The sequence below is a fragment of the Streptomyces sp. NPDC048370 genome, from assembly GCF_043200825.1.
Lineage (GTDB): Bacteria > Actinomycetota > Actinomycetes > Streptomycetales > Streptomycetaceae > Streptomyces.
This window is the reverse complement of the sequence record NZ_JBICYI010000016.1, coordinates 57672-110987: the sequence shown is the minus strand read 5'-3', so window position 1 is coordinate 110987 and position 53316 is coordinate 57672. Positions and strand designations below refer to the sequence as shown.

57 protein-coding genes (2 of these 57 running past the window's edge) are annotated in these 53316 nt (G+C 72.8%); 26 read left to right on the top strand and 31 right to left on the bottom strand.

The window, feature by feature from the left end:
• The 4 genes from ACGFYP_RS29055 to ACGFYP_RS29040 form a co-directional block, all read left to right on the top strand.
• Positions 1-597 carry the 3' portion of an AAA family ATPase gene (locus ACGFYP_RS29055; RefSeq protein ID WP_393499633.1) on the top strand. 273 nt of this gene lie to the left of the window's left edge, so 597 of the gene's 870 nt are visible here — the last part of the coding sequence; its start codon lies off the left edge, out of view; its stop codon occupies positions 595-597.
• Positions 594-2015: a VWA domain-containing protein gene (locus ACGFYP_RS29050; RefSeq protein ID WP_393499630.1), complete on the top strand. Its 1422-nt coding sequence runs from the start codon at positions 594-596 to the stop codon at positions 2013-2015. The genes ACGFYP_RS29055 and ACGFYP_RS29050 overlap by 4 nt, the downstream gene beginning before the upstream one ends.
• Positions 2016-2043: 28 nt before the next feature.
• Positions 2044-2253: a DNA-binding protein gene (locus ACGFYP_RS29045; RefSeq protein WP_393499627.1), complete on the top strand. Its 210-nt coding sequence runs from the start codon at positions 2044-2046 to the stop codon at positions 2251-2253.
• Positions 2254-2345: 92 nt separating this feature from the next.
• The gene (locus tag ACGFYP_RS29040; protein ID WP_393499624.1) at positions 2346-2726 is read left to right on the top strand and encodes a hypothetical protein; all 381 of its coding nucleotides are present in this window, start codon (positions 2346-2348) and stop codon (positions 2724-2726) included.
• Between the two features lie 74 nt (positions 2727-2800).
• On the opposite strand, the gene ACGFYP_RS29035 is transcribed toward ACGFYP_RS29040, so the two are convergent.
• Positions 2801-3004: a cold-shock protein gene (locus ACGFYP_RS29035; RefSeq protein ID WP_361956000.1), complete on the bottom strand. Its 204-nt coding sequence runs from the start codon at positions 3002-3004 to the stop codon at positions 2801-2803.
• A gap of 78 nt (positions 3005-3082) precedes the next feature.
• Here ACGFYP_RS29035 and ACGFYP_RS29030 point away from each other — a divergent pair, with 78 nt between their 5' ends.
• Positions 3083-3667 (top strand): nucleosidase, encoded by a 585-nt coding sequence (locus tag ACGFYP_RS29030; RefSeq protein WP_393499620.1) that lies wholly within the window; start codon positions 3083-3085, stop codon positions 3665-3667.
• On the opposite strand, the gene ACGFYP_RS29025 is transcribed toward ACGFYP_RS29030, so the two are convergent.
• Positions 3664-4695, bottom strand: a complete 1032-nt coding sequence (locus ACGFYP_RS29025; RefSeq protein ID WP_393499618.1) for a GlxA family transcriptional regulator — start codon at positions 4693-4695, stop codon at positions 3664-3666. The genes ACGFYP_RS29030 and ACGFYP_RS29025 overlap by 4 nt on opposite strands.
• Positions 4696-4747: 52 nt before the next feature.
• Here ACGFYP_RS29025 and ACGFYP_RS29020 point away from each other — a divergent pair, with 52 nt between their 5' ends.
• Positions 4748-5170: a cupin domain-containing protein gene (locus ACGFYP_RS29020; protein ID WP_393499614.1), complete on the top strand. Its 423-nt coding sequence runs from the start codon at positions 4748-4750 to the stop codon at positions 5168-5170.
• A gap of 39 nt (positions 5171-5209) precedes the next feature.
• On the opposite strand, the gene ACGFYP_RS29015 is transcribed toward ACGFYP_RS29020, so the two are convergent.
• Both ACGFYP_RS29015 and ACGFYP_RS29010 read right to left on the bottom strand, forming a co-directional pair.
• Positions 5210-7012, bottom strand: a complete 1803-nt coding sequence (locus ACGFYP_RS29015; RefSeq protein ID WP_393499611.1) for an alpha/beta fold hydrolase — start codon at positions 7010-7012, stop codon at positions 5210-5212.
• 82 nt (positions 7013-7094) lie between these two features.
• On the bottom strand, positions 7095-8957 hold the full coding sequence (locus ACGFYP_RS29010; RefSeq protein WP_393499608.1) for a CocE/NonD family hydrolase C-terminal non-catalytic domain-containing protein: 1863 nt from the start codon (positions 8955-8957) through the stop codon (positions 7095-7097).
• Between the two features lie 369 nt (positions 8958-9326).
• On the opposite strand from ACGFYP_RS29010, the gene ACGFYP_RS29005 reads away from it, so the two are divergent.
• A complete protein-coding gene (locus ACGFYP_RS29005) occupies positions 9327-10277 on the top strand; it encodes a hypothetical protein (RefSeq protein ID WP_393499605.1) in 951 nt (316 codons plus the stop codon).
• An 11-nt stretch (positions 10278-10288) separates the two neighbouring features.
• Here ACGFYP_RS29005 and ACGFYP_RS29000 read toward each other — a convergent pair whose 3' ends face one another.
• Genes ACGFYP_RS29000 through ACGFYP_RS28990 form a run of 3 tightly spaced genes read right to left on the bottom strand, consistent with a single transcriptional unit; the run spans position 10289 to position 13642 of the window.
• On the bottom strand, positions 10289-11428 hold the full coding sequence (locus ACGFYP_RS29000) for a PP2C family protein-serine/threonine phosphatase (protein ID WP_393499602.1): 1140 nt from the start codon (positions 11426-11428) through the stop codon (positions 10289-10291).
• A 58-nt stretch (positions 11429-11486) separates the two neighbouring features.
• Positions 11487-12995, bottom strand: coding sequence for an MFS transporter (locus ACGFYP_RS28995; protein WP_393499599.1), 1509 nt, complete (start codon positions 12993-12995; stop codon positions 11487-11489).
• Positions 12992-13642: a TetR/AcrR family transcriptional regulator gene (locus ACGFYP_RS28990; RefSeq protein ID WP_393499596.1), complete on the bottom strand. Its 651-nt coding sequence runs from the start codon at positions 13640-13642 to the stop codon at positions 12992-12994. The genes ACGFYP_RS28995 and ACGFYP_RS28990 overlap by 4 nt, the downstream gene beginning before the upstream one ends.
• Positions 13643-13941: 299 nt before the next feature.
• Here ACGFYP_RS28990 and ACGFYP_RS28985 point away from each other — a divergent pair, with 299 nt between their 5' ends.
• The 3 genes from ACGFYP_RS28985 (at position 13942) to ACGFYP_RS28975 (ending at position 16889) form a co-directional block, all read left to right on the top strand.
• A complete protein-coding gene (locus ACGFYP_RS28985; RefSeq protein ID WP_361955980.1) occupies positions 13942-14526 on the top strand; it encodes a TMEM165/GDT1 family protein in 585 nt (194 codons plus the stop codon).
• Between the two features lie 100 nt (positions 14527-14626).
• A complete protein-coding gene (locus tag ACGFYP_RS28980) occupies positions 14627-15244 on the top strand; it encodes a TetR/AcrR family transcriptional regulator (RefSeq protein WP_393499592.1) in 618 nt (205 codons plus the stop codon).
• The gene (locus ACGFYP_RS28975; RefSeq protein ID WP_393499588.1) at positions 15228-16889 is read left to right on the top strand and encodes an acyl-CoA dehydrogenase family protein; all 1662 of its coding nucleotides are present in this window, start codon (positions 15228-15230) and stop codon (positions 16887-16889) included. Before ACGFYP_RS28980 ends, ACGFYP_RS28975 begins: the two co-directional genes overlap by 17 nt.
• Before the next feature lie 129 nt (positions 16890-17018).
• On the opposite strand, the gene ACGFYP_RS28970 is transcribed toward ACGFYP_RS28975, so the two are convergent.
• The 3 genes from ACGFYP_RS28970 to ACGFYP_RS28960 form a co-directional block, all read right to left on the bottom strand.
• Positions 17019-17330 (bottom strand): hypothetical protein, encoded by a 312-nt coding sequence (locus ACGFYP_RS28970; RefSeq protein ID WP_393499585.1) that lies wholly within the window; start codon positions 17328-17330, stop codon positions 17019-17021.
• Positions 17302-17895, bottom strand: coding sequence for an RNA polymerase sigma factor (locus tag ACGFYP_RS28965; RefSeq protein WP_393499582.1), 594 nt, complete (start codon positions 17893-17895; stop codon positions 17302-17304). Before ACGFYP_RS28965 ends, ACGFYP_RS28970 begins: the two co-directional genes overlap by 29 nt.
• Before the next feature lie 280 nt (positions 17896-18175).
• On the bottom strand, positions 18176-18517 hold the full coding sequence (locus ACGFYP_RS28960) for a DUF5713 family protein (RefSeq protein WP_393499579.1): 342 nt from the start codon (positions 18515-18517) through the stop codon (positions 18176-18178).
• A gap of 175 nt (positions 18518-18692) precedes the next feature.
• Between ACGFYP_RS28960 and ACGFYP_RS28955 the strand changes: the two genes are divergently transcribed.
• Positions 18693-19976 carry an amidohydrolase gene (locus ACGFYP_RS28955; RefSeq protein ID WP_393499576.1) on the top strand — a complete coding sequence of 428 codons (1284 nt, stop codon included), beginning with the start codon at positions 18693-18695 and terminating at the stop codon, positions 19974-19976.
• A gap of 9 nt (positions 19977-19985) precedes the next feature.
• On the opposite strand, the gene ACGFYP_RS28950 is transcribed toward ACGFYP_RS28955, so the two are convergent.
• A complete protein-coding gene (locus tag ACGFYP_RS28950) occupies positions 19986-20891 on the bottom strand; it encodes a LysR family transcriptional regulator (protein ID WP_393499573.1) in 906 nt (301 codons plus the stop codon).
• 93 nt (positions 20892-20984) lie between these two features.
• Here ACGFYP_RS28950 and ACGFYP_RS28945 point away from each other — a divergent pair, with 93 nt between their 5' ends.
• On the top strand, positions 20985-22271 hold the full coding sequence (locus ACGFYP_RS28945; RefSeq protein WP_393499569.1) for an MFS transporter: 1287 nt from the start codon (positions 20985-20987) through the stop codon (positions 22269-22271).
• Complete coding sequence (locus tag ACGFYP_RS28940) at positions 22268-22585, top strand: cupin (RefSeq protein WP_393499567.1); 318 nt, start codon at positions 22268-22270, stop codon at positions 22583-22585. Before ACGFYP_RS28945 ends, ACGFYP_RS28940 begins: the two co-directional genes overlap by 4 nt.
• 84 nt (positions 22586-22669) lie before the next feature.
• Here the strand turns inward: ACGFYP_RS28940 and ACGFYP_RS28935 are convergent, their stop codons facing one another.
• A complete protein-coding gene (locus tag ACGFYP_RS28935) occupies positions 22670-23194 on the bottom strand; it encodes a tetratricopeptide repeat protein (RefSeq protein WP_393499564.1) in 525 nt (174 codons plus the stop codon).
• A gap of 183 nt (positions 23195-23377) precedes the next feature.
• Between ACGFYP_RS28935 and ACGFYP_RS28930 the strand changes: the two genes are divergently transcribed.
• The 3 genes from ACGFYP_RS28930 to ACGFYP_RS28920 all read left to right on the top strand — a co-directional run bounded on the left by ACGFYP_RS28930 (position 23378) and on the right by ACGFYP_RS28920 (position 29266).
• Positions 23378-25051: a poly(3-hydroxybutyrate) depolymerase gene (locus ACGFYP_RS28930; RefSeq protein ID WP_393499561.1), complete on the top strand. Its 1674-nt coding sequence runs from the start codon at positions 23378-23380 to the stop codon at positions 25049-25051.
• A 123-nt stretch (positions 25052-25174) separates the two neighbouring features.
• Complete coding sequence (locus ACGFYP_RS28925; RefSeq protein ID WP_393499558.1) at positions 25175-26635, top strand: threonine/serine exporter family protein; 1461 nt, start codon at positions 25175-25177, stop codon at positions 26633-26635.
• A 132-nt stretch (positions 26636-26767) separates the two neighbouring features.
• Positions 26768-29266, top strand: coding sequence for an ATP-dependent Clp protease ATP-binding subunit (locus ACGFYP_RS28920; protein WP_393499555.1), 2499 nt, complete (start codon positions 26768-26770; stop codon positions 29264-29266).
• 135 nt (positions 29267-29401) lie between these two features.
• On the opposite strand, the gene ACGFYP_RS28915 is transcribed toward ACGFYP_RS28920, so the two are convergent.
• The 4 genes from ACGFYP_RS28915 to ACGFYP_RS28900 form a co-directional block, all read right to left on the bottom strand.
• Positions 29402-29707 carry a CU044_2847 family protein gene (locus ACGFYP_RS28915; RefSeq protein WP_393499552.1) on the bottom strand — a complete coding sequence of 102 codons (306 nt, stop codon included), beginning with the start codon at positions 29705-29707 and terminating at the stop codon, positions 29402-29404.
• 56 nt (positions 29708-29763) lie between these two features.
• Complete coding sequence (locus ACGFYP_RS28910; RefSeq protein ID WP_393499549.1) at positions 29764-31143, bottom strand: Ig-like domain-containing protein; 1380 nt, start codon at positions 31141-31143, stop codon at positions 29764-29766.
• Positions 31144-31306: 163 nt separating this feature from the next.
• Positions 31307-32101: an ArsR/SmtB family transcription factor gene (locus ACGFYP_RS28905; protein ID WP_393499547.1), complete on the bottom strand. Its 795-nt coding sequence runs from the start codon at positions 32099-32101 to the stop codon at positions 31307-31309.
• 62 nt (positions 32102-32163) lie between these two features.
• Positions 32164-32733 (bottom strand): TetR/AcrR family transcriptional regulator, encoded by a 570-nt coding sequence (locus tag ACGFYP_RS28900; protein WP_393499859.1) that lies wholly within the window; start codon positions 32731-32733, stop codon positions 32164-32166.
• 160 nt (positions 32734-32893) lie between these two features.
• Here ACGFYP_RS28900 and ACGFYP_RS28895 point away from each other — a divergent pair, with 160 nt between their 5' ends.
• The 5 genes from ACGFYP_RS28895 (at position 32894) to ACGFYP_RS28875 (ending at position 36745) form a co-directional block, all read left to right on the top strand.
• Positions 32894-34093, top strand: coding sequence for an FAD-dependent monooxygenase (locus tag ACGFYP_RS28895; RefSeq protein ID WP_393499544.1), 1200 nt, complete (start codon positions 32894-32896; stop codon positions 34091-34093).
• A 41-nt stretch (positions 34094-34134) separates the two neighbouring features.
• On the top strand, positions 34135-34704 hold the full coding sequence (locus tag ACGFYP_RS28890; protein ID WP_361955944.1) for a PadR family transcriptional regulator: 570 nt from the start codon (positions 34135-34137) through the stop codon (positions 34702-34704).
• Positions 34705-34802: 98 nt separating this feature from the next.
• Positions 34803-35258 (top strand): peroxiredoxin, encoded by a 456-nt coding sequence (locus ACGFYP_RS28885; RefSeq protein ID WP_393499542.1) that lies wholly within the window; start codon positions 34803-34805, stop codon positions 35256-35258.
• 105 nt (positions 35259-35363) lie between these two features.
• Positions 35364-35765: an SHOCT domain-containing protein gene (locus ACGFYP_RS28880; RefSeq protein WP_393499539.1), complete on the top strand. Its 402-nt coding sequence runs from the start codon at positions 35364-35366 to the stop codon at positions 35763-35765.
• Positions 35766-35908: 143 nt separating this feature from the next.
• Entirely contained in the window at positions 35909-36745 is an 837-nt protein-coding gene (locus ACGFYP_RS28875; protein WP_393499536.1) for a hypothetical protein, read from the top strand.
• A 97-nt stretch (positions 36746-36842) separates the two neighbouring features.
• Here ACGFYP_RS28875 and ACGFYP_RS28870 read toward each other — a convergent pair whose 3' ends face one another.
• The 4 genes from ACGFYP_RS28870 to ACGFYP_RS28855 form a co-directional block, all read right to left on the bottom strand.
• On the bottom strand, positions 36843-37214 hold the full coding sequence (locus ACGFYP_RS28870) for a peptidase inhibitor family I36 protein (protein WP_393499532.1): 372 nt from the start codon (positions 37212-37214) through the stop codon (positions 36843-36845).
• Positions 37211-37933 (bottom strand): hypothetical protein, encoded by a 723-nt coding sequence (locus ACGFYP_RS28865; RefSeq protein ID WP_393499529.1) that lies wholly within the window; start codon positions 37931-37933, stop codon positions 37211-37213. The genes ACGFYP_RS28870 and ACGFYP_RS28865 overlap by 4 nt, the downstream gene beginning before the upstream one ends.
• Positions 37934-38337: 404 nt before the next feature.
• Complete coding sequence (locus ACGFYP_RS28860) at positions 38338-39114, bottom strand: polysaccharide deacetylase family protein (RefSeq protein ID WP_393499526.1); 777 nt, start codon at positions 39112-39114, stop codon at positions 38338-38340.
• Positions 39115-39353: 239 nt separating this feature from the next.
• Positions 39354-39731 (bottom strand): hypothetical protein, encoded by a 378-nt coding sequence (locus ACGFYP_RS28855; RefSeq protein WP_361955930.1) that lies wholly within the window; start codon positions 39729-39731, stop codon positions 39354-39356.
• Positions 39732-39869: 138 nt separating this feature from the next.
• Here ACGFYP_RS28855 and ACGFYP_RS28850 point away from each other — a divergent pair, with 138 nt between their 5' ends.
• On the top strand, positions 39870-40391 hold the full coding sequence (locus tag ACGFYP_RS28850) for a DUF6328 family protein (RefSeq protein ID WP_393499521.1): 522 nt from the start codon (positions 39870-39872) through the stop codon (positions 40389-40391).
• Between the two features lie 9 nt (positions 40392-40400).
• On the opposite strand, the gene ACGFYP_RS28845 is transcribed toward ACGFYP_RS28850, so the two are convergent.
• The 3 genes from ACGFYP_RS28845 to ACGFYP_RS28835 form a co-directional block, all read right to left on the bottom strand.
• The gene (locus ACGFYP_RS28845; protein ID WP_393499518.1) at positions 40401-41948 is read right to left on the bottom strand and encodes an ATP-dependent DNA ligase; all 1548 of its coding nucleotides are present in this window, start codon (positions 41946-41948) and stop codon (positions 40401-40403) included.
• A gap of 136 nt (positions 41949-42084) precedes the next feature.
• Positions 42085-43170 carry a DUF6397 family protein gene (locus ACGFYP_RS28840; protein WP_393499515.1) on the bottom strand — a complete coding sequence of 362 codons (1086 nt, stop codon included), beginning with the start codon at positions 43168-43170 and terminating at the stop codon, positions 42085-42087.
• A 93-nt stretch (positions 43171-43263) separates the two neighbouring features.
• Positions 43264-43668: a roadblock/LC7 domain-containing protein gene (locus tag ACGFYP_RS28835; protein WP_361955922.1), complete on the bottom strand. Its 405-nt coding sequence runs from the start codon at positions 43666-43668 to the stop codon at positions 43264-43266.
• Positions 43669-43824: 156 nt separating this feature from the next.
• On the opposite strand from ACGFYP_RS28835, the gene ACGFYP_RS28830 reads away from it, so the two are divergent.
• Positions 43825-44250, top strand: a complete 426-nt coding sequence (locus tag ACGFYP_RS28830; protein ID WP_393499511.1) for a PPOX class F420-dependent oxidoreductase — start codon at positions 43825-43827, stop codon at positions 44248-44250.
• A gap of 76 nt (positions 44251-44326) precedes the next feature.
• Here ACGFYP_RS28830 and ACGFYP_RS28825 read toward each other — a convergent pair whose 3' ends face one another.
• From ACGFYP_RS28825 to ACGFYP_RS28805, 5 genes are all read right to left on the bottom strand, one after another.
• On the bottom strand, positions 44327-44944 hold the full coding sequence (locus ACGFYP_RS28825) for an ATP/GTP-binding protein (RefSeq protein WP_393499508.1): 618 nt from the start codon (positions 44942-44944) through the stop codon (positions 44327-44329).
• Complete coding sequence (locus ACGFYP_RS28820; protein ID WP_361955916.1) at positions 44925-45341, bottom strand: DUF742 domain-containing protein; 417 nt, start codon at positions 45339-45341, stop codon at positions 44925-44927. Before ACGFYP_RS28820 ends, ACGFYP_RS28825 begins: the two co-directional genes overlap by 20 nt.
• A gap of 13 nt (positions 45342-45354) precedes the next feature.
• Entirely contained in the window at positions 45355-45789 is a 435-nt protein-coding gene (locus ACGFYP_RS28815; RefSeq protein WP_361955914.1) for a roadblock/LC7 domain-containing protein, read from the bottom strand.
• Entirely contained in the window at positions 45786-48617 is a 2832-nt protein-coding gene (locus ACGFYP_RS28810; protein ID WP_393499504.1) for a nitrate- and nitrite sensing domain-containing protein, read from the bottom strand. Before ACGFYP_RS28810 ends, ACGFYP_RS28815 begins: the two co-directional genes overlap by 4 nt.
• A 185-nt stretch (positions 48618-48802) precedes the next feature.
• A complete protein-coding gene (locus ACGFYP_RS28805; protein WP_393499502.1) occupies positions 48803-49741 on the bottom strand; it encodes an MHYT domain-containing protein in 939 nt (312 codons plus the stop codon).
• A gap of 151 nt (positions 49742-49892) precedes the next feature.
• Here ACGFYP_RS28805 and ACGFYP_RS28800 point away from each other — a divergent pair, with 151 nt between their 5' ends.
• The 3 genes from ACGFYP_RS28800 to ACGFYP_RS28790 all read left to right on the top strand — a co-directional run bounded on the left by ACGFYP_RS28800 (position 49893) and on the right by ACGFYP_RS28790 (position 51954).
• Positions 49893-50495 carry a class I SAM-dependent methyltransferase gene (locus ACGFYP_RS28800; protein WP_393499499.1) on the top strand — a complete coding sequence of 201 codons (603 nt, stop codon included), beginning with the start codon at positions 49893-49895 and terminating at the stop codon, positions 50493-50495.
• Between the two features lie 180 nt (positions 50496-50675).
• A complete protein-coding gene (locus ACGFYP_RS28795) occupies positions 50676-50981 on the top strand; it encodes a hypothetical protein (RefSeq protein WP_393499496.1) in 306 nt (101 codons plus the stop codon).
• Positions 50982-51081: 100 nt separating this feature from the next.
• Positions 51082-51954: a hypothetical protein gene (locus ACGFYP_RS28790; RefSeq protein ID WP_393499493.1), complete on the top strand. Its 873-nt coding sequence runs from the start codon at positions 51082-51084 to the stop codon at positions 51952-51954.
• Positions 51955-52036: 82 nt separating this feature from the next.
• Here ACGFYP_RS28790 and ACGFYP_RS28785 read toward each other — a convergent pair whose 3' ends face one another.
• The 3 genes from ACGFYP_RS28785 to ACGFYP_RS28775 form a co-directional block, all read right to left on the bottom strand.
• Positions 52037-52582 carry an MOSC domain-containing protein gene (locus ACGFYP_RS28785; RefSeq protein ID WP_393499490.1) on the bottom strand — a complete coding sequence of 182 codons (546 nt, stop codon included), beginning with the start codon at positions 52580-52582 and terminating at the stop codon, positions 52037-52039.
• Between the two features lie 93 nt (positions 52583-52675).
• On the bottom strand, positions 52676-52858 hold the full coding sequence (locus ACGFYP_RS28780; RefSeq protein WP_361955900.1) for a hypothetical protein: 183 nt from the start codon (positions 52856-52858) through the stop codon (positions 52676-52678).
• Positions 52859-52874: 16 nt separating this feature from the next.
• Positions 52875-53316 carry the final stretch of a fatty acid desaturase family protein gene (locus ACGFYP_RS28775; protein ID WP_393499486.1) on the bottom strand. It continues 665 nt past the right edge of the window, so the window shows 442 of its 1107 coding nt (coding positions 666-1107); its start codon lies beyond the right edge, outside the window; it ends in the stop codon at positions 52875-52877.

Sequence of the window (53316 nt, the reverse complement as noted above, 5' to 3'; positions counted from 1 at the left end):
CGGATCACCGCGGGCCGCGACGAGTCCTGGGACGAGACGCGCACCGACATCTTCAGCGAGGAGTTCCTGCTCCCCCGCCCCCTCCTCACCGCCATCCGCTCCGCCGAGCCGACCGTGCTGCTCGTCGACGAGATGGACAAGGCCGACATCGAGGTGGAGGGGCTCCTCCTGGAGGTGCTCGGCGACTTCCAGATCACCGTCCCCGAACTGGGCACCATCACCGCGACCCGGCGCCCCTTCGTCGTCCTCACCTCCAACGCGGGCCGCGAGCTGTCCGAGGCCCTGCGCCGCCGCTGTCTCTTCCTCCACATCGACTTCCCGGAGGAGGAGCTGGAGCGCAGGATCGTCGCGACCAAGGTTCCGGGGCTCGGGGCGGCGCTGACGACGTCGGTCGTCCGGGTGGTCGGCGCGCTGCGCGCGATGGACCTGCGGAAGGCGCCCTCGGTCGCGGAGACCATCGACTGGGCGCGGACCCTGCTCGCGCTGGGCGCCGACACCCTGGACGAGACGGTGGTCCGCGACAGCCTGGGCGTGATCCTCAAGCATCGGGACGACATCCAGAAGGCGGCCGCCAAGCTCGAGCTGGACGCGGTGTGACCACGCCGCCGGGCGGGGTGACGGACCGGCTGACCGGACTGGTGCACGCGCTGCGGGCGCACGGCCTGTCGATCGGTACGGGCGAGAGCGTGGACGCCGGACACGCCCTGGAGGCGGTGGGGTTCACCGACCGGGAGCGGACGCGGGAGGCGCTCGCGGCGACGCTGCTCCACAAGGCGGGGCAGCGGCCGCTCTTCGACCGGGTCTTCGACCTGTACTTCCCGCTGTCGTCCGCCGACCCGGACGCGGATCCTTCCGAGGAGTCCGAGTCTGCGGGCGCGTTCGACACGGCGGCGCTGCGGGAGCGGCTGGCCGCCGCCCTGGCCGCCGGCGACGGCTCGGCGCTGACGCGGCTCGCGGGCGAGGCGGTGGGCGGTCTCGGCGGCTACGGTTCCGCGCCGGGCTCGGACGGCTGGTCCTCGCACCAGACCCTCGCCCGGCTCCGCCCCGAGACGCTGCTCGCCCGGGTCCGGGCCATCCTCCGGGACGCGGCGGGGGCCGGGGCCGGGGAGGGGAAGGGCGGCGGTGACGGATCGGCGTTCACCGATCGGCTGACGGACGACGAGATCCGGCGGCGCATCGAAGCCTTCCGCGAACGGGTACGGACGGAGGCCCGGCGGCGGGTCGCCGAGCGGCAGGGCCGGGACCGGGTCGCACGGCGCGCGGTGGCGGGCACACCGGACAGTGTCGACTTCCTGCTCGCGGGCCGGGCCCAGCTGGACGAGCTGCGGACGACGGTTCGGCCGCTCGCGCGCAAGCTCGCGACCCGTCTCGCGGCCCGGCGGCGACGCGCCGCGCGCGGGCGGATCGATCTGCGGCGCACGCTGCGCGGCTCCCTGTCGACCGGCGGCGTACCGATGCGGCCGGTGTTGCGGCGCCGTCGACCCGTACGCCCGGAACTCGTCCTGCTGTGCGACGTGTCGGGGTCCGTCGCGGGGTTCGCGAACTTCACGATGCTCCTGGTGCAGGCGCTGCACGACCAGTTCAGCAAGGTGCGGGTGTTCGCCTTCGTCAACCGGGTCGACGAGGTGACCGACCTGATCGCGCGGGGCGCGGCGGATCCGGCCGGCCTCGGCGCGCGCATCCTCGACGAGGCGGAACTGACCGGCTGGCACGGGCAGAGCGACTACGGGACGGCGCTGGGCGAGTTCGCGGAGCGGTACGCCGACGCCGTCGGCCCGCGCACCGCGGTCTTCGTCCTCGGCGACGCCCGTACGAACATGAGCGACCCGAACCTTCCGGCGCTGAAGGCGATAGCCGATCGGGCCCGACGGGTCCACTGGCTCAACCCCGAGCAGCCGGCGCTGTGGTCGACGGGCGACTCGGTCGCGCTCGCGTACGCCGAGCTCGTCGACATGTACCCCTGCCGCAACGCCCGGCAGCTCGGTGAGCTGATCGGCCGCCTCCTGCCGGTGTGAGGAACACGGTCGTGGCACGATCACGGGCATGACCGAGCGCGACGCCTCCTCCGCCACGGACCTGCCGCACCGGATCGGCGCCCCCGCCACCCGGGCGCTGACCGCCGCAGGACACACCGCCCTCGAAACGCTCGCCGGGGTACCCAGGGCAGAGTTGGCCGCCCTGCACGGCGTGGGCCCGAAGGCGCTGCGCGTCCTTCAGGAGGCCCTGGAGGAACGCGGCCTCTCGCTGGGCTGACCCCGTCTGGCAGCTCCTCCCCCACGGTCCGACCATGAAGGCATGGACACAGGACGGACGGGCACGACGAGCGGGACGGGCGGTGAGCCGCGATGGCACGGCTGACGGTGGACGGCACCGACATCGTGGTCCGGCTGTCCGTACGCGAAAGACTCGCCGCGCGTCGCGGGAACGTACGCGTACCGCTGACCGCCCTGCGCGAGGTACGGGTCGAACCGGACTGGTGGCGGGCGCTGCGCGGGCGGCGCGGGCGGGGGTTGTGGATCCCCGACCGGCTGTGCGTGGGCGTCCGCGTCCTGCCGGACGGCCGTGACTTCGCCGTGGTGAAGGCGGGCACGCCGGTGGTCTGCGTCGAACTGCGCGGTGACGTGCCCTTCGGGCGGCTCGCCGTCTCCGACCCCGATCCGGAGCGGGCGGTTCGAGAGCTTCGCCCGCACGTCCCTACGGACCTCCTGGGACGAGGCCCGGGGTGAGGGCGTTCGGGGTTACGGCGTTCGAAGTGACGGCGTTTGCGTTACGGCGTTCGAGGTGACGGCGTTCTCGTCGATCAGGTGGGGCTGACGTTCTCGGCCTGGGGGCCCTTCGGGCCCTGCACGACGTCGAACGCCACCTTCTGACCCTCGGCGAGTTCGCGGTAGCCGGTGCTGGCGATGGCCGAGTAGTGGACGAAGACGTCCGGGCCTCCGCCGTCCTGCTCGATGAAGCCGAAGCCCTTCTCGGCGTTGAACCACTTCACTGTTCCGGTTGCCATGACGAGCTCCTCGGCTCTTGACTACACCTCCATGGTCTCTCGGCTCGGGCGGGAAGTCCCGGCGGGTAGCGTGGCGGCATGGAACTCATCGGAGACATCACGGCCGACCGGCCCCTGCTCGTCCTCGCCGTCAAGGAGGAAGCACAGTTCCTCGACACGGATCTGCCGGTCCTGCTGACCGGTATGGGCAAGGTGAACGCGGCGACCTCGCTGGCGACCGTCCTGGGGCGCGGCCCGCGGCCGTCCGGTGTCGTCAACCTGGGGACCGCCGGGGCGCTGCGACCGGGGTGGACGGGGACTCACGTGGTGGGCACGGTGATCCAGCACGACCTGGACGGTGAGCTGCTCGCGACGCTGACGGGCGAGACGTACGGGGAGCCGATCGTCCTGCCGGACGGCGGTGACGTGACCCTGGCCACCGGTGACGCCTTCATCTCGGACGAGGCCGCCCGGGCCCGGCTCGCCGCCCGCGCCGCGCTGGTCGACATGGAGGGCTACGCCCTCGCGACCGCCGCCGGTCTGGCCGGGGTGCCGATCCGGATCGTGAAGCACGTGAGCGACGAGGCGGGCGACGGCGCGGCGAAGACCTGGCGGGAGTCGGTCGCGGAGTGTGCGCAGGCGCTCGCGCAGTGGGCGCGGGAGAACACTCCGTACCGCTCCTAGGAGGCCGGGGGGACGGAGACGAGCCTCGCCGAGACCGGTGCGGCGGTCGGTGACGCCGTCGGGCCGAAGCGTCGGCGGTAGGCGGACGGGGAGAGTCCCGTCTCGCGGTTCATCAGGGTGCGCAGATGGGCGGCGGTGCCCAGGCCGCTGGCGCGGGCGACGACGTCGAAGCGGGTCTCGCCCCGTTCGATGAGCCGGCAGGCGAGGGTCACCCGCTCACCGGTGAGCCAGGCGAGCGGGGTGGTGCCGAGCTGGGCGCGGAAGCGGCGGTGCAGGGTCGCGGGGCTGACCGCCGCCCTGGCCGCCAGGTCGGCGACGGTGAGCGGGGAGCCGAGGCGTTCCTGCGCCCAGGCGAGGAGCGGGGCGAGGGACTCGTCGGGGATCTCGGGGACCGGCCGCTCGACGAACTGCCGTTGCCCGCCGTCCCGGTGGGCCGCGAAGACGAGTCGGCGGCTGACCGCGTTGGCGGCCTCGGCGCCGTGGTCGCGGCGGACGACGTGCAGGCCGAGGTCGAGGGCGGCGGCGCTGCCGGCGGCGGTGAGGATGTCCCCGTCGTCGACGAAGAGGACGTCCGGTTCGAGGCGTACGGAGGGGAAGCGGGCGCGGAAGGCGTCGGCCCACTGCCAGTGGGCGGTGGCGCGCCGACCGTCGAGCACCCCGGCCTCGGCGAGGGTGAAGGCGCCGCTGCAGAAGCCGATCAGGCGGGCACCGCGCGCGTGGGCGCGGCGGACGGCGTCGAGGACGGCGGGGCGGCGGGGTACCTCGACGTCGGGGCGGTTCGGGACGATGAGCGTGTCGGCGGTCTCGGCCGCGTCGAGCCCGGCGACGCCGCTGAGGGTGAAGAAGCCGTCGCGCATGAGCGTGCGGGGCTCGGGCGAGCAGAGCCGGAAGTCGTACAGGTCGCGTCCGAGCTCGGGTCGGCGCAGGCCGAAGACCTCGGTGGCACAGCCCAGTTCGAACGGGTTGGAGTTCGCGTCGACGATGACGACGACGCGGTGGAGTCCGTCGTGCGAGGATCCTTGCGGCATATGCTATTTCTAGCACTCACACCGGGGGACGGACCCGGAGCAGGATGGCCGCATGAGCCAGAACCCCGCTGTGACCAGCGCTTCCCGTGCCCCCATCGCCCTCGCCACCGCGTTCGCTTCCTTCGAGGATCTGTGGAGCCCGCGCATCCTGACGCGCGTGAACGACTACGACGTGCGCGTGGCGAAGGTCGCGGGCGAGCACGTGTGGCACGTCCATGACGACACGGACGAGTTCTTCCTAGTGATCGAGGGCGAGCTGCACATCTCGCTGCGCGAGAGCGGAACGGAACGGACGGTGTCCCTCCCCCGGGGCTCGGCCTTCACCGTCCCCAAGGGCGTGGAACACCGCCCGTACTCCCCCTCCGGCGCGTCCCTGCTGCTCTTCGAGCCGACGGGCACCCTCACGGTCGGCGACCGTCACGACGACGTCCCCGACCACGTGGACGCGACGACGGGCCACGCGCTGGAGGTGTGAACCCGCGCCGGAGGAGCCCGCGCCGGACGTGCGAGCCCGCTAGGACAGCGGCAGATCCAGATACGTCGGGTTCTCCGCCGTCGAGTGCACGGCGATCTCCGTGCGGTCGATGCTCGCGTCCGCGTACAGCTGGTCGCGGCTCGTCAGCGCCAGCATCAGGCGGTGACCGGCCGGGATGTCGTACGCCGCCGCCTGGAGGTCGATGTGGGTGGTGATCGGCTCGTTCGGGATGACGTCGAGGAAGGTCTTCGGCTGGTGGGTGATGATCTCTGCCGTGCCGAGGACCGGGTTGACGTCGAAGAGGTACGCGACGAGCGTCGCCGAGACCGCCGACGGCGTGAAGGTGAGGTGCAGCCGCGGGGTGCCCCGGACGCTCTTCACCGCGGGCAGGACGGGCGTCTTCCAGATCGCCGCGTTCTTCCGCTCGAACCAGCGGGTCCGGTACGTCACCGGTGCTCCGTAGACCTCGGCCGCCCCGGTCGTCACCGGGTTCTCGGCCGCGGTGAAGCCGGCGTCCGCGCCGGCCGTGAACGGCCGCTCCCAGCTGGGCGCCACGCCCTGGGACAGTTCCCCGTCCTGCGGGTGGAGGAGGTCCGGCTTGGTGGCCGGCTTGAGGTGGAGGCGCTCGGTGGAGCCGGTGACGTCGGCCCACGCCTTGCGCTCCTCCACCTCCGCCGGCCGCACGATGAGCCGGGAGATCGGCGGCAGGTTCGGCACGGTGATGGGCACCGGCAGCGGGACGGTGGTGTACGTGAACATCACCTCGTTGGCGACCTGCGGCAGGGTGTCGACCCCGTTCTCCTCGCCGAGGAGGTGGTGGGCGAGCCAGCGGTAGCCCTCGTCCACGACCCGGTTCGGCAGGCCCGCGAGGCCTGGGAGTTCGGCGCCGCTGTGGTCGCCGATGGACAGCAGCAGCCGCTTGGGGCCGGTGAGTCGCTCGAACATGTCCAGCGTCTGCTCGACCGGGCAGAGCGTCTCGTGCCAGTGCCCGCCGATGAGGATCGGGACGCGTCGGGCGTTGATGGCGTCGACGTACGTGACGGGTGAGCGCACCGCCGCCCACTCCGTGACCGCGTCCATGTTCCGGTGGACGAAGAAGTCGTCGAGGAGCGCGCGGGTGGCCGGGTCGAGGTGGCCGATCGCCTCGCCGGCCTCGTTCTTCGTGGCCGCCAGGAGGGCCTGGAAGGCGCGGATGCGGCGCGTGTCGTTCCCGTACATGCAGGCCGCCAGGTCGGACCAGCCGCTGAGCGCGACCACCGCCTCCACGCGCGGGTCGTGCGCCGCGGCCATGCAGCTGATGCCGGCGCCGTAGGAGTCGCCGAAGAAGCCGACCTTGGTCGGTGCCGACCCCGTCTGCGCGGTGGCCCAGTCGATCGCCGCGGAGGCGTCGCGCCAGTCCTCCTCGCCGCAGACGCCGATGAATCCGCCGGACCGGAAGAAGCCGCGCGGCTGGTAGGCCAGGACATCGTAGCCCTGGAGGGAGAGTTTGAAGGCGAGGATCGCGAACGCCTGCCAGGGCGCGCCCCAGGCGGAGGGGATGACGACGAGGGGGCGGGGGTTGCCGTCGCGGTGGCGCCAGAAGCCGCCGTCCAGGACGACGCCGTCCTCGCGTCGGATCGTGGCGCGCTCCCAGACGGCGATCTGGGTGAAGCCGGCGATGTCGGCGGCCAGGTCGTCGGGGAGCCCTGCCGTGGCGGCTCCGGTGACGGCCCGCGCGCCGGGACGCAGGGCCGCGAGGAGCGGCTCCCAGGCCGCCTGCGGGGCGCCGATCCGGCTGAGCGCGACGGCGGGGGGAACGGGAAGGAGGGTCGGGTCGGCCTGCTGCTCGTGCTCGTCCTGCATGTGTCTTCCTTCGCTGTGTACGGATGGCCTGGTACGGGTGGCCTGGTACGGGAGCCCGGTGCGGGTGGCCGGGCGTGGGTCGTCAGCCGAGCGGCAGTTCGAGGTGGGCGGGGTCGCCCACCGGTGAGCTGACGACGGTCTGCGTCCAGGCGACGGAGGCGTCTCCGTACAGCGGGTCCTTGCTGTCGATGACGAGCATCAGCCGGTGTCCGGCCGGGATGTCGTACGCGGCGGCCTGCAGCTCCCACTCGACGGCGTTCTCCTGATCGGGCGTCAGTCCGTGGAGGTTGAACGGCTCGTGGGTGATGATCCGGGCCGTGTCGTCCTCGGCGACGTCGAAGAGGTGGGCGAAGAGGCTCGCGGAGGTGGCGGTCGAGCGGGCGGTCAGGCGCAGCGTCGGGACGCCGCGGACGCGGCGCGGTTCGGCGAGCGGCTCGGTCGTCCAGACGGCGGCGTGGGCGCGGTCGACCTTCCGCGTGTCGTAGATCTTGGGGTTGCCCGCGTACTCGGCCTCGCCGGTCTTCATGAGCTGGTCCATGGCGGTGGCCTCGGTGTCGACGCCCGCGATGAACCCGAGCTCCCAGCCGGTCTCCTGAGCGGGCTCCCGGCCCTCCGGGGCGAGCCGGCCATCGGATCCCTGTCCGCCGGCGCCGGTGAGGGCGAATCGTTCGGTGCCCGTGGTCACGTCGGCCCAGTCGGCGACGGACTCACGCCGCGCCGGTTCGACGATCTTGTTCTTGCCGGTCGGCTCGCCGGTCACCGGGTCGAGGACCGGTTCGGTCACGTAGGTGAACATGACCTGGTTGCTGACGCGGTCCCAGCTGTCCACGCCGTTCCGCTCGCCCTTGAGGTGGTGGTCGAGCCAGTCGTACGCCTCGCGCAGCGGCGTGTTGTCGGCCACCGGGCCGATGAGCCCGGGGCCTTCGGGGGCGGCGTGGTCGCCGATCCACATGTTGAGGCGCTTGGGCACTCGGAGCAGGTTGAAGGTCGTGAGGAGCTCGTTGACCGGGAAGAGCCCCTCGTGCCAGGTGTTGGAGATGAACGTCGGGGTGCCGTTCCGGTTGGTGTCTTGGAAGTACGACTCGGGGGCGCGCCGGTTTCCCCAGTCGACGACGTCCTCCATGTTCCGGTCGGCCAGGAAGTCGGCGAGGATCCGGCGGTTCTCCTCGTCGAACTTGTCCTCGACCGGGCCGCCGGTGAGGCTCAGCAGCGCCTGAACGGCCTGGACGTGCCGGGTGCCGTGGTCGTACAGGCTGGTGGCGAGGTTGCCCCAGGTGCTGAGCGCCACGACGGCGTCGACCCGCTCGTCGTGGGCGGCGACCAGCTGGCTGATGCCCGAACCGTACGACTCGCCGAGGAAGCCGATGGTGCTCGGCGTGAGGTGGTCGACGGCGTGGTCGATGACGGTGGAGCCGTCGGCCCGATCCTTCGGGCCGGCGACGTCGACGAAGCCCTCGGATGTGGAGGGCAGGAAGGGGAATCCGAGGCCGCGGGGCGTGTACGCGAGGACGTGGTACCCCCGGCGGGCGAGGGAGAGGTACGCCCACATGAAGAGCGGCCAGCCGAACGGGTGCCAGCCGGCCGGGACCACGACCAGGGGGTGCGGGCCTTCGCCGCGCTGCTTGAGGCTGAAGGCGGAGAGCTTGTACCCGTCGGCCGTCACGATCTGCGGGAACCCGGGTTCGGCCAGTTCCCGCACCTGGCGGACGGTCTCGCCGAGGTCGCCGGGGAGGAGGTCGGCGCCCTCCCCGTTCCTGACGGCGTTGGCGAGGGCCTGGCCCAGCCGGGCGGCCACGGGGTGGACCGATCCGTCGGCGGCCCACACCCCCTCGTCCGCGAGCTGGGCGATCTCCGCCGAAGCGATCCTCGGGCTCTCGGAGGCGAAGCCGGATCCGTCGAACGAGCTGAAGGAATTCTCCGGGCTGAAGGAATTCTCCTGGGGCACGTGCACCCGTTCCTCTCGTCTGATCTGCCGAAGTGTCCGCTGTGCGGACGGCCGCCCCAGCCAAACGCATTGCGGACAGAGCCACCAGAGAGCGCAGGAACAGCGCACGAGGCACCGAACCGGTCGTCAGCGACACGCCTTGCCCGGATTTACACGTTTCGGACGGGCGGCCCCCATGGCCACGCGCGCGTGGCCGTCGGCCGTCCTCGCCGCTTGGCCGATGTCGGGACCATCCTGGAGGCATGGGCACCGTCCGGAATCCGCACCGCGGTGCGGGTGGTGCGCCCGTGCGCCCCCGATGAGGACGTGAGCGCCGGGTCGCGATCCGCGCACGATGCCCACCTGGGGCCTTCGAGGGAGGCGGGACGCATGAGCGAGTCCGGGACAGGGTGGTCCGGCACAGGCCGGTCAGACACGGGATGGTCCGGCGGAGGCGGGGCGGGCGATGCGCGCGAGGGGGACGGCACGAGCGGCACTGGCGAGGCGGACGGCACGGGCGGCACTGGCGAGGCGGACGGCACGGGCGGCACGGGCGCCCCGGGAGGCAAGACGCGGTTCGAGGACATCTACGACCGGCCCGACCCGCGCGCGTACTTCCGCCGCCTCGCGCCGCTGGAGTACGAGATCCCGCAGCAGGCCCGGGCCGCGTTCCGGCGCGCGGCGGCCGAGCGGGGCGGCGGTACGGTGCTCGACCTGTGTTGCTCGTACGGGATCAACGCGGCCCTGCTCAACCACGACGTCACTCTGGCCGAGTTGTACGCGCGCTACACCGACCCTGCGGTGAGCGAGCTGACCTCGGCCGAACTCGCCGTACGGGACAAGGAGTTCTACGCGTCACGGCGCCGCGAGGACGCGGCCCCGGTCATCGGCCTCGACGTCGCGGACAACGCCCTGCGGTACGCGCGGGCGGTCGGGCTCCTGGACGACGCGTACGCGGAGAACCTGGAGGAGGGAGCGCAACCGAGCCCTCGGCTGCGCGCCGCGATGGCCGACGTCGGCCTGATCACGTTGACCGGTGGCGGCAGCTATCTCACCCGGCGCACGTTCGACGCGCTCCTCGGGTGGGCCGGGCGGCCGCTGCGGGTGAGCGCGTTCGTCCTGCGGACGGTCTCGTACCGGCCGATCGCCGACTGTCTCGCCACCCACGGTCTGCGGACCTTCTGCGACCCCTCGCGGACCTATCCGCAGCGGCTGTTCACCGACGCGGGCGAGCAGCGCTTCGCGGTCGAGGCGGTACGGGCGCTGGGGGCGGATCCGACCGGCCGGGAGGCGGCGGGCCGCTTCCACACGGTGCTGTACGAGTCGGTTCCTGAGGAGTAGGACGGGCGTGCTCAGGGGCCCGGCGTCCCGGCGTCAGGACCGGTGCCGGGGCCCCGGCGTACGACGAGCATGGCGGCCACGTCGTCGTCGAGGCCGTGGGCGCCGTAGGCGTCCAGTTCGGCGTGGAGGAGGGCGGGGATCCGTTCGCCGGGCTCGTCCGCCCACTGGCCCATCCGCTCCTCCAGGGGGTAGAAGACGCCGGCCCGGTCGCGGGTCTCGCTCACCCCGTCGGTGTACAGGAGCAGCCGGTCCCCCGGCACGAACGCGACCTCCTCGACCCGGTGGCGGGAGTGGAGGAGGCCGGACAGGTTGATCGGCAGGGACGGGTCCGCGAAGGGGACGAACCCGACCCGGCCCTCGTGCTGGAGCAGGGGTGCCGGGTGTCCGCAGCTGAGCATGCGTGCGACGGCCCCGTCGTCGGGGATCTCGACGAGGACGACGGTGGCGAAGCGTTCGGCCGCGTCCGTGTCGGGGTCCCAGGCGCCGTAGCGCCCGAGCCCCTCCTCCAGGCGGTCGGCCAGGGCGGGCAGGTCGGGGGCGTCGTTGACGGCCGCGCGGAAGGAGCCGAGCAGGACGGAGGCGGTCTCCACGGCGCCGAGCCCCTTGCCCTGGACGTCACCGAGCATCAGGCGTACGGCTCCGGGTACCTGCACGGCCTCGTAGAAGTCGCCGCCGATCCGGGCCTTGGCGGCGGCCGCGACGTACAGCAGATGGAGGTCGACGGGACCGAGCCGGGGTGCGAGGGGGCGGAGCACGACGCGCTGGACGACCTCGGCGACGGCGGTGAGTTCGCGCAGGTCCCGCTCGTAGCGCAGCCGGGCCCGGCTGACCCAGGCGGCGGCCGCGGTCACCACGCCGAGGGCCGCCTCGTTCGCGGCGATGTCGGGGACGAAGGGATCGCCGCTGGTCGTTCCGAGCAGCACGCCCAGCGCGATGGCGACCAGACCGATGATGACGGTGCCCCGGACGCTCCAGGTGACGGCGGCGAGGGCGGGGGCGGCGGCAAGGAGCCGGTCGTAGCGTTCCTCGTTCGAGGAGAAGCGGTCGGCGAACACCGTCAGAACCATGACCAGGATCGGCAGCGCCCGGCCGATGCCGATCTGCGTGCGCGACCGCTTCCAGCGGGGGCCGTGGGGATCACCGGAGGGCATTTCGTGATCGTACGAGGCGGGAGCGGCCCGACCCCGGCGCCGCCCCCGCTCTGGCGTGTCAGACCGCACGGGTCGACGGTTCGGGCCGGGGTTCGGACGCGTCCGGGGCGCTCGCGGGCGCGGCGCGTCCGGGCAGCCCGAGGGCCGCGACGGCACCGAGGGCGGCGACGGCGGCCAGGACCAGGAACGTGGTGCCCATGGCGGGGACGAAGCCCGAGGACGCGGTGACCGTCATCAGCAGGGTCGCGACGGCGACGCCGAGCGCGGGGCCGATGTTCATGACGGTCTGCTGGAGACCGCCGGCGACCCCGGCGTCGGCCACGGCGGCGCGGCGCACGACGACGGCCGTGGCGGTGGCCATGACCGTGCCGAAACCGGCGCCCAGCAGGGCGAAGCAGACTCCGGTCGGGGCAGCGGTCGCCGTCTCGTCGAGCCGGGACAGCAGAGCGACGCCGAGGGCGAGCAGGGCGCCTCCCCCGGCCGTCGTGCGGCGGGGCCCGAACCGGCGTTGCAGTACGGCCGCGGCGGGCGCGCCGAGCACCGTCAGAACGGCGAGGGGCAGCACCCACAGGCCGCTGGCCAGCGGGTCGAGCCCGCGGACGTCCTGGAGGAAGTACGTCGCCACGAACAGCGTGCCGAAGAGGGCGGCCGACGAGGCCAGCAGGGTGGCGAGGCCCGCCACGACGGGCCGGGACCGCAGGAGGGCGGGCGGCAGGAGTGGGCGGGCGGCACGCGATTCGTGCCGTACGAGGACCGCCCCGGCCGCGACGGCGGCGCCCACCGCGAGCCCGGTCGCCGTGGACCAGCCCGACTCCGGGACGGCAACGAGCACATGGACCAGGCAGGCGAGCGTGACGGCGAGCAGCAGGGCGCCGGGGAGGTCGAGCGGCGACGCGCCCGAGGCTGTCCGGGGCTGCGGCGGCCCGGCCTGCGCGGGGTCCCGCTCCGCGGCATCGTGCGGCGCGACATCCGGCTCCGCGGCACCGCGCGATGCGGCATCGGCCTTCGCGGCCGGGCGTGCCGGCGTGGCGGCTGCCAGGAGGGCGATGGCCAGGGCCGGGACGGCCGTCAGGGCGAAGACCGAGCGCCAGCCGTAGGCCGTCACGAGGGCGCCGCCCACGAGCGGGCCGACCGCCGCCGCGAGGCCGATCGCGCTCATCCGGAGAGCGATCGGCATGGCCAGCCGGTCGGGCGGGAAGGCCGCGCGGAGCATGCCCAGGGTGGCCGGTTGCAGGAGCGCCCCGCACACCCCCTGCAGGACCCGCAGGGCGATCACCCAACCGATCCCCGGCGCGAGGGCGATCGCGGCCGAGGTCGCGGCGAAGCCGAGCGTGCCGAGGACGAAGAGCCGCCGATGACCGTACGCGTCTCCCAGCCGGCCCGCGAAGACGAGGAGGCTCGCCACCGCGACGAGATACCCGGTGCTGGTCCATTGGACCTGGCCGAAGTCCGCGCCCAGATCGCGCTGGAGCGTGGGCTGGGCGAGCGTCAGGAGCGTGCCGTCGAGGGCCACGACGGCCGCGCCCACGACGCTGCAGGCGAGGGTCGCCCGCCGTTGGCGTATCACCGTGCACGCCCGACGGGGCCGAGGTGCGCGTCGAGGACGGCACGCACGAGCGGCTCGACGTCGTCGGTGCGCGTGGCGAGCTGGAGGCTCCCCCAGGCCCGGAGCTGGGCGATGCCGTGCAGGTTCGCCCAGAGCGCGGCCGCGACGACGGTCGGTTCGGGTCCGGACCCGGGGCGGGCACGGGCGACGAGCCGGGCCAGCAGGTCGAAGAGCGGCAGGCTCGTGCCGCGCAGCCCGAGCCGGCCGCTCTCCAGCAGGTCGTGCCGGAACATCAGCTCGTACATCCCTCGCCGGGTCAGCGCGAAGTCGAGATGGACGCGGGCCAGGGCGTCGAGCTGGGCACGCGCGCCCTCACGTTCCTCCGCCTCCTCCCCCACGGCGGCCGCGATCCGTTCCGCGAGCTCCGCGAAGCCCTCGCGGGCGATGGCCGACAGCAGGTCGAGATGGGTCGGGAAGTACCGGCGCGGCGCCCCGTGGGAGACCCCGGCGCGCCGGGCGATCTCCCGCAGGGACAGCGCCTGCGCGCCTTCCGCGTGCACCAGCTCGATCCCGGCGTCGACCAGCCTCGCGCGCAGGCCGGCCTCCGGCCCGGCCTCCGGCTCGGCCGCCGGCCCGGTCTCGGTCTCCGTCCGCGTCTCCTCAGTCATAGACACTGTCTACCAGGCGTCGTAGACAGTGTCTACCAAGATCGACGAGTGGCTCCGCTACACTGTTCGACAGCGAAGGGGAGTAGCCCTGCGAACCGGTCGTCGACACACTGGAACCCTCGGGTTCCCGGTGACCGGGTCCGTGCGAACAGCGCGGACGGGCGAGACCTTCGGCCAGGCATTCGCCATGTCCGCGTCCCGTGGGCGTGGTCCGTCATGCCGGGCCGAGTGGTTCTCCCGTCGCCCACCGTGGTGCCGTGCGGATCCCGGGCCCGGAACGAGCAGAGAGCCCCCGGTCCATGCATCTCGATCCCTTGGCGATCCTCACCGCCTTCGGACTGATCTTCCTCGCCGAGCTTCCCGACAAGACGATGTTCGCGTCCCTCGCCATGGGTACGCGGATGCGACCGCTGTACGTCTGGTTCGGCACCTCGACCGCGTTCCTCGTGCACGTGGCCATCGCCGTGGGCGCCGGCAGCCTCATCGGTCTGCTGCCCGACTGGACCGTCAAGCTCGTCTCGGCCCTGATGTTCGGCTTCGGCGCGTTCATGCTGCTGCGCGGCGGGGACGACGACGAGACGGACGAGGCGGGCGGCAGGACGGTGACCGGCTTCTGGCCGGTCTACTCGACCGCGTTCATGGCCGTCTTCATCAGCGAGTGGGGCGACCTGACGCAGATCACCACGGCCAACCTCGCCGCCACCAACGGCACCTGGTCCACGGCGATCGGCTCCGCCGCCGCGCTGATGAGCGTCTCGGCCCTGGCGCTGATCGCGGGCCGTTTCATCGCCAAACGCGTCCCGCTGAAGACCGTCCAGCGCATCGGCGGCCTCTGCATGGCGGCCCTCGCCATCTGGTCGCTGACCGAGATCTTCATCGGCTGACGCGTCACTCCGCACTGCGCCCCCGGATCGGACGATCCGGGGGCGCAGTGCGTCTCGCCAGGCTCTTGTTGAAGCACTGAATCACTGCTTCACTTCTTCCATGCCCTACCGACGCACCCCCGCCGTTCAGGCCCGGCTCGACGACCGGCGTGCCACCGTCGTCGACGCGGCGCTCCGGCTCCTCGCCGAGCAGGGGTACGCGGGCTGCACGATGGCCGCCGTCGCCGCCCGCGCCGGGATCGCGACCGGCAGCGTCTACCGTCACTTCCCCAGCAAGGCCGAGCTGGCCGTGGAGCTCTTCCGCACCGTGGTCTCGCGCGAGGTGGCGGCCGTGGCCGAGGCGGCCGGCCGGCCCGAGCACGCGGGGGCGGCCGAGCGGGTCGTCGCGGTCATCGAGACGTTCGCCCAGCGCGCCCTGAAGTCCCCCCGGCTCGCCTACGCCCTGCTGGCCGAGCCGGTGGATCCGGCCGTGGACGCCGAACGGCTGGTCTTCCGGCGGGCGTTCCGCGATGTGTTCGCCGAGCGGATCGCCGAAGGTGTGCGGTCCGGTCAGCTTCCGCCGCAGGACGCCCTGTTGACGGCGTCCGCGCTGGTCGGGGCGGGCGCGGAGGCGCTTGTCGGACCGCTGGCGGAGGGGACGGTGGGGCCCGAGACCGTACCCGCCCTGGTCACCTTCACTCTGAGAGCCCTGGGAGTTCCCGATGCCGCACACGCATGAGGTCACCAACCAAGTCCCGCCGCTGAGCGGCTACGACGTGTCGGCCGACCCGGCCCTCCTGGAAGGGCTGCGCCGCGAGGGCGCGGGCTGGGCCGAGGCCGAGGTACGCGAACTCGGGGTGCGGGCCGGCGGCGAAGAGGCCCAGGAGTGGGGACGGCTGGCCGAGCGGCACTCCCCGGTGCTGCACACGCACGACCGGTACGGCCACCGCGTCGACGAGGTCGAGTTCCACCCGTACTGGCACGAGCTGATGACCGTCGCCGTACGGCACGGACTGCACGGGGCGCCGTGGCGCGACGAGCGGCCGGGCGCTCACGTGGCGCGGGCGGCGAAGGTCTTCGTGTGGGGGCAGGCCGACCCCGGGCACCTGTGCCCGATCTCGATGACGTACGCGGCGGTGCCCGCCCTGCGCGCCGAGCCCGGACTCGCCGAGGTGTACGAACCGCTGCTCTCCTCCCCCGTCTACGACTTCGGGCTGCGGGAGCCGACGTCGAAGCGCGGCATCATCGCCGGGATGTCGATGACCGAGAAGCAGGGCGGTTCGGACGTCCGCGCGAACACGACGCGGGCGGTGCCGACCGGCGAGGACGGCTTCTACGCGCTCACCGGCCACAAGTGGTTCACGTCCGCGCCGATGTCGGACGTCTTCCTCACCCTGGCCCAGGCGCCCGGCGGACTCTCCTGCTTCCTCGTGCCCCGGGTGCTGCCCGACGGCACGCGGAACGCGATCCGGCTGCAGCGGCTGAAGGACAAGCTCGGCAACCGTTCCAACGCCTCGTCCGAGATCGAGTACGAGGGCGCGCTCGGCCGTCTCGTCGGCGAGGAGGGCCGTGGGGTGGCGACCATCATCCGGATGGTGAACATGACCCGGCTCGACTGCGCGGTCAGTTCGGCGTCCGGGATGCGTCAGGGGCTCGTCCAGGCGGTGCACCACGCCACGCACCGCAGCGCGTTCGGGGCGCGGCTGATCGACCAGCCGCTGATGACCAACGTCCTCGCCGACCTCGCGGTGGAGGCGGAGGCGGCGACCGTCGCGGGCCTGCGGCTCGCCGGAGCGGTCGACCGGGCGGCCGCGGGCGACGCGGACGAGGAGTTGCTGCGCCGGATCGGTCTCGCGGTGACCAAGTACTGGGTGTGCAAGCGGGCTCCCGCGCACGCGGCCGAGGCGCTGGAGTGCCTGGGCGGCAACGGGTACGTCGAGGACTCGGGGCTCCCCCGGCTGTACCGCGAGTCCCCGCTGCCCTCGATCTGGGAGGGCTCGGGCAATGTGGCCGCCCTCGACGTGCTGCGCGCGATGGGGCGGCAGCCGCAGGCGGTCGAGGCGTTCTTCGCGGAGATCGACCGAGCCTCGGGCGCCGACCACCGACTTGACGCGGCGACGGCCCGGCTGCGGAAGGATCTCGGCGACCTCGGCGACGACCCGGCGGCCCTGCAGTACCGGGCGCGGCGGCTCGTCGAGCGCATGGCGCTGGTTCTCCAGGGCTCGCTGCTGGTCCGCCACGGCCACCCTGCGGTGGCCGACGCCTTCTGCGCCTCCCGCCTGGACAGCGACTGGGGCATCGCGTTCGGCACCCTGCCGCCCGGCCTGGACACGGCGTCGATCATCAGCCGCGCCACACCGCAGCCGGCGACCACGCCGGCCTGAGCACCGGGCCGGGCCTCAGCACCGGCCCACGTAGGGCCCGACGCGCGGCCTGAGCACCGGTCCAGCGAGCCGTCCGTGTCGGCCGTGGCCTCCCGAGCCACGGCCGACACCACCCGCCCCACGGCTCCACTACAGCGGGACCGGCGCGGTCGGCCGCTCCTGGTGGTCCCGGTCCGCGAGGGTCAGCTTGCAGCTGCCGCCCTCGCAGCTGCGCTGCAGGCGCCCCCGCGAGACGGTCTGCATCAGGCCGATGGCCCAGCACATCGGGCAGCCGCGGAGCGCCAGGACGCCGACCGGCAGGAGCAGCAGGCTGACCGGGCCGAGGACCGGGATCAGCGCGAACGCGCCGATCAGACTGCCGAAGCCGATGACGCCCCGGACCAGGTGGCGGGGCAAGGACGTACTCGCGAAGTCAGGACCGTCGGAATTTGTCGTCGTCATGGCTGTCTCCAGACGCGGGTTCGGGTGGGGCAAGGAGGGACCGCTGGACCGAGGTGCGGGCGCGGTGCAGACGCGACTTCATCGCGGCGGTGCTGAGGCCGAGCGCATCGGCGACCATGCGTCCGCTGTAGCCCTGGATGTCCCGCATGATCAGCACGCGGCGCTGCTCCGCCGGCAGAGCGGCGACGGCGGCCGCCACCCTGCCCGCCTCGATGCGCTCCAGAACCACGTCCTCGGCCGAGCGTTCGGCGCCATCCGGCAGAGGGACGTCCGGCAGGGGAGCGTGGGCCCGCAGCGTCCGCGCGCGCCGCAGGCACTCGTTGCGGACGATGCGGAACATCCACGACGCCAGGGCGCCGGACGCCCGGAGCATCCCGATCTTGCGATAGAGGATGATCAGGGCTTCCTGTGCCGCGTCCTCGGCGTCCTCGGGCGTGGCGCAGAGCGAGCGGGCGAATCGCCGCACGTTCGGGTGCGAACCCGACACCAACGCGGTGAGCGAGTCGACGTCACCGCGCTGGGCGGCGACGATCAGCTGCTCACCGGGCCAGGACGGGTCAGCCACGGGCTTGCTTCCACTTGCGGATGGCGACGTAGCTGCACGTGCAGAGCAGCACCGCTCCGACCGCGACGGCGATACCTATGATCATGAAGACCTCCTCGTCAGGTCCCGACGTTCGTCGGCACATGTATAGGAGGCACCGCCCCACCGAAAGGATTCGGTCCGCGCCCGGAAGAGTCGACGCTCCTGCTCACCGGTGTCGGACCGGTGAGGCCCGGTCCCGTGAGGGCCTGTCCCGAAAGGGCCCCTGAAGGCCGACCCCGTAAGGGCCCGTGAAGGCCCGTCACCATTCGCGGGCGGCGATCAGCTCCTCCACGTCGGCGTCCGCGAAGCCGTACGCCGTGGCGACGAACCAGAAGTTCTCGGCGATCTCCTCCCGGGCTACGGTCTCGATCTCGCTCCCGGCCTCGTCGAAGTCGGCCTCCAGCTCGTTGAACTCCTCCGTGGCCACCTCCGTGAGCGCGTACAGCGCGGTCAGATCGGTCGGCCGCTCCGCCTCGATCCGCTCGCAGAGCCTCAGCAGGATCGCCCGCCCCTTGTCGACCACATGGTCCGGGTAATACCCGTCCTCGTACAGCGCCTTGAGAAACGCGTACCCCGCCACCTGCTCGTTCGTGATCGGCATCCTGGCCCCTTCCCCTGATGATCACCGGACGTGTCCATCGTGCACCATGCCACTGACAACGCCCCTCGGGACCTGCGGCGGACGGTCGCCGGACGCACTCCGTGCGTTCCGGTGAGCGCGATCGGGTACGAGTGTCACCCTGGAGGGACGGTCCGACGACGACGAGGGGTGGCCCTTGAGCACCGATCCGATCCACCGGGAACTGGACCGACTCGCGGAGAAGACGGCCCCTCAGGTCGTCGCGTGGCGGCGGCATCTGCACCGGCATCCCGAGCTGTCCAACCGCGAGGCCGGGACCGCCCGGCTGATCGCCGATCACCTCCTGTCCCTCGGCCTGGACGAGGTCCGTACCGGGATCGCCGGGCACGGAGTGGTGGGTGTGCTGCGCGGTGGCGTGCCGGGCGGGCGCGTGACGGCGCTGCGGGCGGACATCGACGCACTGCCCGTCGAGGACCTGTGCGGCGAGGACTTCGCCTCGCGGGTGGTCGACGCGGACTACCCCGGCGGCCCGTTCCCCGTCTCGCACGCGTGCGGCCACGACTGTCACACGGCCATGCTCATGGGGGCCGCCACCGTGCTCGCAGGGGTGCGCGAACGGCTGCCGGGGACCGTGCTGTTCGTCTTCCAGCCCGCCGAGGAGGGTCCGCCGGTCACCGAGCGGGGCGGGGCGCGGGCGATGCTCGACGAGGGCGCGTGCGCCGATCCTGTGCCGACGATGACCTTCGGGATGCATGTGACGCCGTACCCCAAGGGGTACGTGGGGTACCGCGTGGGCAATCAGTACGGCGCCTCCACCCTGGTGCGGATCGTCGTCACCGGCAAGCAGACGCACGGCTCCACTCCGTGGCAGGGCGTCGACCCGATGCCTGCCGTCGGCGCGGTCCTGACCGGCGTCGGTCAGCTGTACCGCCAGGTCTCCGCGTTCGACCCGATCACGGTCTCCATCGGCCACATCGAGGACGTCGGTCGCTTCAACATCATCGGCCGGACCGTCACCCTGTGGGGCACGGTCCGCTGCGCGGTCGAATCGGACATGGCGGAGGTCCAGCGCCGCCTGACCACCCTGGCCGAGCACTCGGCGGCGGCGTACAACGCCTCGGCGACGGTGGAGTACCTCCAGCCGGTCCCGCCCGTGCACAACAGCGCCGAGTGGGTCGCGGCGGGCCTGCCGACGATCCGGCGGGTGGTCGGCGAGGAGCGGACGGTGGAGACCGGGGCGACGCTCGGGTACGACGACGTGTCCGAGTTCATCGCCCGCTTCGGCGGCCTGTACGTGATGCTGGGCGTCCAGGACGCCTCGCTGGACGCGGACGGCAGGCCGGTCCCCCTGCCGGGAGGCCGGGGCCTGGTCACCAACCACAATCCGCACTTCTACGCGGACGACGACACCCTCGTCACCGGCGTCCGACTGCACGCGCACGTGGCGTACGACCATCTGACGGGCGCCCTGACCGTCTAGGGCCTGTCGTCACCCCTTCCGGCGCTGCGCCGCGAAGGCCGTCGCGGCCTCCGCAGTGAAGGCCCGGACCAGCGCGTTCTCGGCGGCCGTCGGCCAGACGAGTCCGTACGCGAGGGGCGGGGCGTCACGCAGCGGTACGTAGACGATGCCGGGCCGCGGGTGGTACACGCCACCGCGCGCGGCGCCCGGTGAGACCCCGCGCCCCGCGCTCACATGGGAGAGGACCTCCTGCCAGGAGGAGGCGACGGGCCCGCGCGGAATGGCGGCGCCGGAGGGGGTGCGCCGGGGGTAGTGGGTGTCCAGCCAGTGGCCGGGGTGGCCGCCCGCCGTGGCGACCATGGGGACGCCGGCGAGGTCGTCGAGCGCCACGGAGTCCCGGCGGGCCAGCGGGTGGCCTGCGGGGACGAGGAGGACGCGGGGCTCCTCCGCGAGGACGGGGCCGGTCATGAGCCCGGGTTCGCGGACGGGGTGGACGGTCAACTGGACGTCGAGCGCGCCGTCGAGGAGGGGTCGGAGACCACCGTCGAGCGGTACCTCACGCACGGTGATCTCGCAGCCGGGATGGCGGACGAGGAGGGCGTCTGCGGCGGCGGTCAGCAGTTCGCCTCCCCAGGGGGCGCCGAAGCCCACGCGGAGGGTGCCGCGCACGCCCCGCCCGGCCGCGGTGGCCCGTTCGAGGGCGGCGAGGATCTGCTGGTGGGCGGGGCGGAGGTCGTCGTGGAGACGGCGGCCCACCGGGGTCAGTCGGACGCTGCGGCTGGTGCGCTCGAACAGCGGCGTGCCGACGCGACGCTCCAGCTTCTTGACGGTCTGGCTGATCCGGCCGGTGGAGACGCCGAGGCGCTCGGCCGTGCGGCCGAAGTGGAGCTCCTCCGCGAGGGTCAGGAACGCCTCCAGTTCGTACCGTTCGAGCACCTGCCCCTCCCCACGCATCGTTGAGCTCTGCTAAACGTCGTTTGCATTGTCGCACCTTGATGGGGCGGTTCGGCGGGCAGCAGGGTGGGGGGCATGGATCTGCTGACCGGCCGTCGGCCACGGACGGCCCCCTGGCCCGAGCCCCGCCTCCTCACCCGCACCGACGTCCTCGTCATCGCGGTGGCGGGCGCCGTCACCGTGGCCAACCTCTACTTCCCCCAACCGCTGCTCGACGCGATCGCCCGTGGGCTGCGGGTGTCGCCGCACACGGCGGGGCTCGTCGCCTCGGCCGCCCAGCTCGGGTACGCGCTGGGCATCCTGTTCCTCGTGCCGCTCGCGGACACCGCCAGGCTCCGCCGTCTGACCACCGTGCTGCTCGCCCTGACCAGCGGCGGGCTGCTCGTCGCCGCGGCGGCGCCGAACGTCCTCACCCTCACGCTCGCGACCCTCGCCGTCTCCACCACCACGGTCCTGCCCCAGATCCTCACGCCCGTGGCGGCGGCGCTCGCGGGCCCCGGCCGGCGCGGCCGGGTCGTCGGGCTCGTCGGCCTCGGACTCACCCTGGGCTCCACCCTGTCCCGTACCGTCTCGGGCGTCGCCTCCGACGCCGGCGGGAGCTGGCGCACGGCCTATCTGTTGGCCGCCGCCGCGACGGCCGCCCTGCTGTGGTTCGTCCCGCGCGCGCTGCCGGAGCGCCTCGGCACGACCGGGAACCGGCTGCCCTACCGGAGGCTGCTCGCCAGCCTGCCCCGGCTGTTCGCCGAGCACCGGGAGGTACGTGAGTCGGCGCTGACCGGGGCCGCGGTCTTCGCCGCGTACAGCGTCTTCTGGGCGACCCTCTCCTTCCATCTGGCCGCCCCTCCGCTGGATCTCGGGCCGGGCGTGGCGGGCCTCTTCGGGGTGCTGAGCCTGCCCGGGGCGCTGCTCTCGGCCTACGCGGGACGGCTCGCCGACCGCTACGGAGCGGGGACCGTCCGCACCGGGGCGCTGCTCTGCCTGGCCGTCTCCTTCGTCGTCGTCGGCCTCGGGGCGCGCTCCCCGGTGGCCCTGGCCGTGGGGGCCAATCTGCTGGTCCTGGGGACGAGCGCGGCCCAGGTGGCGAACCAGGCGCGGATCTTCGAGCTGGACGCCCGGATCGCGGCGCGCGTCAACACGGTCTTCATGCTGTGCACGTTCGGCGGCGGAACCCTCGGCACGCTCACGGCGGCGTGGCTGTACGGGGCGTACGGCTGGTCGGCGACGGTCCTGTCGTCGGCGGGGTTCACGGCCCTGGCCGCCTTGGTGGTGGCGCTCGCGCGGCGGGCGGCCCCGAGTTGCGGCGCGCGGGACAGGCGAGAGGCTGGGACTCACAGCCGCGTTCCCCGCAGGGAGAGACGATGAAGGATCTCGTAGCCCTCGCCGACGAGCATCTGGCCGCCGCGCGTACCGCCCCGCACGGCCGGAGCGCCCAAGTGGTGATGCACGACGGGGTGCTCCGGCAGAGCGTGATCGCCCTGCTGTCCGGCACCGCTCTCGACGAGCACAACGCGCCGCCGGCGGCGAGCCTGCTCGTGCTGCGGGGACGGGTGAGGCTGACGACCGCGGGGTGGTCGGAGGACCTGTCGACGGGAGAGTTGAACATGATCCCCAAGGAGCGGCACGGACTCCTCGCCCTGGAGGACGCGGTCGTCCTGCTGACCGCCGTCAACGACTGAGCCGCCGCGCCCGACCGCCGCAGACCGCGAGCGCCCGAGGGGCCGAACGGCCCAGAAGCCCGAGCGCCCGACGAGCCCGCGTGCTCAGACGGTCTCTTCGAGGTCCTCGGCGTAGTGCTCGATGGCGCGCCGGTACCGCCGTACGGACGGGTCGTCGCTCGTCGCCGCGAGCAGGCGCAGGAGCAGCATGGCCGACTCGTGGTGGTCCCCGGTGTTGAACAGGGCCATCGCCAGGAAGGTGCGCAGGGCGCCGTCGTCGGGGAACTCCTCGACCGCGCCGCGCAGCGTGGCGACGGCTTCCTCGTACCGGCCGAGGATGCGGAACGTGCTGCCGAGGCCGAGGAGCGCGCCCCTGCGGTCCTCCTCGGACAGGCCGGTGGTGCCGGTCGCCTTCAGGGCCCGCTCGTAGTGGGGCACCGCTTCGGCCTCAAGGCCGAGGACGTCGTGTGCCCAGGCGGTCTGGTAGGCCACCTCGGCGTCGTCGGGCCGGCGCGCGGCGAGTTCCACCAGGCGGTCGCGCGCCTCTTCCTGTCGGCCCTGCTCGCGCAGGGCGACCGCCGCCGCCAGCAGGCCGTCCCGCTCGTCGTCACTCAGGGGGGTGGTGTCCATGGGCCCATCGTCGCAGGTCGCCGTGGAGTGCCGGTCAGCGACTGCCAGATGACGGAACGCCATACTCCTGCCGTCCGGTTGTGGCGGCCGGGCCCATAGGTTGCCGACTCGGCCCGCGCCTAGTCTCCCGGCCATCGATCCCCCATGCCCCCTGGCATGACCGACGAGCCGCCGGGAGATCCCATGCGTCCCACCCGTCCAAACCGTCCAGCCCGCCTTCGCCGCCCGCGCGGGCCAGGCAGGCTGACAGCGTTTCTGCTGTTCGCCGCCACCGCCCTGTTCCCCGTCGCGACGCCGTCGGCGGCCGCAGAGCCGGCCGCCGTCCCCGTCGCAGCGACCGCCGCCTCGCCCGCCGCCGCCCCCGTGCCCGTACCCGGGCAGCTCCAGCCGTACGACGTGGACGCCGTCTACAGCGCCGGCATCTCGTCCGGCGGCTACATGGCGACCCAGCTCCACGTGGCGTACTCGGGTACGTTCAGCGGTTCGGCGGTCTTCGCATCGGGCCCGTACAACTGCGCCCAGAACACGCTCTCCACCGCCCTCAATGCCTGCATGAACACCGTCCAGGACCTCCAGCTCGCGCAGCTGGAACAGACGACGCGGAACTGGTCGACGCAGGGACTCGTCGACCCGGTCGCGAACCTCTCCGGAGATCCGGTGTACGTCTTCAGCGGCTCGGGCGACTCGACCGTGAAACGGCCGGTCGCGGACGCGCTGGCCGACTACTACGGGCGGTTCGGCGCGCGGGTCCGGTACGACCGGAGCACGGCGGCCGGACATGCCTGGATCAGCCCGCTCGGCCCCAACTCCTGCACGGTCACGCAGAGTCCGTACATCAACAACTGCGGCATCGACGCCGAGCGGGATCTCCTCGGCCATCTGCGGGGCTCCGTCGCCGCGCCGAGCGCCACCCCCGGTGGCACGCTCATCCGCTTCGACCAGAACGCCTACGCCCCCGGCGGCACGGCGGCGCTGTCGCTCGGCGCCGAAGGGTTCGTCTACGTCCCGAAGTCCTGCTCCGACGGCGCGACCTGCTCCCTGATGGTGGCGCTGCACGGCTGCAAGCAGGGGTACACGTATCAGGGCTTCGGGACGCAGTTCGTCGACCGGGCGTATCTCAACGAGTACGCCGACACCAACGACATGATCGTGCTGTATCCGCAGGCGGCGGCGACGGGCACGCTGGAGAACCCCAACGGCTGCTGGAACTGGTGGGGTTATCTCGGCGACTCCGCGTACGCCCGGCACGGCGGCAAGCAGATCGAGGCGATCATGGGGATGGTGCGGGCGCTGCGCGGTGATTCCACTCCCCCGCCCGTGGCCGACCGGGTGACGCTCTCCAGCGTGGACGCGCAGGACGGCTATGTGAAGGCCGCGGCCGACGGTACGGGTGCGGCGGTGGGCCCGTTGGAGGACAGCTACGGCCTCGCGCTCGGCCGGGGCACGGACGCGAACGTGAACCGGACGCTGCTCTCCTTCGACACGTCCAGGATTCCTGCGGGCAAGGAGATCACCCGCGCGTATCTGACGGTGGCGCGCAGCAGCGGTGTCGGCGATCCCTGGTCGTCCCCGGCGGGCAACCGGCTGCTGGTGGACGTGAGGACGGGCTGCTTCGGCGGGTGCGCGGTCGAGCCCGCGGACTGGTCGGCGGCGGCGACGGTGGCGGGCGGGGCGGGGTTCACCGCGTTCTCCTCCGGCTCGGCGACCTCGACGGACCTGTCGGCGGCCGCCCTCGCGGCGCTCGACCGCAGCGGGACGACACAGGTGCGGTTGCGCTTCGAGTCGGCGCCCACCTCGACCGCGTACCTCTTCGTGAACAGGGACACCCCGGTGACGCTGACGGTGGAGTACCGCTAGCGTCCACGCGCGCGTGCCGGTCGGGGTGCCGGTCCGGTACCGCTGTTACGTTGCACGAATGGGACGAATCGGCGGACGGGGCGGGGTCCGGTGAGGTTTCCGCGCCTCGATGTGCGCGGGCTCGTGCGCAGGGCCGCGGCGGTGCTGCCCTGGCGGAGACGGCGCGCGTCCACGGTCACGCTGCCCGAGGCCGGGGACGTCGAGCGGGAGCGGCTGCGGGATCTCGCCGCGCTCCTGTGCGAGCTGGGGTCCGAGCTTCTGCGGGCCGGCGAGCGGACCGCGGAGGTGGAGCGCGTGCTGCGCGACATCGCCGCGCGGTACGGGATGCGGGCGCGCTGCTTCGTCGTCCCGACCGGTCTGTTCGTCCGGGTCGGCGGCGGGCCGGACGGGCGGGGCGGGGAGCTGGACTTCGCCCCGGTCGAGGGTCCGGACCTGCGCCTGGACCAGGTACAGACCCTGCAGTCCCTGGTCGACCGGATGCGCGGGGAGGCGATGCCCTTCGAGGACGTACGGCGGGCGTTGCGCGCGGAGCGGGAGCAGCCGGAACGGTTCAGCCCGGCCGCCTCCGTGCTCGGCTACGTCCTGCTCACCGTGGGGCTCGGGGTGATGCGGCACGCCACGGTGGCGGCCGTCCTCGGGTACGCGGTGCTGGGCGCCGGGGTCGGTCTCCTGCGGCTGTTCGGGGACCGGCTGCCCGCCGCCCGCACCGCGCTGCCGGTCGTCGCGGCCGTCCTGGTCACGGCGGCCTCGCTGCGCTGGGCGGGGCCGCTGCTGCACGAGGTGCCGACCGTGCTGTACATCCCGCCGCTGATCGCGTTCCTGCCCGGCGCGGCCCTCACGCTCGGCGCGATCGAACTCGCCACCGGCGCCGCCCTGTCGGGCATCTCGCGGCTCGCCGGCGCCGTCAACGTCCTGCTGCTCCTCGCGCTCGGCATCCTGGTCGGCACCGAGCTGCAGAAGCCCCGGCCGCTCGGCGGACCGCAGTCGGAGGCGCTCGGCGCGTGGGCGCCGTGGGTCGGGGTGCTGCTCCTCGGCTTCGGGTTCCTGCTGTACTTCTCCGCGCCGCCCAGGGTCACCGGCTGGCTCCTCGCCGCCCTGCTCGTGGAGCGGTTCGTGCAGTCGGCGGCGACCGAGCTGGCCGGGGCGACGTTCGGGGCATTCGCGGCCGGGACCCTGCTGCCGCCCATGGCGACCTGGATCGAGCGCCGTTCGCGCACCCCGGACCAGGTGGTGTTCCTGCCCTGTTTCTGGCTGCTCGTGCCCGGAGCCATCGGCCTCACGAGCGTCTCGGAACTCATCGTGGAGCGTGGCACGGCCGGGCTCGCCAACCTCGTGGACACCGTGATCACCGTCGCCGCCATCGCGCTGGGCATCCTCGTCGGCGCGGGCCTCCAGCGCCGGCCACGCCTCCTGGTCGGCGAACCCGCGCCGAGCGGCGGCGGGCAGGCCCTGGCGGCCGACGCCGCCGCGACCCGAGGCGGCGACGGGGCGGCCCGAGGCGCGGACGGGGCGGCCCGAGGCGGCCTCCCTCACCCGATCGGCGGGCCGGACGGCGGGGACGTCCCGGTGGACGGCGCTCGCTGAAGCCGCGGGCCGGGGCGGCGGGGCCCGCTCCGGGCCACGCTCCGTGACCGGCCTCGCCGGGTGGGGGCCGCCGGGATCTGTTCCAGTGACAGGAGTACTGCCCGAAACGTCGACGCATTTGGACGGCCTCACATGACCATGTCCCCCTTCGGCTCCTTCGGTGGACCGGACCCGTTCAACGAGCTGCTCAACCGTTTCTTCGGCATGTCGCCCGCCGCCTCTCCGCCGGCCGTCCAGCGCGTGCCGATCGGCCGGCTCCTGACGGACTCGGCGCGGGAGCTGATCGGCCGTGCCACCGCCCGCGCCGCCGACGACGGCAGTGCCGACCTGGACACCGAGCATCTGCTCTGGGCCTGCACCCAGATCGACCCGGCCCGTTCCCTGCTCGCCCAGGCGGGCGCCGACCCCGACCAGCTGGCCGCCTCGATCGCCGAGGTGCTGCCCGGCGAGAGCGGTGTCCCCTCGGCGGAGCCGGGGCTCACACCGGCGGCCAAGCGCGTCCTGCTCCGGGCGTACGAGCGCTCCCAGGAGTCGGGGGTCTCGTACATCGGCCCCGAGCACATCCTCGGCGCCCTCCTCGACGACCCGAACTCGGCGGCGCCGAAGCTGCTGACGGCGTACGGCACGGACGTCGGCGGCCTGCGGTCCACCGCCGACCGGGCGGCGAGGACGGACGGGACGCCGTCGGCCAAGCCGGAGAGCAAGACGCCCACGCTCGACGAATACGGCCGGGACCTGACCGAGGAGGCGAGGGCCGGGAAGCTCGACCCCGTGGTGGGACGGGCCGAGGAGATCGAGCAGACCATCGAGATCCTCTCCCGCCGTGCGAAGAACAACCCGGTGCTCATCGGTGAGCCGGGCGTCGGCAAGACCGCGATCGTCGAGGGGCTCGCCCAGCGGATCGTCGCCGATCAGGTCCCGAAGACCCTGGAGGGAAAGCGCGTCATCGCCCTGGACCTGTCCGGGCTCGTGGCCGGTGCCCAGTACCGCGGCCAGTTCGAGGAACGGCTGAAGAACGTCATCGACGAGGTGAAGGCCGACGCGGAGTCGACCGTGCTCTTCATCGACGAGCTGCACACCGTGGTCGGAGCCGGCGCGACCGGCGAGGGCGCGATGGACGCCGGCAACATGCTCAAGCCCGCGCTCGCCCGAGGCGAACTGCATGTGGTCGGGGCGACCACGATCGACGAGTACCGGCGGTACGTGGAGAAGGACGCCGCCCTGGAACGGCGCTTCCAGCCCGTGCTGATCCCCGAGCCCTCGGTCCCTGAGACCATCCAGATCCTGGAGGGGCTCCGGGACTCCTACGAGGCCCACCACCAGGTCCGCTACAGCGACGCCGCGCTCGCGGCGGCCGCCGAGCTCTCCGACCGCTACGTCTCCGACCGCTACCTGCCCGACAAGGCCATCGACCTGATGGACCAGACCGGCGCCCGGGTGCGGCTGCGCTCGCTGGGCAAGTCGACCGAGGTGGTCGACCGCGAGGACCGGCTGGCGAAGCTGCGCCGCGAGAAGGACGAGGCCGTCGCCGCCGAGGACTTCGAGAAGGCGAACGAGTACAAGAAGGACATCGCCCGCCTCGAGGGCGAGCTGGCCGGGCTGATGGAGCGGCGCGAGGGCGTGATGGAGGTGACGGTCGACGACATCGCGGACGTGCTGTCGCGCCGCACCGGTATCCCCGTGGCGCAGATGACGCAGAGCGAGAAGGCGAAGCTCCTCAAGCTGGAGGACGCGCTGCACAGCCGGGTGGTCGGCCAGGACGAGGCCGTCACGGCCATCGCCCAGGCGGTGCGGCGCAACCGGGCCGGCATGGGCGACCCGAACCGTCCCGTGGGGTCCTTCCTCTTCCTCGGCCCGACGGGTGTCGGCAAGACCGAGCTGGCGAAGGCGTTGGCGGAGCTGCTGTTCGGCGACGAGTCGCTGATGATCCGCTTCGACATGGGCGAGTTCCAGGAGAAGCACACGGTCTCCCGGCTCGTCGGCGCCCCGCCCGGATACGTCGGCCACGAGGAGGCCGGCCAGCTCACCGAGAAGGTGCGCCGCCATCCGTACAGCGTGCTGCTCTTCGACGAGGTGGAGAAGGCGCACCCGGACGTCTTCAACACCCTGCTCCAGGTCCTGGACGACGGGCGGCTGACGGATGCCCAGGGCCGGACGGTCGACTTCCGTCACTGTGTGGTCATCATGACGTCGAACATCGGCGCCCAGCGGATCCTGGCCCACCACGGTGACGTCTCGGAGATCCGCGACGACCTGAAGCAGGATCTGCGCGGCTACTTCACGCCGGAGTTCCTCAACCGCATCGACGAGACGATCATCTTCCACGGTCTCGGCGAGGGCGATCTCGGCGACATCCTCGATCTGCTGCTGCAGCAGAGCGAGCGCCGGGTCCGTGCCCAGGGTCTGGAGCTGCAGGTGACGGAGGCGGCGAAGAAACTGCTCGTGGCCCACGGCCACCAGCCGGAGTTCGGTGCCAGGCCGCTGCGCCGCACGATCCAGGCGGAGCTGGACAACCGGATCGCGGACCTGCTGCTGGGTGGTGAGGCGAATCCCGGCGACACGATCGTGGCGGACGTCCAGAACGATGCCCTGGTGTGCCGGGTGAAGTCCCCGCAGGCCGCTTCGGCCTGACCGCGGCACTTCCACCGACCGCGGACACCTCCGCCTGATCGCAGGCCTCTCGGGCCTGCCCCCGAACGCCGCGGGGCCTGAAGGGTGTTGTCCCCCGCTTCAGGCCCTGCGGCCATCCCGTGAACGGTCGCGGGATCAGGAGGACTTGGTCCATTCGAGGGTGACCCGCAGGTTCGCGCGACCGCTGCCCCTCACGATGAGCGCGGTCAGTCCGCCCGCGTCCAGGCCCAGTTCGCAGCCGAACTCCACCGTCGCCCGGTCGGGGGCCGCCTGGTGCATCGCCTGGCTGAGCTGTCCGGCGAACGAGGACAGGGCACGCGTGACCCCGGAGAGGTCCGGGGCGCGGCCGCCCAGGCCTTCGAGGTCCGAGTCGGGGCCGAGCCGCTCCGCCTCCACGTAGAGGACGGCGTCTTCGATCTCGACCCTGGTGATGTCCCGCATCACGGATCCCTCCGGGGGTGGCTTGCGAGCAGAGCGCCAGTATCACCGAGGAGGGGTCAGAGGTCGGGCAGCAAGCCTCCCGAGGCGTGGCGGGTGAGGCCCGCCGCCTCGGCGAGCGCGCTGCCGCGCTGCCAGTCCGGCCAGGCCAGGTTCCAGTCGCCGTACCCGTTCCCGAACGGGGTCATCGGTGCGCCGTAGCCGTTGACCACCTCGACGAGGTCGCCCTCGCGGACGGTACGGAAGAGCCAGGCGGCGTCCTCGGTGCTCATGCCGGTGCAGCCGTGGCTGACGTTCTCGCTGCCCTGCACGTCCGTCGACCAGGGCGCCGCGTGCAGGTACTCACCGCTCCAGGTGACCCTGGTCGCCCAGCGGACCTTGAGGTCGTAGAAGTCACGGCTGCCGCGCGCGATGCCGATGGAGTCGCCGCGCATCCGCACCAGGGACTCCTTGCCGAGGACGACCTTGACGCCCCCGCGTGTGCGGTAGCCGGCCTTGCCGGTGGTGACGGGGATGGTCCGGATGACGCGGCCGTTGCGCCTGACGGTCATCCGGAGGGCCGCCACGTCGGTGACGGCCTCGACACGGTCACCGGTGGTGAAGGTCAGGGGGCTCGACGTGCCGCCCTGGAGCCGGTCGTCGACGCGCACGGAGTCGAGTCCGCTGCGGACCCGGACGGTGGCGTGGGCGGGCCAGTAGGCGCGGGGCCGGTAGTGCAGCGTCGTGGGCCCCACCCAGTGCCAGGCGCCCTCGACGGCGGGCTCGGAGCGTACGACGAGGGCGCGTTCGACGGCGCCGCGGGCGTCGGGGGCGTCCGCGGGCACGGGGTGGCTGAGTTCGGCGGTGATCGGCTGCCCGACTCCGTACGTCCGCCCGGACGACGGCCCGAAGGTGGCGGTCAGCCGCTCCCCCGCCGGCGCTCTGCCGGTACGGAAGTCAAGGCGCGCCGCCCTGCGTACGGAGCCCCCGGGGCGGGGTTCCTCGACGGTGAGGCGCGCCGTGTAGCGGGCGTCGGAGCGGAGCGCGACGGCGCTGGTCCAGCGGCTGCCGTCCGGGCTCGGGCTCCCGGCCAGGCCGCGCCCGCGCTGGTCGGTGACGGTGACGTCGGTCAGCCGGCCCGGGGTCCTGAGCGTGATCCCGACCGGCCCCGAGGCCTCGCGGCGGTCGAGCAGGAACGGCCGTCCGGTCAGGGCGGACGCGCCGGAGAGCTTCACGGTGTGACGTGCCGGGACACACGGGCCGCCGCCCGTCCCGCAGCCGCTCACCGTGACGATCGCGGAGCCGAGGGAGCCCACGGGGTCGACGTGCTCGGCGGGGCGTGGTGGGCGCGGTGCGAAGGGGGACGGTCCGGCCGGGTACTGTCCGGCCGTCGTGACGAGGACGGCCCCGACGGCGAGCGACAGCGCGCCCCAGCCCTTGATGTTCCTGTGCGACGGCACGACGACACCCTCCCCTTCCGATCCGCGGCGGTACCGGGCATCAAAACGGATCAGGAGAAGAAAAGATGATCACGTGACCGGGCGTGGCGTCGGAGAGGGCTTGGAGACGACTCGAATGAACCAATCGCGGCTCCGGGCGGCGGTTCCGGGCGGCCCCGATGGCTCAGCGCGGCGGTTCCGGCAGCTCCTCGCCGGTCTCCAGGAGCGACTTGAGGCTGGAGAGCAGCGCCGGCCAGCCTTCGCCGATCATGCCGCGCACGGTGCTGCCGGGCTCCAGGTCGTCGTGCACGACGGTGAGCTTGACCGTGTCCCCGGCCGGTTCGATCTCGAAGGTCACCTTCGAGCGGCACTCCGTGGCGAGCTTCGCGTACACCTCGTCGCCGATGCCGACCGCCTCGGCCCACTCGGGCGTGAAGGTGTGCCAGGTGTAGGAGAGCCGGCGGCCGGGCTCGGCCGCGAGGACCACCTGCTCGGGGTCGCTCGTCTTGCGACCGCCCTCGTCCCAGACCATCGGTGATCCGGCGGTCCAGGTCGTCTCGAAGGCCACGCCCCAGTAGCGCCGGGTGAAGGCGGGGTCGGTCAGGGCCTGCCAGAGCTCCTCGGGGGTGGTGCGGATGTACGTGGTGTAGACGAACGCGTTGCTGTCCATCGGGTTCTGCTCCAATGCTGACTTCAGGTCGGCGAGCGCGCTGACGCGCTCGCGGGCGTACCGGCTGATCCAGCGGTCCCCGATGGCGTGGATCGGAGCGGCGTTCAGGTAGTGCAGCTTCTCCCGTCCCCGCCGCACCGTGACCACCAGCCCCGCCGCCTCCAGGAGCGCCAGATGCTTGCTGACGGACTGCCGTGCCATGTCCAGCTCCGCGCAGAGTTCGCGCAGGGTCTGGCCGTTGCGGGCGTTCAGACTGTCGAGCAGCCGTCGCCGACCGGCATCGGCCAGTGCCTTGAACACCTCGTCCATCGCCCCACCTCAACATGCAGCCTTTTAGCTGCCTCTACGATAGGCAGCCGATCAGCTGCATGTCAACGACCGTCCGCCGCACCCGCACCCCGGGCGGGCCGTAGGGCCGCCATCACCAGGCCTTCCACCTCCTCCGCCGAGACGCTCCCACCCCGGACCACCCGGTCGAGCACGAGCCCGTCCACGCACGCGAGCAGTGCGAGCGTGCGCCCTTCGGGGTCTTCGACCCCTTGGGCGGCGAGGAAGCGGCAGACCGCGTCCCGCCCCGGGTTCTCCCGTGGAACCAGGATTTCGCGGAGTTCGGGGTCGCGCACGCTCTCGACGGCGCAGGCGTAGCGGGCGAGGGAACGGCGCCGACCCTCGCCGGTGAGCCGCCGGTCGACGAGCATGAGGACGGCGTAGGCGAGTTCGGCCGCCGAGCGCGGCTCGGGCAGGCGTTCCCCGGCGGCGCGCAGCTCGGCCTGGTCCAGGTCGACGAGCCTGTGAACCAGCGCGGTCAGCAGGGCCGAACGGGTGCGGTAGTACGCCGAGGTGGTGCCGGCCGGGAGTCCTGCGGCGGCGTCCACGGCGCGGTGGGTCAGTCCGCGCATCCCGGCGTCGGCGAGCACCCCGAGCGCGGCATCGGCGAGCAGGGTGCGCCGGTCGGGACGCTTCGGGGCGGGGTTCTGCGGGGCGGGGCCCTTCGGGGCAGGGCGATCAGGAGTCACCCCCTCTTTCTACACCTGTAGAGACTGCACGCTAGTCTTCTACAGCTGTAGAAGATGTGGGACGGAGCGGGAAGGGCTGATCACCATGGGGAAAACGGCTGTCGTCGTCGGCGCGGGCATCGGCGGACTCGCCGCGGCCATCGGGCTGCGGCGCGTCGGCTGGGAGGTGACGGTCGTGGAGCGTGCGCCCGTGCTCGACGACGCGGGCGCCGGGATCTCGCTCGCCGCCAACGGCATCCGCGCCCTCGACGCCCTCGGGGTCGGAACCGCCGTGCGCGCCGCCGCGCGCGGCCAGTACACGGGCGGCACCCGTACACCGGACGGGAGCTGGCTCGCCCGCATGGACGGCGCCGCCCTGGAACGCGCCCTGGGCACGCCGATCGTCGGCATCCCCCGCGCCACGCTGCACCGGCTGCTGCGCGAGGCCCTGCCTGCCGAGGCCCTGACCGTCGGCGCCGAGGTGACCGGCCTGGACCGTACGGAACCGGGGCGGGTCCGCGTACGGGCGACCGGTTCCACCGACATCGAGCTCGACGCCGATCTGGTCGTGGCCGCCGACGGTGTCAACAGCCGCACCCGAGGCGCCCTCTTCCCGGGCCACCCCGGCCCCGCCTACAGCGGCTCGACCGTGCTCCGCGCCCTCACGGACCGGCCGCTGGACCTCTCCTCGGACTTCGAGATCACGTGGGGACACGGTGCCGAGTTCGGGCACATCGCCTTCGTGGACGGGCGCGCGGAGTGGCACGCCGTCCTCAACTCCCCCGCCGGGGTCCGGCACGCCGACCCGCTCGGGGAGCTCCGCGGGCGGTTCGCCGGCTGGCACCGGCCGATCCCGGAGCTGCTCGACGCGACCCGCCCGGAGGCCGTCCTCCACCACGACATCCACGAGTTGACGACGCCACTGCCCTCCTTCGTCGCGGGCCGGGTCGCCCTGCTCGGGGACGCCGCCCACGCGATGACCCCCAATCTGGGCCAGGGCGCGTGCCAGGCCCTGGAGGACGCCGTCGTCCTCGCCTCGGCGCTGACTCAGGGCCCGGACGTCGACACCGCCCTGAGCGCGTACGACGCCGAGCGGCGCCCGCGCTCCCAGGCCGTCACGGTCGCCGCTCGCAAGGCGGGGCGGATGGGACAGCAGCTCTCGGCGCCGGGAGCCGTGGCCCTGCGCAACACCACCATGCGGCTCGCGCCGTCCGGCGCGACGCTCCGGATGATCCTGCGGCACGCGGACTGGACGCCGCCGAGCCTTCCGGAGCCGCCGACCGCACAGGCCCCCCTCGTTGAATAGGTGCGAAACCACCTGATCAACGGTGCTGCTAGCGTGTCCGGATGTCCCTGAAGCACGCTGTCCTCGCGGCCCTCCTGGAGGGCGAGGCATCCGGCTACGACCTGGCCAAGATCTTCGACGTGTCCGTGGCCAACTTCTGGGCCGCCACACCGCAGCAGCTCTACCGGGAGCTCGACCGACTCTCCGAGGCCGGTCTGATCGCCGCCCGCGTCGTGGAACAGGAACGGCGCCCCAACAAGCGGATGTTCTCCCTCACCGAGGCGGGCCGACAGGACCTCACGGCGTACACGGCCCAGCCGCCGCGTCCGACCGCGATCCGCGACGAGCTGATGGTCCAGGTGCAGGCCTGCGACGAGGGCGACACCGAGGCCGTACGCGGCTTCGTCCAGGAGCGGATGGAGTGGGCGCGGGGCAAGCTCGCGCGGTGGGAGCGACTCCGGGAGTGGATGCTCGCCGGGCGGGACGAGGCCACGTACCTGCGCGAGGCGGAGCGGATCGGCCCGTACCTCACGCTGATGCGCGGGCGGTCCCTGGAGGAGGAGAACCTGCGCTGGGGCGAGCAGGTCCTCGCGATCCTGGACCGGCGCCAGGCCGCGCGCCAGCGGGCCTGAGGCGGCCCTCGCGCCCCCCGGTGACGGGCTTCCCTACCCTGCGGTAGCGTCACCCGTCGATGACCGGAGGAGCCGGTCGGAGACAAGGGGCGGGCCGGATGAACGTCGGTGACATCGTCGAGGACTTCACTCTTCCGGACGAGACGGGGGCACCCCGTTCGCTGACCGGTCTCCTCGCGAACGGGCCGGTCGTCCTCTTCTTCTACCCGGCGGCCATGACCGCCGGGTGCACCGCGGAGGCCTGCCACTTCCGTGACCTGGCCGCCGAGTTCCGGGCGGCGGGGGCGCATCCCGTCGGCATCAGCTCCGACAGCGTCGCGCGACAGCAGGAGTTCGCCGACCGCCACTCGCTCGGCTACCCGCTGCTCTCCGACCCGGAGGGCGCCATCCGCAGCCGTTTCGGCGTCACGCGGGGCTTCTCTCTCGCGCCGACCAAGCGGGTCACGTTCGTCATCGACGAGGACCGCCGCATCCTGGAGGTCGTGCGCAGCGAGCTGCGGATGAGCGTGCACGCGGACCGCGCCCTGGCGGCGCTGAAGACACGTACCGCCTGATTCGCGGCGGGGCCGGCCGCCTCGACATGCGGGGGTGCGGGGGTTGGGCAACACTCGCTCGTATGGCCGGTGCCCCGGTGGCCGTGGCCGGAACGGAGTGCAGGAATGGACGACTACCCCCTCCTCAACCTCTTCTGGACCATGCTCTGGTTCTTCCTCTGGATCATGTGGCTGTTCCTGCTGTTCAAGGTCATCACGGACATCTTCCGCGACCACGAACTGAACGGCTGGGCCAAGGCGGGCTGGCTGATCTTCTGCATCCTGCTCCCCTACCTCGGTGTGCTGGTCTACGTGATCGCGCGCGGTAGGAGCATGAGCCAGCGGGACATCAAGCAGGCAAGGGAGAACGAGGCCGCGTTCCAGTCGTACATCCGCAAGGCGGCGGGTACGGGCGGTGACGGCACGGGCAGCAACGTCGACGAACTCGCCCGACTGGCCGAACTCAAGGAAAAGGGCGCCATCACGAACGAGGAGTTCGAGAAGGCGAAGGCCAAGGTCCTGTCCTGACGAACGGCGCACCGGACGAACCGGCCCCGGCGGAACCGGTCCTCACCGAATCGGCCCCGGCGCTCTCCCGCTCGCTCCTGCGGGACGCGCGGGCCGAACCGGGCCGGTTCCCCGAGCTGCTCGCCGCCTTCGCCCTGCGGCACATGGGCCCTCCGGCCGGCCGGAGCGTGGAGCGGCTGCGCGGCGCGCTGCCGGAGGCGGATCCCGCCGAGCTCCGGGCCCTGGTCACGGAGCGCGGTCGGCGCGCGGTCACCGCCGAAGGGGCGTTCGTGGGCGGGCCGTTCATGCTGCTGATCCCCGTCGCGTTCTGCGGGGCGCTGCTGCTCCAGGCGCGAACGATCCTCGAACTGGCGGGCCTGGAGGGCCGGGACACCACGGCGCCCGAGCGCGCCGCCGAACTACTGGTCCTGCAAGGGGTGTACGCGGACACGGCGGCGGCCATGGCCGGTCTGCGCGCCCGCCCGAAGACCGCGGACGGAACCCGGCCCCGCCGCGGCCGGATCGCCGCGCTCCGGCGCCTGGTCCTGCGCATGGCCCGCCTGCTCGGCATCCTCGCGCCGGACGATGCAGGGAGCGGTCGCAGCCTCGTCGCGCGGCTCGGCCAGTGGGCGCTCCTGGGCGTCGTGTTCCTGACCGGTCTCGTGGCGCCGCTGGTGTGGCTGCCGTACATGGCGCTCTCGTACCACCGCTCCACCACCGAGCTGACGGACCGGGCGACCCTCTTCTACTTCGGCGTCCGCGACCGCCGGGCACCCCGCACCGGCCGGATCCACCCGGACATGGTGGTGGCCGTTCTGCGAGCGCTGGTGTCGATCCTGATCCCGGTCGTGGGAGTGGCCCTGATCGTCTTCACGGACGTACAACTCTCCGGCGCGCGCTGGCCCCTGCTGGCCCTCCTGCTGGTCACCACCCCTCTGGTCGTAGGCGGCCTGTGGCTCTGGCGACACCGCCCGTCCCGTCGCTCCCACGGACCGGCCTGACGGCGCTACGCGGCGAAGCCGAGGTCGGTGACACACCCCTACCCGGCGGTCCCGCACCCCGTGGGGGCGCGGGAGCACGTCGTGGCGAGGGAGCCGGTCAGCAGCCCATCGCCCAGGTGTGGGAGTCGCCGCGGTCGTTGGCGGCTCCGTTGTACCCGACCTCCTGGCCGGGGGCCAGGCAGATGGTCATGGAGCCGCCCTGGTGGGCGTCCTCGTAGACGCGGACGTAGTCCTTGATGCCTGCTCCGGAGATGCCGTGGTTGGCCCAGGAGGAGTCGGTGTCGGCGATCCAGCTCTCCCACCAGCCGTCGTCGCCGCTCCAGTTGGCCCGCTGGCCGCCGAAGTCGGCGTCCTGCCAGGTACAGAAGTGTCCGCTCGGACAGTCGGCCGCCTGGGCGGGTGCCGTCAGGGCGAGGCCGCCGGTGAGGGCGAGCAGGGCCGCGGCAACGGTGGTGAGGATGCGCTTCATGAGGTGTTGGTGCCTTCCTGTGTGGTGAGGGGTGCGGACAGCTCGGCTGCCCGCCGCAGCGCGCGGGTGCGCAGCTGCTGGTACGTGGTGAGCTGGTCGACCCGCAGGGCGCGCACCTTCGCCAGCTCGGCGCGTTCCAGTCGGGCACGCACCTCGGCGAGTCCGCTCTCCTTGTCGCAGCGGGTGACGACAGCGGGGGCGGGGCGTGCGGCGCGGGCGGGGACCGGGGTGCCGGGCGGGGTCGCGCACCGGTTCCAGCGGGCTAGGGCGTCCCGGTGTGCGGGGTCGTCCTTCATGCGCTTCTGCGCCTCGGCGCGCAGGTTGTCGACGGTCACCTGGGCGCGGAACCAGCGCGCCTGGTCGCCGTAGAGGGTCTGCCGGGCGGCGGCGAGGCAGCCGTCGGTGTGGGCGGTGACGGTGTGGCCCGTGGCGAGGGTGAGCGACAGCTCTCGGGGGCCGGTGCCGAAGAGCGCCGCCTGGAGGCGTCGGTCCTCCTCGGAGGTGGCCGGTCGGCGGGCGAGGGTGAGTCCGCGGGCTTCGAGGCAGCGGTCGACGAGGGTGCGCTCGACGGTTCTGAGCAGTGCGTCCTGGGCCTGAGGGGTCGGCGGGACGGTCGGTCCGGGGACGGCGGTGACACACCCCGTGAGCAGGAGCCCGGCGGCCAGGGCGCCAGCCAGGGCGCCGGCGGCGCGCCGGACGCGCGCGGTCGTGTCCTGCATGGCGGCCCCCTCGTGACGTCCCCGGTCGGTGGGCCGCCGACATGATCGTCACAGCCCGTGACGATCACTGCCCGGGCCGCGAGGGGGCATGCGCGAGGTCACTCGAAGGGGTCGAACGCGCCGGAGCACGCGCCTCTCAGGCGCGGGCCCGCGCCTCGGTGAGGCGATGAGAAGGGGCTATTCGTCGACTCCGGGAACGACAAAGCCCCGGTTGGACGGGGGATTCCAACCGGGGCCGATTGCCGCGACGACGAAGAGCGGTCACCTCAAGGGGGGGACCTGGGGACCGGGCCCCTTCACCGTCACACATTGATGAACGATAAACCTTCAAGACGAGTTCCGAGGCGCCCGGGCTGCCCGATGTGAGACACATCACCCCATTTTCACCGTTCGTGCGTCTCACATCACGGACGGTAGACGGCTCCGGGTTCGGCCTTGCCGGGCGCGAGGAGTTGGGGAACCGTCACGAAGGTGAACCCCCGCCGCTTCAGTTCGTCGATGATGCCGGGCACCGCGGGAACGGTGCCGTCGTAGATGTCGTGCAGCAGGATGATCCCGTCACCATCGGCGGCGTCGAGCACCCGCTTCCGTATGAGTTCCGAATCGGTCGTGGAGTAGTCCTTGGCCGTGACGCTCCACAGGACCTGAGCCAGACCGAGTTCGCGGCTCACCTCGGAGACCGTGTCGTCGGTGCGCCCCTGCGGCGGCCGCATCAGGGTGGGCCGCTTCCCGGTGATCTTCTCTATCGCGTCCTGGGTGCGGGAGAGTTCGTCGCGCACCTCGTCCGCCTCCAGGTCGGTGAGGATGCGGTGGGTCCACGTGTGGTTGGCGACCTCGTGCCCCTCGTCGGAGATGCGCTTGACGACGTCGGGGTAGCGGTCGACGTGCTTCTTGCCGAGCAGGAAGAACGTGGCGGGGACCTTCTTCTCCTTGAGCACGTCGAGGAGGTGGGGGGTGTCCTTGCCCGGCCCCGCGTCGAAGGTCAGCGCGATGCACTTCGTCTTCGCGCAGTCGACCGCCCCGGCCGCCCCCGCCTTGTCGTCCGATGCCGCGACCTTGCCCCTGGCGTCACCCGGGCTGATCGGGTCGACCCCGCAGCCGCTGAGCGCGAGCACGAGAGAGGCCGCCGCCAGAAGGGCGACGGCCGGTCCCCGGCGCTTCCCCGTTTCGGTTCGGAACATGGTGCTGCAGACCCGCTTTCCCCATAAATGGCTTCGGAACGCCACGCACGCCTGGTCAGGGGCGTCTCCACGTGGCTCGCCGAGCACTCTACACACGGTGTATACACGCCGTGCATAGGGGGGTCGGGGCAGACGTGTGCCCCGGGCGGCGCCCGTCCGCTCCGCCCGGGGCGTCGATGTGCCGGCGGAAGCCGGCAGGTCAGCGGGTCAGCAGGTCAGGACTCCGGCACGACGGCCGGTCAGCGGGAGGAGAGCAGCAGCCGTGCCTCGGTCTCCTGGTCACCCGACACGGACTGCATCGACTGGATGTCGAAGGTCTCGGCGAGGGTCTTCTCGACCTCGTCGACCGCGTGGTAGCCGCCGGTCAGCAGCGCTCCGACCTTTCCCGTCAGATGCACGGGTCCGGTCTCCTCCCGACGCCCCTCGGCCGTGTCGAACGTGGCCATCCAGACGGTGGGGGCGGGGGAACCGGCCGCCCGCGGGCCCGGCGCGCTCATGTCCTCGAGCTTGTAGACGTGGTCGAGGGCGTCGAAGACGGCCTGGGCGTCCTCCCGGTCGCAGTCGCTCAGCTGCACGGTGACGTCGGTGTCGATGTGCCTGTCGTACACGTCGCTCATCTCCTCGCTGCCGGGCGGCGTTCCTGTCGTCCCGCCACGCTTCCAGCATCCCTCGCGCCGAGGCGTCACGCGACGTTCGGGGATTGAAGCCGCCCCCGCGCGGTTATTCGCAAGGTGGGGGCGACTACGGGAGGTTCCGTGTCCACTCGACCGGCTCATGACCAGACGGACAGCACCGGCGACGGCCGAGGACGTGACGAGACGCAGGAGGAGCGCGCGGACCGCCGGTGGGGCGAGCTGATGCAGGAGATCAGGGTCGCCCAGACGGGCGTGCAGATCCTCTTCGGCTTCCTGCTCACGGTCGTCTTCGCACCGACCTTCGTCGATCTGTCGGACACGAACCGGACCATCTACGTGGTCACGGTGTCGCTGGGCGCCGCGGCCACCGGGGCCCTGATCGGGCCGGTGTCCTTCCACCGGATCGTGGCGGGGCGCCGGATCAAGCCCCAGACCGTGGTCTGGGCCTCCCGGCTGACGTTCATCGGACTCGTCCTGCTGCTCGCGACGCTGACCTCCGCGCTGCTGCTCGTCCTGCGGGTGGCGACGAACGACTCGTTCGTTCCGTGGCTGGTCGCCGGTCTGATCGCCTGGTACCTGCTGTGCTGGTACGCGCTGCCCCTCTGGGTCCGCCACCGGTACACCGACCGGGAGGAAGACTGAGCCCGGGGGTCACGCTCCGCCGACGACCCGCTCGACGGTGTCGGCCTCGGCAGCGGGCTTGTCCGGCCGGTGCCGTACGACCCGGGCGAAGCGGAGCGTCACGCCGCCCGGGTACCGGGTGGAGCGCTGCAGCCCGTCGTAGGCGATCTCGACGACGAGCTCAGGACGTACCCGTACGGTGAACCCGTCGTCCTCCACGGCGAGTTCACCGAGCTTGGCCGTCTGCCAGCGCAGCATCTCGTCGGTGAGCCCCTTGAAGGTCTTGCCGAGCATCACGAAGGTGCCGTCTGCCGCCCGCGCACCGAGGTGGAGGTTGGAGAGCAGGCCGGTACGGCGGCCATGGCCCCATTCGACCGCGAGCACCACCAGGTCGAGGGTGTGCACCGGCTTGACCTTGAGCCAGGTGCGGCCCCGGCGGCCCGCCACATAGGGCGCGTCCAGGGCTTTGACGAGGACTCCTTCATGGCCCCTGGCCAGGGTGAGGGTGAAGAACTGCTCCGCCTCCCGGACCTGTTCGGCGTCGTCGGGGTCGTCGACGACGAACCGGCGGACCCGCCGGTTCTCGGGGAGGAGCCGGACCAGCGCGGCGCGGCGCTCCTGCCCGGGTCGGTCGATGAGGACCTCGCCCTCCGCCGCGAGCACGTCGAAGAAGACGGGTGAGAGCGGGAGGGTGACGCCGGCGCCCTCGACGTCGACACGCGAGCCGACCCGCGAGGCGATGTCCTGGAACACCATGGGCCGACCCGTGGCGGGGTCGACCGCGATGACCTCGCCGTCGAGGATGAACGGGTCGCCGGGTGTCTCCAGTGCCGCGGCGACGACTTCGGGCAGCCGGCCGGTGATGTCGTCGAGGGAGCGGGTGAACACCCGGACCTCCTCGCCGTGCCGGTGCACCTGGATACGGATGCCGTCGAGCTTCTCCTCGACGGCACAGGGACCGAGCCCGGCGACGGCCTCGGTGACCGAACCGGCGGTGTGGGCGAGCATGGGCAGGACAGGGCTGCCGACGCGCAGCGCGAAGGTGCCGAGGGCTGCGGGCCCGTCGACGAGCACGGCCCGCGCGACCCGAGGCAGAGAGCCTTCGAGCATCACGGCGCGGCGGAGGTCCGCGGAGGGCACGGTGGCGGCCCGTGCGACGCCTTCGAGGGCGATGGCGTCGAGGGCGCCCTGACGTACCTCACCTGAGAGCAACCTGATCAGGAACTCCTGCTCCTCCAGAGTGGCGGCGGTCATCAGTTCATGGACGAGCCGGGCGCGCTCGGCCTGCGATCCGGCTCCGGAGACGGCGGCGAGCTCGGTCATGGCGGCATCGGTGCCTGCGAGGGTGAGCGTGGGCCGCGCGGCGGGCGGCACGGCGGGCGGGATCGCGTTCTTGAGGACGCTCCAGCCGACGCCGATGCGTCCTTGCGGGAGCCGGCCGGAGAGGTACGCGATGACGAGCGGGCTCTCCTCGGGCGCAGCCTCCGAGAAGAGCTCGGCCAGGACCGCGATCTTCCGTGAGCGGGCGGAGGTGGCGGCGACCTGGAGGGACGCGTCCGCGAGTCGGGCCAGCAGCATGCGACCATCCTCTCCCTCCCGTGAGCGGAGCCGCATGTCGGGCGGACGCACCCGGTGGCCGGTGGCACCCGGACCACCGCGCCGAACCTCGACGCGCCCGCCCCGGCCCCGAGCCGACCGCCTCTCCTCTTCCTCCCTAGCTCCTGTCAGCCGTCACCTCCGCCTCTCCCCCGGCTGCCGTCCTGCGACGCCTCAGGCGGTCGAGGAGTCCGCGTCGGGTACGGGGCACAGGCGGGCGGACGAGTGTCGCGGGACGGGCCGGCCGCGCCACGCCGGCGCCGCCCGGCCAACTGCCGAGCCCGTCCACCGGCCTGCCTCCCGGCCCGGCGCCCTGCCAATCGACCCGGCCGTCGACCAGCGCCGGCCCCTCGACCGGGCCCACCAGCGAACCCGCCGCCCCCAGGGCACCCTCCGGGCGCGGAGCCGGGCGGTCGGAGCGTGCCTCGTCCAGGGCGAGGGCGAGGCTCATCCGGTGCCAGAGGATCTCGTCCGGGTCGTCGGCCACCGTCAGCCGCTCGGCGATCTCGCGGGAGGCCGCGGACTCCGGCAGCCCCGAGGGTGGTTCCGGACGCAGCCGGTCGAGATGGGTGCGTTCGTAGGGGTCGTCGACGACCTCGGCCAGTTGGACGGGGCCGAGGAGCGAGGCGATGGCGGCCGCCCGGACCCAGGGATCCTCGGTCGCCCGGAGAAGCAGCCCGAGGCGCCGGGCCCGCCAGTTGCGCGGCCGCCGGTCCTCTCCCTCGTCGACGCGCTCCCTGATCTCGCCCGGCAGCCTGCCGGTCAACAGCGCCGGGTACGTGAGCGCGAACTCGCCCAGTTCGGCGGCCAGATAGAGCCAGACGACCGCGCGGTAGCGGTTGAGATAGAACCGCACCGGGCTCAGGTGCCCCGTCCTTGCGAGCTTGGTGAAGCGCTCCGGCGGAACGGCGAGCAGCTCCGCCGCCTCCGTCGTGCCGACCGTCCGAACCCGCTCGCGCAGTCCGGCCGGGAAGTCCGGCGCGGCTTTCAGTCGCTCGACCTCTGCCTGCGGGACCCTGGGCCGCCCGCCTCGCGCTCCGGGGGCCACCGGCGCGGCCCCCGGGGCCCGGGGCGTGCCGGGCACGGCGCCCTGCACTGTCCTCACCAGGCCCAACTGCACGGCGAGCTGGAATTCGTCGCGCCTCAGTTCCAGTTCCTGCGCCGCGCGTGTCGGCGCAAGGGTGCGGGTGTCTTCTTCTGTCATGACGGTCTCCCCCGTGAGTGATGACTACTCTCGGTGACGACCGTAGCTCCGGCGGGCCCCACCCCGCTCGCCCCTGTGGATAACGTCGACAACTCAGAGATCGGCGATACCCGGCTGCCGTGCCGCCACCCCGAGGTGCTCGCCGACCCGGTTGACCAGCAGCGTCATCTCGTACGCCACCTGGCCGACATCGGCCTCGGCTTCACTGAGGACGCAGAGGCAACTGCCCTCGCCCGCCGCCGTGACGAAGAGGAGTGCCTCGTCGAACTCGACCATCGTCTGCCGCGCGCGCCCGGCCTGGAAGTGCCGGCCCGAGCCGCGCGCGAGGCTGTGCAGTCCGGAGGAGACGGCGGCCAGGTGCTCGGCGTCCTCCCGGGCAAGTCCGCTGCTGGCTCCCGTGACCAGCCCGTCGTTGGACAGCACCAGCGCGTGCCGTATGTACTCGACCCGCCGGGTCAAGTCGTCCAGGAGCCAATCCAGTTCCGTGTCCAGCGCCATGCGTCGGTCCTTCCCCCTGTGTGTGGCGTCCCCGTCGACCCGAAGTCCCCGCGGTCCGCGTGTCGTCGGCAAGCCTTACGCACTGTCGTGGACAGGGCAAGCACCCCTGGAGGCCTGGTGTGCCACGGAGCACCGCCGGTGGCGGACCATGGGGACATGGCAAAGATGACCGAGGAACAGTGGCGGGCCTTCGTGTCCACGGGAACCCGCACCGGCAAGTTGGCGACCGTCCGCGACGACGGCAGTCCGCACGTGGTCCCGATCTGGTTCGTGCTCGACGGCGACGACATCGTTTTCAACACCGGCAAGGACACCGTGAAGGGCCGCAATCTGGCCCGCGACGCGCGCGTGGCGGTGTGCGTCGACGACGACCGGCCACCGTTCGCGTACGTCTCGCTCCGCGGGCGCGCCGAGCTCAGCGAGGACCCGGTGGAGCTGCGCCGCTGGGCCGCGCGCGTCGGCGGCCGGTACATGGGCGAGGACCGCGCCGAGGAGTTCGGCGCGCGCAATGGAGTCCCGGGTGAACTGCTCGTACGCGTACGGATCGAGAAGGTGACCGCCGAGTCCGGCGTCGCCGACTGAGCCCGCGCGCCACGTGGTGCCGCTGCCGGCACCGGGAACGGCAGCGGCAGCGGCAGCGGCAGCGGCACCACGGACCTCACCCGACCGAATCCAGCAGTCGCGCCGTGTGGACGCGGCCCGCGTACTCGACCAGCCTGATCAGCACCTCCTTGCCCGAGTCCCGGTCCCGCGCGTCGCACAGCACCACCGGCGTTCCCCGGTCCAGGTCCAGCGCCCGCGAGACCTCGTGCGCCCCGTAGTTCCGCGCGCCCGCGAAGCAGTTGACCGCGACGACGAACGGGATCTTGCGGTGCTCGAAGTAGTCGACCGCCGGAAAGCAGTCCTCCAGGCGTCGCGTGTCGGCGAGGACGACGGCACCGAGCGCCCCCTGGGACAGCTCGTCCCAGAGGAACCAGAACCGGTCCTGCCCCGGCGTGCCGAAGAGGTACAGGGAGAGCCCGGACCGGATCGTGATCCGGCCGAAGTCCATGGCGACCGTCGTGGTCGTCTTCTGGTCGACGCCCCCGGTGTCGTCGACCGACTCCCCCGCCCGGCTGAGCTGTTCCTCCGTACGCAGGGGGCGGATCTCGCTGACCGCACCCACCAGGGTGGTCTTGCCGACGCCGAAACCGCCGGCGACCAGGATCTTCAACGCGAGGGCCGTGGAGTCCACGCCACCGCCCGCACCCGTGCTCTCAGAGCGCTCGTAGGCCATCGATGACTTCCCTCAGGATCCGTTCGTCGGGCAGCTGCGCGGGCGGTACGGGTCGGCTGACCTTGACGAAGCCCGCTTCGAGGAGGTCGCCGAGGAGGACCCGGACGACTCCGACGGGCAGGTCGGCGTCGGCGGCGAGTTCGGCCACCGACTGTGTCTCCGCCCGGCACAGGGTGAGCAGGGCCCGGTGTTCCGGGCCGAGGAGCGACTCCTCGGCCCGGCCGGGCGGGTCGTCGTCGACGACGACGAGTGCGATGAGGTCGAACCGTACGTTGCTGGGCCCCGGCTTCGTACGGCCACCGGTCATGGCGTACGGCCTGACGAGCGGCCCTGCGTCCGCGTCGTACCACTGACTGCCCGGCGCGGCCTGGCCGTCGCCGGTGCTGTCCACGTTCATCGGTGTTCTCCGGTCAGCCGGCGGCCGGCGGGGTCGCGGTGAGCCGCGGCGGGGTGTGCAGGTGCTCGCCGACCCGCTTCACCAGACGAGCCATCTCGTAGGCGATCAGCCCGATGTCGGCGCTCGCCGAGCTGAGGACGGCGAGGCAGGACCCGTCCCCGGCGGCGGCGACGAAGAGGAATCCGTCGTCCATCTCGACCATCGTCTGGCGGACTCCGCCGGTGTGGAACTGGCGCCCGGCGCCCTTGGCGAGGCTGTTGAATCCGGAGGCGATGGCGGCCAGGTGCTCGGCGTCCTCACGGCTGAGTCCGCTGGAGGAGCCGACGGCGAGGCCGTCGTTGGACAGCACGACCGTGTGCCGGACTTCGCGGACCCTCAGGACGAGGTCGTCGAGGAGCCAGTCGAGTTCACCGGAGCGGTGGTGGGACATCCTCTCGTGGTCGATCATGCGTGGTCTCCTTCACTGCCGGGGTCGCGGCCGTAGTCGGGGCCGAAGTCGCGTCCGTGGTCGGGTTCGTTGCCGTGGTCGCGGCCGGAGCCGGTTCCGAGGGGGCGTCTGCTGCCGGGGGCCGCGCCGCCGCCCCGCGTCCAGCCGTCGCGGTAGGCGGTCATCCGGTCCCTGACCTGTTCGGGGGTGCGTTCGTCCGCGCCCTGGACGGCCGGGGTGGGTGGGAGATCGGCCGGTGGGGCCTCGCGCAGCTGCGGTACGAGGTTGGCCTGGCGGACCCGCCTGGGCAGGTCCCCGGTGTCGTCGGCGGGAGCGCCCGCCTGGGCGGGGACGGGCGGGGTCCGGGGCGCCTGCGGGGCCTGCTGGCTCTGCGGGGAGGGGCGGCCGCGCCTGTGGAGGCTGGTCACCCCGGCCGGGGTCTGCTCGGGCGTCGCTCGCGCCACCCCCGGGTCCGTCCTCTGGTCCACCCCCTCCGGCTGCCCCGCGAGAGCGGGGATGCGGGGCGGGCGCGGCAGGGGCTGCGACGGGGACGAGGACGGGTGGGCGGTCGACTGAGGGTGGGACGGGGGCAGGGACTGCGGTGGTACGGAGCCCGCGGTGACGGCCTGTTGGGGGTGCTGGTGGCGCGGGAAGGCGGCGTCCGCGACGCCCGGACGCTCCCGGTGCACCGTGTGCCCGTACGGCCCGTCCCCGAAGGCCGGCTCGGGCGTCCGGCCGTTGGGAGCGCCCTTGCCGGGCGGGAGCGCGCTCTGCAGCACGTCCATGGGGAGCAGGACCACGGCCGTCGTACCGCCGTAGGGCGAGGTCCGCAGGTGGACCTTGATGTCGTGCCGGGAGGAGAGCCGGCTGACGACGAAGAGGCCCAGCCGGTCGCTGTCGAACAGGTCCAGGGCCTGGGACTGCGCGATCCTCGTGTTGGCCTCGGCCAGGCTCTCCTTGCCCATGCCGAGGCCTCGGTCCTCGATCTCCAGGGCGTAGCCGTTGCCGACGGGTTCGCCGCTGATCCGCACTTTGGTGTGGGGCGGGGAGAACTGGGCTGCGTTCTCGATGAGTTCGGCCAGCAGGTGGGTGAGGTCGGCGACCGCGCCGCCGACGACCGACGTCTCGGGGAGCTGGCGCACCTCCACGCGCGCGTAGTCCTCGATCTCGGAGACGGCGGCCCGTACGACGTTGGTCAGCGGGACGGGCATCCGCCAGGCGCGCCCGGGCGCTGCGCCGGACAGGATGATCAGGCTCTCGGCGTGGCGGCGCATCCGGGTGGTGAGGTGGTCGAGCCGGAAGAGGTCGCCGAGCTCGGAGGGGTCGTCCGCGCGGCGCTCCATGCTGTCGAGCAGGTTGAGCTGACGGTGGACCAGGACCTGGCTGCGGCGGGCGAGGTTGACGAAGACGCCGGAGATGCCGCTCGCGAGCTCGGCGCGTTCGACGGCGGCGGAGAGGGCGGCGCGGTGGACGGTGGTGAGCGCCTCGCCGACCTGGCCGATCTCGTCCTGCGGGGCGGGCCCGGGCGGTGCCTCGGCCTGTACGTCGATCTCCTCGCCGGCCCGCAGTCGCGCCATGGCGGAGGGAAGCTTGCGCCGGGCGATGCCGAGGGCCGTGTTGCGGAGGCTGATCAGTTCGATGACCAGGCCGCGGCCGATGCGTACGGAGATCACGAGGGAGGCGGCGACGGCGGCGAGGCCGAGCAGGACGGCGGCGCCGCCGGCGGTCAGGATGCCCCCGCCGAAGGGTGCCGCGCGGTCGGCCGCCGCGCGCCGGGCGTCGGCCTCGATGCTCGTCAGGCCACCGCGTACGACGGCCATCGCGTCGTCCCAGGTGGTGGCGGGCACGGCCTGGAGCGCCTTGCGGCCGGGAGCGGCGGCGCCGATCCGGTCCTCGGCGGCGGTGAGCTGCTGGTAGCCGCGCTGGCCGGCGAGCTTCTCCCAGGCCGCCCGTTCGGGGCCGCGCAGGTCGGCGGTGGCGGACTCGGTGAGGGTACGACGGGTCTCGACGGCGCCGGTGAACAGCCGGAGCCGTTCCGCGCTCAGTTCGCCCCCGAGGTACGCGGAGCCGAGGAGGGCGTCCTCGCGGGCGAGCATCTCGCCGACGCGGCCGAATTCGAGGAGCACGCGCGCGTGGGCACCGACCTCGGCGTCCTGGATACCGGCCAGGGCGCCGCCGACGGCGAAGGCGGCGGTGATCGTGGCCGTGTACTCCGTGTACACCTCGTCCCAGTCGGCCTTGCCCGCCGCGGCCGCGGTGCGCAGCGGGCCGAGGCCCTCGACCTTGGTGACGAACCGGCCGACCCGGTCGGCGACGTCGCGCGGGAGGTCGCCCGTGGCGCCGACGGTGTGCCGGTCGTCGAGGCGGAGCCGGGCGACGGCCGCGTCGGTGCGCCGCGCCTGGTCCTTGAGCTCCGTGGCGCGACCGGTGCCGGGCGAGGCGACCTGGCGTACGGCGGCGCGCCGTTCGGCCTGAAGGGCGGTGACGGCGACGGCGACCGGCTCGCGGATCTCCGCGTCGACCTGCTGGAGTTGGCGCAGCCGGGCGATGTCCTGGGCGGTGGTGACGGTGGCGAATCCCCACAGGGCGAGCAGCGAGACGACGGGCACCATCAGCAGCGAGACGATCTTCGCTCGGACGGTACGCGGACGCAGTCCACGGCGCCGTGGAGGGGCCGGGGCGGGGCCGACGGGCGGGGTGGCCGGGTCGGCCGTCCCGGGCGGGGCTTCGGGGGCGCGCTCGGGCGGTTCGTCGGCGGGCGGCCCCGCGTGCGCGCGCCGCCCGCGCGCCGCCTGCTGCGGCGCCGTGGTCGTCGTCCCGGCGTCCTGGGTCTTGCGGGGAGTTCGCATGGCCTCCTCGTTCCGGCTGCGTCTGTCCTGATGCGATGTGCGTGCCCACGTGCCCCCACGCGCGCGGTGGAACCGATGCGCGCGCCGTCACCCGACGGGTGCGCCGCGTGCGCCGTGCGCGCCGCGTTCGGGAGGGGTCGCGGGGGTCCCTGTCCGAAGAGGGCGGGAGGCCCTGCGACCGTGCCCTACGGCCCCGGTGGACCGGTGTCCACGGGCCCCGCCGGGTAGGCGTACGACGGTGCGGCGCCGGCCGACGAGCCGTACGGGGACCCCGCGGTCGCCTTCGCCGGTCCCTCGGCGTCGTGCACCCGGCCGCTCGGGGCGCGGAAGCCGGGCGGCGCCACGTCCACCGCGCGCTCGTCCGGTTCGGTGAGCTGCTCGGCGGAGGCGTACGCGGCGCGCTCCTTGGCGGTCGGGGAGAGCGCCACGAAGGCCGAGGTGATGAAGAGATAGGAGCCGAGGCCCACGGCGAGCGGGAAGATGAACTGCATGGCGGTGGCGCCGGGGAGCTCCGCCGACGAGGGCGCCACCTCCACCTCGACCGCGAACATGCCCGTGTAGTGCATGCTGCTGACGGCCACTCCCATGACCAGGGAGGCGAGCGCCACGGCGCGCGGCGCGTGGATGTTGAGCGCGGCCCACAGCGCGGCCGTCGCGGCGACGACGGCGATGACGACGGAGAGCGCGACGAGCACCGGGTCGTACGTCACCTGGCCGTGCAGGCGCAGGGCGGCCATGCCCATGTAGTGCATGCTCGCGACGCCGATGCCGGTCGTCAGTCCGCCGATCAGCAGGGAACTGCCCCGGTTGCGGCCGTAGCCGACCGCGAAGACGCCGACCCCGACGACGGCCATGGCGATGAGGAGGCTGAGGATGGTCAGCGGAACGTTGTAGCGGATGTCCGTTCCCGTGACGCCGAAGCCGAGCATCGCGACGAAGTGCATGGTCCAGATGCCGGTGCCGATGGCGGACGCGGCGGTGAGGAGCCAGTTGCGGCGCGAGCGGCCGGTCGCGTCGAGCGCTCGTACGGTGCAGCGCAGCCCGAGGGCGGCGCCTATGCAGGCCATCGCGTACGACAGCACAGGTGTCAGCCAGCCGAAGGCGGCGTGGTCCAGGTGTCCCATGACTCAGGGACGCTAGTCCGGACAAGGGGGCGCATCAGGGGCGCATTTCGAAACCTGATGGAATATGACATAGAGATGTTCCAGAACGATCGTGCCGCGCTCGAACATGCACACAGGTCGTTCACCCTTGGGGCTGAGGCATCATGCACGCATGAGCGATGACCCCACCCATGTCCAAGAGTTCTTCGGCCCCCGTGCCGCCGACTGGGACGCCCGCTTCCCGGACGACACCCCCGCCTACGCCGCGGCCGTCGCCGAACTCGGTCTGCGCCCCGGTGCCGCCGTGCTCGACGCGGGGTGCGGAACCGGCCGGGCGCTGCCGGCGCTGCGCGGGGCCGTCGGCCCGAAGGGGACCGTCATCGGCGCGGACCTCACCCCCGAGATGCTCGACGCGGCGGTGCGCGCAGGCCGCGACACTTCCGGCTCCCTGCTCCTGACCGATGTCGCACGGCTGCCGCTGCGCACCGGGGCGCTCGACGCGGTCTTCGGAGCCGGGCTCGTCTCCCATCTGGCCGATCCGGCCGCGAACCTGCGCGAGCTGGCGCGGGTCGTGCGCCCCGGCGGACAGCTCGCCCTCTTCCACCCCGTCGGCCGCGCCGCGCTCGCCGCCCGCCACGGCCGCCGGATCACCGAGGACGACCTGCGCGCCGAGCACAATCTCCGCCCCCTTCTGTCCGGTTCAGGCTGGCGGATGGTCAGTTATGTGGACGAGGACGACCGTTATCTGGTCCTCGCCGTTCGCCAGGACCAGTGAGCGCTTCGGCGGCGGTGTTCGGACGGACCTAAGCCGGGGGTAAGGCAGACGCCAACAGGGCGTAAGCGAGGTGTAGGCGGGGCGTGGTCACGCCGACCGTGCTCCGCGCCCTTCTGTCCCGGCACTTCCCTGTCTACGGTGGAGGTGCCGGGCAGCCGTGTCCGGGAAAGGCGGCAGGCCATGGCCCGTGTACGAACGTTACTGAACTCCCTCCTGCCCGCGGCGCGCCGGACACCGGGCGAGCGACGCCCGCCCGCCGAGCCGCGGCGGCAGCACAACATCTTCGAGGCAGCGGCTACCTACGTCACGGGGTGCGTGGAGGAGGACCAGGACCGGATCGACGAGGCCGTCACGTGGGTGTCGCCGGAGGCCCTCACGTTCGGCATCAACGAGCTCGCCTGCCGGGCCGTGATCGCGCTCGCCCGCGAACGGGACGAGTCGCCGGAGACCGTGGCGCGGCATCTGCTCGGGCTGCCGCCCGCCTGACCTCGTACGGAACCGACCGCGCCACTTTCCTTCCGAAGACTCTCGACGCGCGGGTTACCCACTGGTTAAGGTGCGCCGACGACCAGATGGGGAGGCTGCCGTGGCTACCGCCGACGACGACGCGCTGTATGTGCTGACCGCCGTGCTGCTGACGCCCGCGCAGTTCCCGAGCGTGCTGGGCGACGACTACCCGGCGGCGTGCGCGGCGCTCGGCCTCGAACCGTACGCCGAGGGGTACGGCCTCGTCCTGGGCCAGGACGGCACGGGCGCGCGCTGGACGGTGATCATCGACGACGTGTCGCTGGTCGCCGTGGCCATCGCCTCCTGGGACTGCGGGATGGAGTACGACCTCTCCCCCGACGAGCGTACGGTCGTGGCGGCGCTGCCCGGCTGGCCGCTCGCCGTGGCCACGGCCGCGCCCGGCCTGCCGGCCCCGCACGACCCGGAGCCGGAGGAGGGCGACCGGGCTCCCCTGTCCCCGCCGGACGGCGACGGCTGGGGCCCTGCGCAGCGGAGGCTCGGCGCCGACGAGGTCGCGCTGCAGTGGGCGGACTGGCGGGGGCAGATGGACGAGTCCCCGGTCGCCGCCGTACCCGATGCAGGACCCGCGCCCGCCGCCGTACCCGAACCCGACGCCGTACGCGAGCCTGCCTCCGAAGCCACCTCCGGCCCGGAGGAGACCTCCGCGCCGCGGTCGCACGACCCCTACGAAGGTGTCCGACGTGCGCTCGCCGAGCTCCGCGGCTACCTGGAGGAGGCTCCGCCGGTGGGCCGGGTGCGGTCGAGTTTCGCGGACGGTGAGGCGCGGACGCTCCGGGCCGACGGGCCCGGCTGGTCGCTGGTGGCCCGGACCGACGACATGGCCTTCGTCCTCCTGGACGACGAGCCGCGCGAGGTCCTCCCGGTGGCCCGGGGCCCCAAGCTGCCCGCGCTCCTGGAGGCCCTGGACGCGATGGCGGTACGCCCCTCCTGACGCGCCTCCTGGCGCCTCCTGACCCCCGCCCGGCCGGCCGGGGCCAACTCCTGGGCGCCGGGGAACCTGTGAGGGCAGGGGCTCAGACCTTCTCCAGGGGACGGTGCGGCTCGGCGGGCAGTTCGACGCGGATCGGATCGCCGGGCCGCACCTCGCCGCCCGTGAGCACGACGCTCATGATCCCGGCCTTGCGGACGATCTGCCCGTCCTCGTCCCGGCCGAGGACCTGCTTCAGCAGGCCGTGCCGGTAGTTGTCGATCTGGGCGCAGGGGTTGCGCAGGCCGGTGACCTCGACGACGGCCTCGGCACCGAGGTGCAGCCGGGTGCCGGTCGGCAGGCCGAGGAGATCGACACCCCGGGTGGTGATGTTCTCGCCGAGGGCGCCGGGGGCGACCTCGAACCCGGCCCCCAGGACCTCGTCGAAGAGTTCCGCGTGGATCAGGTGCACCTGACGCAGGTTCGGCACCGTGGGGTCCTGGGCGACCCGGGACCGGTGCTTGACCGTCACACCCGCGTGGACGTCCCCCTCGACACCGAGACCGGCGAGCAGCGTGACGCTGTCGCGGTTCGGCTTCGTGAACGCATAGACGGCGTTGCTGCTGACCGACGTGACCATGGCAGTGCTCATGAGGTGGAGCTCCCCTTCTCCGGTGTGATGATCACATGCGGGTGATCACCTCCGAGCCTACGCCAGACGTTCTTCGAGGTCAGCGGCCCCGGGTCAGCGGTGGAGTTCCTTGCGGGAGACCCGGCGCAGTCGGCGCCGCTGGCTGGGGTCCAGGGCGAGGTAGGCGACGGCGGGAACGCCGAGCACCACGAGCAGGGACAGCCAGAACCCGATGAGGGGCATCAGGAGCAGGCCGACGGCCACTCCCCCGATCACTATCTTCGTCCGTGTCGACATGTGCGACGCCTCCTTCTCACGCTGCCGAGCGCAGCGGCTCGCCGACCTCGTGCAGATGTCCGAGCGCCTGTCGGTAGGACTCGACGAAACCGGTCTCTGTGTAGGGGATACCCACCGTACGGCAGTGCGCACGCACGGCGGGCCGGGCCAGTCGCAGATGCGGGCGCGGCATGCTCGGGAAGAGGTGGTGCTCGATCTGGTAGTTCAGTCCGCCGAGGAACCAGTCGGTCAGGAACCCGCCCCTGATGTTGCGCGAGGTGAGCACCTGGCGGTGCAGGTGACCCCAGCTGTCGCCGTCGGGGTGCGCGTCGGGCGTCTCCATGCCCTTGTGGTTGGGCGCGAAGGCCATCCCGAGGTGAAGCCCGAGAAGCATCTGGTGGATCAGGGCGAAGAGGAGTGCCTGGCCGGGCGTGAGGACGGTCAGCAGGAGAGCCGCGTAGCCGGCGATGTGGGCGAGG

Coding starts and splice junctions, on each gene's coding strand:
- ACGFYP_RS28915 (WP_393499552.1), bottom strand. CDS start 29,707: ATGCGGGACATCACCAGGGTCGAGATCGAAGACGCCGTCCTCTACGTG.
- ACGFYP_RS28985 (WP_361955980.1), top strand. CDS start 13,942: ATGCATCTCGATCCCTTGGCGATCCTCACCGCCTTCGGACTGATCTTC.
- ACGFYP_RS28800 (WP_393499499.1), top strand. CDS start 49,893: ATGAGCGATGACCCCACCCATGTCCAAGAGTTCTTCGGCCCCCGTGCC.
- ACGFYP_RS28895 (WP_393499544.1), top strand. CDS start 32,894: ATGGGGAAAACGGCTGTCGTCGTCGGCGCGGGCATCGGCGGACTCGCC.
- ACGFYP_RS28860 (WP_393499526.1), bottom strand. CDS start 39,114: ATGTTCCGAACCGAAACGGGGAAGCGCCGGGGACCGGCCGTCGCCCTT.
- ACGFYP_RS29045 (WP_393499627.1), top strand. CDS start 2,044: ATGACCGAGCGCGACGCCTCCTCCGCCACGGACCTGCCGCACCGGATC.
- ACGFYP_RS28795 (WP_393499496.1), top strand. CDS start 50,676: ATGGCCCGTGTACGAACGTTACTGAACTCCCTCCTGCCCGCGGCGCGC.
- ACGFYP_RS28945 (WP_393499569.1), top strand. CDS start 20,985: ATGGATCTGCTGACCGGCCGTCGGCCACGGACGGCCCCCTGGCCCGAG.
- ACGFYP_RS29015 (WP_393499611.1), bottom strand. CDS start 7,012: ATGCAGGACGAGCACGAGCAGCAGGCCGACCCGACCCTCCTTCCCGTT.
- ACGFYP_RS29030 (WP_393499620.1), top strand. CDS start 3,083: ATGGAACTCATCGGAGACATCACGGCCGACCGGCCCCTGCTCGTCCTC.
- ACGFYP_RS29035 (WP_361956000.1), bottom strand. CDS start 3,004: ATGGCAACCGGAACAGTGAAGTGGTTCAACGCCGAGAAGGGCTTCGGC.
- ACGFYP_RS28815 (WP_361955914.1), bottom strand. CDS start 45,789: ATGATCGACCACGAGAGGATGTCCCACCACCGCTCCGGTGAACTCGAC.
- ACGFYP_RS28905 (WP_393499547.1), bottom strand. CDS start 32,101: ATGGACGAGGTGTTCAAGGCACTGGCCGATGCCGGTCGGCGACGGCTG.
- ACGFYP_RS28940 (WP_393499567.1), top strand. CDS start 22,268: ATGAAGGATCTCGTAGCCCTCGCCGACGAGCATCTGGCCGCCGCGCGT.
- ACGFYP_RS28975 (WP_393499588.1), top strand. CDS start 15,228: ATGCCGCACACGCATGAGGTCACCAACCAAGTCCCGCCGCTGAGCGGC.
- ACGFYP_RS28780 (WP_361955900.1), bottom strand. CDS start 52,858: ATGTCGACACGGACGAAGATAGTGATCGGGGGAGTGGCCGTCGGCCTG.
- ACGFYP_RS28820 (WP_361955916.1), bottom strand. CDS start 45,341: ATGAACGTGGACAGCACCGGCGACGGCCAGGCCGCGCCGGGCAGTCAG.
- ACGFYP_RS28825 (WP_393499508.1), bottom strand. CDS start 44,944: ATGGCCTACGAGCGCTCTGAGAGCACGGGTGCGGGCGGTGGCGTGGAC.
- ACGFYP_RS29025 (WP_393499618.1), bottom strand. CDS start 4,695: ATGCCGCAAGGATCCTCGCACGACGGACTCCACCGCGTCGTCGTCATC.
- ACGFYP_RS29005 (WP_393499605.1), top strand. CDS start 9,327: ATGAGCGAGTCCGGGACAGGGTGGTCCGGCACAGGCCGGTCAGACACG.
- ACGFYP_RS28875 (WP_393499536.1), top strand. CDS start 35,909: ATGGGCCCTCCGGCCGGCCGGAGCGTGGAGCGGCTGCGCGGCGCGCTG.
- ACGFYP_RS28920 (WP_393499555.1), top strand. CDS start 26,768: ATGACCATGTCCCCCTTCGGCTCCTTCGGTGGACCGGACCCGTTCAAC.
- ACGFYP_RS28970 (WP_393499585.1), bottom strand. CDS start 17,330: ATGACGACGACAAATTCCGACGGTCCTGACTTCGCGAGTACGTCCTTG.
- ACGFYP_RS28930 (WP_393499561.1), top strand. CDS start 23,378: ATGCGTCCCACCCGTCCAAACCGTCCAGCCCGCCTTCGCCGCCCGCGC.
- ACGFYP_RS28980 (WP_393499592.1), top strand. CDS start 14,627: ATGCCCTACCGACGCACCCCCGCCGTTCAGGCCCGGCTCGACGACCGG.
- ACGFYP_RS28890 (WP_361955944.1), top strand. CDS start 34,135: ATGTCCCTGAAGCACGCTGTCCTCGCGGCCCTCCTGGAGGGCGAGGCA.
- ACGFYP_RS28835 (WP_361955922.1), bottom strand. CDS start 43,668: ATGGCGCTGGACACGGAACTGGATTGGCTCCTGGACGACTTGACCCGG.
- ACGFYP_RS28885 (WP_393499542.1), top strand. CDS start 34,803: ATGAACGTCGGTGACATCGTCGAGGACTTCACTCTTCCGGACGAGACG.
- ACGFYP_RS28960 (WP_393499579.1), bottom strand. CDS start 18,517: ATGCCGATCACGAACGAGCAGGTGGCGGGGTACGCGTTTCTCAAGGCG.
- ACGFYP_RS28990 (WP_393499596.1), bottom strand. CDS start 13,642: ATGACTGAGGAGACGCGGACGGAGACCGAGACCGGGCCGGCGGCCGAG.
- ACGFYP_RS28935 (WP_393499564.1), bottom strand. CDS start 23,194: ATGGACACCACCCCCCTGAGTGACGACGAGCGGGACGGCCTGCTGGCG.
- ACGFYP_RS28840 (WP_393499515.1), bottom strand. CDS start 43,170: ATGACAGAAGAAGACACCCGCACCCTTGCGCCGACACGCGCGGCGCAG.
- ACGFYP_RS28845 (WP_393499518.1), bottom strand. CDS start 41,948: ATGCTGCTGGCCCGACTCGCGGACGCGTCCCTCCAGGTCGCCGCCACC.
- ACGFYP_RS28855 (WP_361955930.1), bottom strand. CDS start 39,731: ATGAGCGACGTGTACGACAGGCACATCGACACCGACGTCACCGTGCAG.
- ACGFYP_RS29020 (WP_393499614.1), top strand. CDS start 4,748: ATGAGCCAGAACCCCGCTGTGACCAGCGCTTCCCGTGCCCCCATCGCC.
- ACGFYP_RS28830 (WP_393499511.1), top strand. CDS start 43,825: ATGGCAAAGATGACCGAGGAACAGTGGCGGGCCTTCGTGTCCACGGGA.
- ACGFYP_RS28805 (WP_393499502.1), bottom strand. CDS start 49,741: ATGGGACACCTGGACCACGCCGCCTTCGGCTGGCTGACACCTGTGCTG.
- ACGFYP_RS28870 (WP_393499532.1), bottom strand. CDS start 37,214: ATGAAGCGCATCCTCACCACCGTTGCCGCGGCCCTGCTCGCCCTCACC.
- ACGFYP_RS28810 (WP_393499504.1), bottom strand. CDS start 48,617: ATGCGAACTCCCCGCAAGACCCAGGACGCCGGGACGACGACCACGGCG.
- ACGFYP_RS29000 (WP_393499602.1), bottom strand. CDS start 11,428: ATGCCCTCCGGTGATCCCCACGGCCCCCGCTGGAAGCGGTCGCGCACG.
- ACGFYP_RS29040 (WP_393499624.1), top strand. CDS start 2,346: ATGGCACGGCTGACGGTGGACGGCACCGACATCGTGGTCCGGCTGTCC.
- ACGFYP_RS28785 (WP_393499490.1), bottom strand. CDS start 52,582: ATGAGCACTGCCATGGTCACGTCGGTCAGCAGCAACGCCGTCTATGCG.
- ACGFYP_RS28880 (WP_393499539.1), top strand. CDS start 35,364: ATGGACGACTACCCCCTCCTCAACCTCTTCTGGACCATGCTCTGGTTC.
- ACGFYP_RS28865 (WP_393499529.1), bottom strand. CDS start 37,933: ATGCAGGACACGACCGCGCGCGTCCGGCGCGCCGCCGGCGCCCTGGCT.